The organism is Nonomuraea sp. B12E4 (assembly GCF_039871825.1).
Taxonomy (GTDB): Bacteria; Actinomycetota; Actinomycetes; order Streptosporangiales; family Streptosporangiaceae; genus Nonomuraea.
Map to the genome: position 1 here is coordinate 170,838 of NZ_JBDPME010000008.1, position 57,671 is coordinate 228,508.

The 57,671-nt window shown below is 72.2% G+C and carries 49 protein-coding genes (2 of these 49 cut by a window edge); 27 read left to right on the plus strand and 22 right to left on the minus strand.

Features of this window, described 5'->3' with window-relative positions; genetic code table 11:
* Positions 1-163: the 5' portion of a hypothetical protein gene (locus ABGB18_RS20250; protein WP_347697097.1), read on the minus strand. It extends 125 nt beyond the left edge of the window; the window shows 163 of its 288 coding nt (coding positions 1-163); its start codon is at positions 161-163; its stop codon lies off the left edge, out of view.
* Positions 164-562: 399 nt separating this feature from the next.
* Between ABGB18_RS20250 and ABGB18_RS20255 the strand changes: the two genes are divergently transcribed.
* The 4 genes from ABGB18_RS20255 to ABGB18_RS20270 all read left to right on the plus strand — a co-directional run bounded on the left by ABGB18_RS20255 (position 563) and on the right by ABGB18_RS20270 (position 4,747).
* The gene (locus tag ABGB18_RS20255; protein WP_347697098.1) at positions 563-1,405 is read left to right on the plus strand and encodes a glycerophosphodiester phosphodiesterase family protein; all 843 of its coding nucleotides are present in this window, start codon (positions 563-565) and stop codon (positions 1,403-1,405) included.
* Positions 1,406-1,436: 31 nt separating this feature from the next.
* Complete coding sequence (locus tag ABGB18_RS20260; protein WP_347697258.1) at positions 1,437-2,276, plus strand: metallophosphoesterase; 840 nt, start codon at positions 1,437-1,439, stop codon at positions 2,274-2,276.
* A gap of 285 nt (positions 2,277-2,561) precedes the next feature.
* The gene (locus ABGB18_RS20265; RefSeq protein ID WP_347697099.1) at positions 2,562-3,212 is read left to right on the plus strand and encodes a class I SAM-dependent methyltransferase; all 651 of its coding nucleotides are present in this window, start codon (positions 2,562-2,564) and stop codon (positions 3,210-3,212) included.
* Between the two features lie 149 nt (positions 3,213-3,361).
* Positions 3,362-4,747 (plus strand): TROVE domain-containing protein, encoded by a 1,386-nt coding sequence (locus tag ABGB18_RS20270; RefSeq protein ID WP_347697100.1) that lies wholly within the window; start codon positions 3,362-3,364, stop codon positions 4,745-4,747.
* Between the two features lie 362 nt (positions 4,748-5,109).
* Here ABGB18_RS20270 and ABGB18_RS20275 read toward each other — a convergent pair whose 3' ends face one another.
* Positions 5,110-6,540 carry a HAMP domain-containing sensor histidine kinase gene (locus tag ABGB18_RS20275; protein ID WP_347697101.1) on the minus strand — a complete coding sequence of 477 codons (1,431 nt, stop codon included), beginning with the start codon at positions 6,538-6,540 and terminating at the stop codon, positions 5,110-5,112.
* Positions 6,541-6,742: 202 nt separating this feature from the next.
* Between ABGB18_RS20275 and ABGB18_RS20280 the strand changes: the two genes are divergently transcribed.
* The 4 genes from ABGB18_RS20280 to ABGB18_RS20295 all read left to right on the plus strand — a co-directional run bounded on the left by ABGB18_RS20280 (position 6,743) and on the right by ABGB18_RS20295 (position 10,071).
* Entirely contained in the window at positions 6,743-7,645 is a 903-nt protein-coding gene (locus ABGB18_RS20280) for a helix-turn-helix transcriptional regulator (protein WP_347697102.1), read from the plus strand.
* Positions 7,646-7,723: 78 nt separating this feature from the next.
* Positions 7,724-8,608 carry an FAD binding domain-containing protein gene (locus tag ABGB18_RS20285; protein WP_347697103.1) on the plus strand — a complete coding sequence of 295 codons (885 nt, stop codon included), beginning with the start codon at positions 7,724-7,726 and terminating at the stop codon, positions 8,606-8,608.
* A gap of 60 nt (positions 8,609-8,668) precedes the next feature.
* A complete protein-coding gene (locus ABGB18_RS20290; protein ID WP_347697104.1) occupies positions 8,669-9,133 on the plus strand; it encodes a (2Fe-2S)-binding protein in 465 nt (154 codons plus the stop codon).
* A 170-nt stretch (positions 9,134-9,303) separates the two neighbouring features.
* Positions 9,304-10,071 carry an alpha/beta hydrolase gene (locus ABGB18_RS20295; RefSeq protein WP_347697105.1) on the plus strand — a complete coding sequence of 256 codons (768 nt, stop codon included), beginning with the start codon at positions 9,304-9,306 and terminating at the stop codon, positions 10,069-10,071.
* Between the two features lie 127 nt (positions 10,072-10,198).
* Here ABGB18_RS20295 and ABGB18_RS20300 read toward each other — a convergent pair whose 3' ends face one another.
* Positions 10,199-11,239, minus strand: coding sequence for an endo-1,4-beta-xylanase (locus ABGB18_RS20300; RefSeq protein ID WP_347697106.1), 1,041 nt, complete (start codon positions 11,237-11,239; stop codon positions 10,199-10,201).
* A 187-nt stretch (positions 11,240-11,426) separates the two neighbouring features.
* On the opposite strand from ABGB18_RS20300, the gene ABGB18_RS20305 reads away from it, so the two are divergent.
* On the plus strand, positions 11,427-12,242 hold the full coding sequence (locus ABGB18_RS20305) for an MIP/aquaporin family protein (protein WP_347697259.1): 816 nt from the start codon (positions 11,427-11,429) through the stop codon (positions 12,240-12,242).
* Between the two features lie 138 nt (positions 12,243-12,380).
* On the opposite strand, the gene ABGB18_RS20310 is transcribed toward ABGB18_RS20305, so the two are convergent.
* Positions 12,381-13,112 carry a hypothetical protein gene (locus ABGB18_RS20310; protein ID WP_347697107.1) on the minus strand — a complete coding sequence of 244 codons (732 nt, stop codon included), beginning with the start codon at positions 13,110-13,112 and terminating at the stop codon, positions 12,381-12,383.
* A 9-nt stretch (positions 13,113-13,121) separates the two neighbouring features.
* On the opposite strand from ABGB18_RS20310, the gene ABGB18_RS20315 reads away from it, so the two are divergent.
* Entirely contained in the window at positions 13,122-13,631 is a 510-nt protein-coding gene (locus ABGB18_RS20315; protein ID WP_347697108.1) for a pentapeptide repeat-containing protein, read from the plus strand.
* 67 nt (positions 13,632-13,698) lie between these two features.
* Here the strand turns inward: ABGB18_RS20315 and ABGB18_RS20320 are convergent, their stop codons facing one another.
* Positions 13,699-16,440 carry an AAA family ATPase gene (locus tag ABGB18_RS20320; protein WP_347697109.1) on the minus strand — a complete coding sequence of 914 codons (2,742 nt, stop codon included), beginning with the start codon at positions 16,438-16,440 and terminating at the stop codon, positions 13,699-13,701.
* Positions 16,441-16,542: 102 nt separating this feature from the next.
* Here ABGB18_RS20320 and ABGB18_RS20325 point away from each other — a divergent pair, with 102 nt between their 5' ends.
* Positions 16,543-17,157, plus strand: coding sequence for a LysE family translocator (locus ABGB18_RS20325; RefSeq protein ID WP_347697110.1), 615 nt, complete (start codon positions 16,543-16,545; stop codon positions 17,155-17,157).
* Positions 17,158-17,167: 10 nt separating this feature from the next.
* Here the strand turns inward: ABGB18_RS20325 and ABGB18_RS20330 are convergent, their stop codons facing one another.
* Genes ABGB18_RS20330 through ABGB18_RS20355 form a run of 6 tightly spaced genes read right to left on the minus strand, consistent with a single transcriptional unit; the run spans position 17,168 to position 25,606 of the window.
* Entirely contained in the window at positions 17,168-18,364 is a 1,197-nt protein-coding gene (locus ABGB18_RS20330; RefSeq protein WP_347697111.1) for a hypothetical protein, read from the minus strand.
* Positions 18,365-18,373: 9 nt separating this feature from the next.
* A complete protein-coding gene (locus ABGB18_RS20335; protein ID WP_347697112.1) occupies positions 18,374-18,754 on the minus strand; it encodes a Rid family detoxifying hydrolase in 381 nt (126 codons plus the stop codon).
* 9 nt (positions 18,755-18,763) lie between these two features.
* On the minus strand, positions 18,764-19,855 hold the full coding sequence (locus ABGB18_RS20340; protein WP_347697113.1) for an alanine racemase: 1,092 nt from the start codon (positions 19,853-19,855) through the stop codon (positions 18,764-18,766).
* Between the two features lie 32 nt (positions 19,856-19,887).
* Positions 19,888-21,513 carry an amidohydrolase family protein gene (locus ABGB18_RS20345; RefSeq protein ID WP_347697114.1) on the minus strand — a complete coding sequence of 542 codons (1,626 nt, stop codon included), beginning with the start codon at positions 21,511-21,513 and terminating at the stop codon, positions 19,888-19,890.
* Positions 21,514-21,521: 8 nt separating this feature from the next.
* On the minus strand, positions 21,522-24,926 hold the full coding sequence (locus tag ABGB18_RS20350; protein ID WP_347697115.1) for a DUF4153 domain-containing protein: 3,405 nt from the start codon (positions 24,924-24,926) through the stop codon (positions 21,522-21,524).
* Positions 24,923-25,606 (minus strand): response regulator transcription factor, encoded by a 684-nt coding sequence (locus ABGB18_RS20355; protein WP_347697116.1) that lies wholly within the window; start codon positions 25,604-25,606, stop codon positions 24,923-24,925. The genes ABGB18_RS20350 and ABGB18_RS20355 overlap by 4 nt, the downstream gene beginning before the upstream one ends.
* Positions 25,607-25,678: 72 nt before the next feature.
* Between ABGB18_RS20355 and ABGB18_RS20360 the strand changes: the two genes are divergently transcribed.
* The 3 genes from ABGB18_RS20360 to ABGB18_RS20370 all read left to right on the plus strand — a co-directional run bounded on the left by ABGB18_RS20360 (position 25,679) and on the right by ABGB18_RS20370 (position 28,010).
* Positions 25,679-26,542 carry an arylamine N-acetyltransferase gene (locus ABGB18_RS20360; protein WP_347697117.1) on the plus strand — a complete coding sequence of 288 codons (864 nt, stop codon included), beginning with the start codon at positions 25,679-25,681 and terminating at the stop codon, positions 26,540-26,542.
* A 54-nt stretch (positions 26,543-26,596) separates the two neighbouring features.
* Positions 26,597-27,661 (plus strand): protein kinase, encoded by a 1,065-nt coding sequence (locus tag ABGB18_RS20365; protein WP_347697118.1) that lies wholly within the window; start codon positions 26,597-26,599, stop codon positions 27,659-27,661.
* Positions 27,662-27,815: 154 nt separating this feature from the next.
* Complete coding sequence (locus ABGB18_RS20370; protein ID WP_347697119.1) at positions 27,816-28,010, plus strand: hypothetical protein; 195 nt, start codon at positions 27,816-27,818, stop codon at positions 28,008-28,010.
* A 36-nt stretch (positions 28,011-28,046) separates the two neighbouring features.
* On the opposite strand, the gene ABGB18_RS20375 is transcribed toward ABGB18_RS20370, so the two are convergent.
* Positions 28,047-28,358 (minus strand): DUF3817 domain-containing protein, encoded by a 312-nt coding sequence (locus ABGB18_RS20375; RefSeq protein ID WP_347697120.1) that lies wholly within the window; start codon positions 28,356-28,358, stop codon positions 28,047-28,049.
* A 1-nt stretch (position 28,359) separates the two neighbouring features.
* Positions 28,360-29,142: an SURF1 family protein gene (locus ABGB18_RS20380; protein WP_347697121.1), complete on the minus strand. Its 783-nt coding sequence runs from the start codon at positions 29,140-29,142 to the stop codon at positions 28,360-28,362.
* Positions 29,143-29,353: 211 nt separating this feature from the next.
* Here ABGB18_RS20380 and ABGB18_RS20385 point away from each other — a divergent pair, with 211 nt between their 5' ends.
* Together ABGB18_RS20385 and ABGB18_RS20390 are read left to right on the plus strand one after the other, a co-directional pair.
* Positions 29,354-29,527 (plus strand): hypothetical protein, encoded by a 174-nt coding sequence (locus ABGB18_RS20385; RefSeq protein ID WP_347697122.1) that lies wholly within the window; start codon positions 29,354-29,356, stop codon positions 29,525-29,527.
* A 135-nt stretch (positions 29,528-29,662) separates the two neighbouring features.
* Positions 29,663-31,114 carry an NAD(P)/FAD-dependent oxidoreductase gene (locus ABGB18_RS20390; RefSeq protein ID WP_347697123.1) on the plus strand — a complete coding sequence of 484 codons (1,452 nt, stop codon included), beginning with the start codon at positions 29,663-29,665 and terminating at the stop codon, positions 31,112-31,114.
* Here ABGB18_RS20390 and ABGB18_RS20395 read toward each other — a convergent pair.
* Positions 31,104-32,831, minus strand: a complete 1,728-nt coding sequence (locus ABGB18_RS20395; protein WP_347697124.1) for a gamma-glutamyltransferase family protein — start codon at positions 32,829-32,831, stop codon at positions 31,104-31,106. The two genes, ABGB18_RS20390 and ABGB18_RS20395, sit on opposite strands and share 11 nt — an antisense overlap.
* Before the next feature lie 95 nt (positions 32,832-32,926).
* On the opposite strand from ABGB18_RS20395, the gene ABGB18_RS20400 reads away from it, so the two are divergent.
* The 7 genes from ABGB18_RS20400 (at position 32,927) to ABGB18_RS20430 (ending at position 39,020) form a co-directional block, all read left to right on the plus strand.
* Positions 32,927-34,033, plus strand: a complete 1,107-nt coding sequence (locus ABGB18_RS20400) for a histidine kinase (RefSeq protein ID WP_347697125.1) — start codon at positions 32,927-32,929, stop codon at positions 34,031-34,033.
* A complete protein-coding gene (locus ABGB18_RS20405; protein WP_347697126.1) occupies positions 34,030-34,677 on the plus strand; it encodes a response regulator transcription factor in 648 nt (215 codons plus the stop codon). The genes ABGB18_RS20400 and ABGB18_RS20405 overlap by 4 nt, the downstream gene beginning before the upstream one ends.
* A 108-nt stretch (positions 34,678-34,785) precedes the next feature.
* Positions 34,786-35,550, plus strand: coding sequence for a class I SAM-dependent methyltransferase (locus ABGB18_RS20410; protein ID WP_347697127.1), 765 nt, complete (start codon positions 34,786-34,788; stop codon positions 35,548-35,550).
* Positions 35,534-35,905 (plus strand): VOC family protein, encoded by a 372-nt coding sequence (locus ABGB18_RS20415; protein ID WP_347697128.1) that lies wholly within the window; start codon positions 35,534-35,536, stop codon positions 35,903-35,905. The genes ABGB18_RS20410 and ABGB18_RS20415 overlap by 17 nt, the downstream gene beginning before the upstream one ends.
* Before the next feature lie 142 nt (positions 35,906-36,047).
* Positions 36,048-36,380, plus strand: a complete 333-nt coding sequence (locus ABGB18_RS20420; RefSeq protein ID WP_347697129.1) for a hypothetical protein — start codon at positions 36,048-36,050, stop codon at positions 36,378-36,380.
* 317 nt (positions 36,381-36,697) lie between these two features.
* Positions 36,698-37,588 (plus strand): sulfite exporter TauE/SafE family protein, encoded by an 891-nt coding sequence (locus tag ABGB18_RS20425; RefSeq protein ID WP_347697130.1) that lies wholly within the window; start codon positions 36,698-36,700, stop codon positions 37,586-37,588.
* A 55-nt stretch (positions 37,589-37,643) separates the two neighbouring features.
* Positions 37,644-39,020, plus strand: a complete 1,377-nt coding sequence (locus ABGB18_RS20430) for a tetratricopeptide repeat protein (RefSeq protein WP_347697131.1) — start codon at positions 37,644-37,646, stop codon at positions 39,018-39,020.
* A 42-nt stretch (positions 39,021-39,062) separates the two neighbouring features.
* Here the strand turns inward: ABGB18_RS20430 and ald are convergent, their stop codons facing one another.
* Both ald and ABGB18_RS20440 read right to left on the minus strand, forming a co-directional pair.
* Complete coding sequence (gene ald, locus ABGB18_RS20435; protein WP_347697132.1) at positions 39,063-40,172, minus strand: alanine dehydrogenase; 1,110 nt, start codon at positions 40,170-40,172, stop codon at positions 39,063-39,065.
* 68 nt (positions 40,173-40,240) lie between these two features.
* On the minus strand, positions 40,241-41,623 hold the full coding sequence (locus ABGB18_RS20440) for an aspartate aminotransferase family protein (protein WP_347697133.1): 1,383 nt from the start codon (positions 41,621-41,623) through the stop codon (positions 40,241-40,243).
* A gap of 272 nt (positions 41,624-41,895) precedes the next feature.
* On the opposite strand from ABGB18_RS20440, the gene ABGB18_RS20445 reads away from it, so the two are divergent.
* Positions 41,896-43,251 (plus strand): dipeptidase, encoded by a 1,356-nt coding sequence (locus tag ABGB18_RS20445; protein ID WP_347697134.1) that lies wholly within the window; start codon positions 41,896-41,898, stop codon positions 43,249-43,251.
* Positions 43,252-43,338: 87 nt separating this feature from the next.
* Here the strand turns inward: ABGB18_RS20445 and ABGB18_RS20450 are convergent, their stop codons facing one another.
* Entirely contained in the window at positions 43,339-43,869 is a 531-nt protein-coding gene (locus ABGB18_RS20450; RefSeq protein WP_347697135.1) for a cysteine dioxygenase family protein, read from the minus strand.
* A gap of 111 nt (positions 43,870-43,980) precedes the next feature.
* Here ABGB18_RS20450 and ABGB18_RS20455 point away from each other — a divergent pair, with 111 nt between their 5' ends.
* The 3 genes from ABGB18_RS20455 to ABGB18_RS20465 all read left to right on the plus strand — a co-directional run bounded on the left by ABGB18_RS20455 (position 43,981) and on the right by ABGB18_RS20465 (position 52,078).
* The gene (locus ABGB18_RS20455; protein WP_347697136.1) at positions 43,981-44,841 is read left to right on the plus strand and encodes a LysR family transcriptional regulator; all 861 of its coding nucleotides are present in this window, start codon (positions 43,981-43,983) and stop codon (positions 44,839-44,841) included.
* Between the two features lie 21 nt (positions 44,842-44,862).
* Positions 44,863-45,489, plus strand: a complete 627-nt coding sequence (locus ABGB18_RS20460) for a LysE family translocator (protein WP_347697137.1) — start codon at positions 44,863-44,865, stop codon at positions 45,487-45,489.
* An 88-nt stretch (positions 45,490-45,577) separates the two neighbouring features.
* A complete protein-coding gene (locus tag ABGB18_RS20465; protein ID WP_347697138.1) occupies positions 45,578-52,078 on the plus strand; it encodes a hypothetical protein in 6,501 nt (2,166 codons plus the stop codon).
* Here the strand turns inward: ABGB18_RS20465 and ABGB18_RS20470 are convergent.
* The 5 genes from ABGB18_RS20470 to ABGB18_RS20490 form a co-directional block, all read right to left on the minus strand.
* A complete protein-coding gene (locus tag ABGB18_RS20470; protein WP_347697139.1) occupies positions 52,065-53,675 on the minus strand; it encodes an acyl-CoA synthetase in 1,611 nt (536 codons plus the stop codon). The genes ABGB18_RS20465 and ABGB18_RS20470 overlap by 14 nt on opposite strands.
* Positions 53,675-54,820, minus strand: a complete 1,146-nt coding sequence (locus ABGB18_RS20475; RefSeq protein WP_347697140.1) for a thiolase domain-containing protein — start codon at positions 54,818-54,820, stop codon at positions 53,675-53,677. The genes ABGB18_RS20470 and ABGB18_RS20475 overlap by 1 nt, the downstream gene beginning before the upstream one ends.
* A 96-nt stretch (positions 54,821-54,916) precedes the next feature.
* Entirely contained in the window at positions 54,917-55,942 is a 1,026-nt protein-coding gene (locus ABGB18_RS20480) for a thiolase domain-containing protein (protein ID WP_347697141.1), read from the minus strand.
* Entirely contained in the window at positions 55,939-56,838 is a 900-nt protein-coding gene (locus ABGB18_RS20485) for an OB-fold domain-containing protein (RefSeq protein ID WP_347697142.1), read from the minus strand. Before ABGB18_RS20485 ends, ABGB18_RS20480 begins: the two co-directional genes overlap by 4 nt.
* Positions 56,828-57,671 carry the 3' portion of an acyl-CoA synthetase gene (locus ABGB18_RS20490; RefSeq protein WP_347697143.1) on the minus strand. The gene runs 704 nt beyond the window's last position, so the window shows 844 of its 1,548 coding nt (coding positions 705-1,548); its start codon lies off the right edge, out of view — the gene reads right to left on this strand; its stop codon occupies positions 56,828-56,830. Before ABGB18_RS20490 ends, ABGB18_RS20485 begins: the two co-directional genes overlap by 11 nt.

Sequence of the window (57,671 nt, forward strand, 5' to 3'; positions counted from 1 at the left end):
GTGCCGCCTCGGCCATCCCCGACAGCATGGGCAGCATCGTCGCGTCGGTGAACACGGCGGTCGGCACCTCCACCGTGACGTCGTGGAAACCCGCGTCGAGCAGGAGGTTGCGATACCGGCGGGCGGCTCGCGGAGCCTGGATGAGGTCGGCCCGCGCGTGCACGATCGTCCTGGTGAGGTCCGATCACGAGGGTGTCCCAGTCCTGGCCGATCAGAAGTGCGCGTCCGCCGGCGGCCAGCACCCGCCGCGCCTCGCGCAGCGCACTGGCCGGGTCGTCGAGCTGGTGGTAGACCTTGTCGGCGCGGTATCCGGCGAGCTCGCCGTCATCGAAGGGCAGGTCCACCGTGGCGGCCCGGGGACCCCACATGATCGCGGGTGGCGGCCCGGGGACGACCGCTCAAGCCGTCCTTCCCCCGTGGCAAAAAGTTCGTGCGGACGTCTGCGACACGCCGACATCAAATCCGTCTTTGCTGGCATTCGCGGGCACGTCTCTACTTAGCTCGACATAAGACACAGTTGTCAGGTTCGGGCTTCAGGCACAGGGCCAGCCCGAGGAGGGACATGTACCGACAGTTCGGTGCCGCCGTCACCGTCATCCTGACCACTCTGACCGCGCTGGCCGTCATGACGGCGACCGCCTCCGCCTCGACGGAGGTCGACAACATCGCCCATCGCGGCGGCGCCTCCTTCGCGCCCGAGAACACCATCGCGGCCTGCGCGCTGGCCCAGGTCCAGGGCGCCGACACGTGCGAGTTCGACATCCAGCAGACCAAGGATCACCACCTCGTGCTGATCCACGACCAGACGCTGAACCGCACCACCGACGTCGAGGACGTCTTCCCCGGGCGGTCCCCGTGGCGGGTGTCCGACTTCACGCTGGCGGAGATCAGGCGGCTGGACGCCGGATCCTGGTTCTCCCCGCGCTATCGCGGCGAGCGGGTGCCCACCCTCGAACAGGCCCTGCGGGCGACGAGCAACAGCAGGATCGGGCTGCTGCTGGAGATCAAGCACTTCCCCGCCAACCGGGACATCGACCGGCTGGTGGCGGCCGAGCTGGAGGACACCCGGCCGTGGTGGAGCAACAAGCGGCTGGCGGTGCAGGCGTTCGACTGGCAGTCGATGCGGACCTTCCACTCCCTCATGCCGCACATCCCGATCGCACTGCTCGGCAAGCCGCCCACCGACCGGCTCCCCGAGCTGGCCGAGTACGCCAAGGGCATCAGCCTGCCGCACAAGGATCTCACGGCCGAGTACGTGGACGCGGTGCACAGGCAGGGCATGTACGTCTATTCCGGGACGGCGAACCGGCCGACCGTGCTGCGCCGCCTGATCTCGTACGGTGTGGACGGCATCATGACCAACCGGCCCGACCACCTGGACGCGATCAAACGGGAGGCTTGGTGAGCGAGGCCGTTACCATCGAACGGTGATCGGATTGCGGAAGCGCCAGGAACGGCTCTGGGCGGTCAGCGACCTGCACGTGGCCTATGCGGAGAACCGCGAGATCGTCGAGGCCCTCCGCCCGGAGTCGGACGGCGACTGGCTGCTGGTCGCCGGCGACACCGGGGAACGGACCGCGGACATCGAGTGGGCGCTGACGCTGCTCAAGGAGCGCTTCGCCGTGGTCGTGTGGACGCCGGGCAACCACGACCTGTGGACACCGGCCGACGACCCCACGGGCTTACGCGGCGAGGCCCGCTATCAGCACCTGGTGGAGATGTGCCGCCGCATCGGGGTGCTGACCCCGGAGGACCCTTACCCCGTCTGGACCGGCGCGGGCGGCCCCGCCACCATCGCACCGCTCTTCCTGCTGTACGACTACACGTTCCGCCCGGCCGGGATGTCCCGGGAGCAGGCGCGGGAGTGGGCCGAGGAGAGCGGCGTGGTCTGCACCGACGAGTTCTTCCTGCACCCGGATCCTCATCCGAGCAGGCAGGACTGGTGCCTGGCCCGGGTGCGCGAGTCGGAGCGGCGGCTGGCGGCCCGCGATCCCGAGCTGCCGACCGTGCTGATCAACCACTGGCCGCTGACCCGCGAACCCACCCTGGTGCTGCGCTATCCCCAGTTCGCCCAGTGGTGCGGCACCGAGCTGACGCACGACTGGCACCGTCGCTTCAACGCCTCCGTGGTCATCTACGGCCATCTGCACATCCCGCGGACGATCTGGGCCGACGGGGTGCGGTTCGAGGAGGTCTCCCTCGGCTACCCGCGCGAATGGGGCGCCCGGCCCCACCCTCCCGTCCTGCCCAAACCGGTCTTCCCGGACGCGACCTGATCAGGTTCGAGCTCGGTCGCGCCACCTGGCGTAGGCGGGGCTGAGGTCGCCCGCCGTCGCGTACCACCGCACGACCCGCTCGCCCATCGCAGCAGCGCGAAGACCGGCTCCGTGGCGATGGGACGCGCCACGAGCCCGGGGCGCCGGCCGGGCGCATGGCGCGGAATCCACCGGAACGTCAAGGAAACGTGGCGATCGGCGGCGCCGCCGTAGGGATCGTGTAGGGATGGTGCCGACCGGGTGCCCGGGTGCCGCACGCTGGAGAGGCAGCACTCAGGAGGAGCCATGGTCGTGCACGTTCCGCAGCCCAGCATCCCGGCCGAGATCCGGGACGGGGTGGGCTGGGGCATGGAGCAGTTCCACCACCCCCGCCCGGTCCGCTGCGGCGGCATGATGACACCGCAGCGGCGGCAGCTCATGGAGGGCCTGTCCGGGCGGGTGCTGGAGCTCGGTGCGGGCGACGGCGTCAAGCTGACCTGCTACCCCGCCACCTGCGAGGAGATCGTCCTGGTGGAGTCCGACCCGTTCCTGCGCGCCGCGGCCCGGCTGGTGGCCGAGGACGTGCCCGTCCCGGTGCGGATCCTCGACGGGGACGCCTCGCGGCTGCCCGTCGAGAGCGGCTCGTACGACACGGTGATCTGCTCGCTCGCGCTCTGCTGCGCGCCCCGCCTGGACGAGGCCCTCGACCAGGTCCGCCGGGCGCTGCGGCCGGGCGGTGAGCTGCGCTTCCACGAGCACCCGCGCTCGGCCCACCCGGTCCTGGCGCTGGCCGAGGAGATGATGACCCCGGTGTGGGCCCGCGTGTGCGGCGGCTGCCACCCGGCCCGTGACCTGGTCACCGCCCTGGAAGGGGCCGGATTCACCATCGACCGCCTCGACCGCTTCACCCGCTGGCGCGTCTCCCACGTCATCGGCAGCGCCCACGCCGCCGCATAGTCCGATGTCTCCCGGTGCGCATTCGCCGGGCGGGGACGGGGCACGCCGCACGCCCCTCCCGCTCGCCGGATCGGCGCGGTCGATCCGGATTCTGGTCTCGGGAGACCTCAACCAGGTGGAAAGCTCATGAGAAAGGGAGTCGAACCATCATGCGTGCCGGCACCACGACCAGCTTGGACACGGCCAGGAAGGAGGTCTTCCTGCTCGTCGCCCGCGCGCTGGCCGACGTCGAGGCCCGGATCCCCACCGACCGGTTCGCCGACCTGGTGGAGCGGCTGGCGACCGCAGACGACCCGTGGCTGACCAGGCTGCTGCCCTGGATGGCCCGCCACGCGTCGCTCGACCGGCTGCGGCTGGCGGCCACCGCCGAGCTGGTCCACGCCCGGCTGGAGGCGGGACAGAAGGGCACCCGCCGGATCATCGACCGGGCCCTGCGGCGGGCCGACGAGCCGGGCGAGCTGCTGCACTACTGGCTGACCCAGTTCGGGCGGGCCGTGCCCAAGCCGGTCAAGCGGGGCGTGGCCGACGCCGTCGTACGGCTCTACGACGAGCGGGCGCTGGCCACGTACGACAGTCCGGGGGCCGTGCTGCGCTTCGCCGACGTGCTCGCGCTCACCCATCCGGTCACCCACGACGCCGTCCAGGCGGACGTCTTCCGGCACGCCGTCGCGCGCAGGCGCGGCACCGTGCGCGGCATTCCCGAGTCGCTGGTGCTGTTGCGGGCCCGCCGGTCGATGTACTGGGTGCCCGCCGAACGCCGTGCCCTCCTGCTCGAACGCCCCGACGCCGCCGACCGCCTGTCCCGCGCCGCCATGCCATGGCCCACCGTCGAGCGCTGGCTGCTCGGCCGCATGACCGGTCCCGCCTGGGCCGCCGTGCTGCCGGCGATGCCCTACCGGGACCGGCTCGCGCACCTGGCCGACTTCGAGCGCGACGGGCTGCCCGAGGAGTCCGCCCGGCAGGTGGTGCGGGAGCTGGCCGAGCCGTCGTCGGTGATCAGGGCCGGGGTCAGCCCCTTGGAGATCTTCGCCGCCCTGCGCGCGGTGCCGGACTCGCGCTGGACGCGGGCGCTGCGCGCGGCGGTCGAGCTGTCCGCCGTCAACGTGCCCGCGCTGCCCGGCCGCACGCTCGTGCTGGTGGACCGCACCGACCTGATGGCCGGCCCCGCCGAGTGCGCCCCGCTGACGCGCGCCGAGGCCGCCGCCGTGTTCGGCGCGGCGCTCGCCGCCCGGGGGGCCTCGGTGGATCTGGTCGAGTTCGGTACGGCCCAGCGGCGCGTCCCGGCCGGTCCCATCCGGGAGACGGTGGACCGGTTCGGCCCCGTGGGCGGTCGCGCCGACGCGGCGGCCGTGGTGCGGCGGTGGCTGGACGACCACGACCGGATCGTGGTGCTCACCCATCCGGACGCGGCGGCCCAGGCCGCTCAGGCCGTCACGGTCCCCGGCCACGAGCACGTCATCACCGAGCCGTCCTGCGGCTGGTTCGCCGCTATTCCGCACGTGGAGATGGCCCGCACGGCGAACTGGCCGTTCTGACCCGGCTTCGTCACCGGCCTGCCACGAACGGTCGCGACCGTTCGGGCACGACCGTTCGGGCACGACCGTGGGCGGACCGCGCGGCCCGGGCCGTCACTTCCTGGCGGCCGCCCGTTCCCTGAGCACGGTCTTCTGGATCTTGCCGTCGAGCTCTTCGGCAGCTCGCCGAAGAACACCGCCTTGGGCGCCTTGAAGTGCGCCAGCCGCTCCCTGACGTGCTCGATGAGCTCCGCCTCGCCGACCAGCGTGTCGCCGCCGGATCGCGCGGGGGTAGCCGAGCATGACGTCGTTGCCGCGGACCGCGATCTCGCCCACCGCCGTGGCGTCGGCGGGCACGTCGCCGCCCGACGTTCGGCGGTGATCTAGGTCCTCGCCTCCTCTGTCGTACGAGCGAGATCCGGGTCGTGGTCCGCGCCGTCGTCGTGGGGGTCGAGCTGGGGAATGCGCAGGACGAATCGGGCGCCCGTGGGCGAGTCCTCCAGGGTGAGGGTGCCGCGGTGCCCGGCGGCGATGTCGCGGGTGATGGCCAGGCCCAGGCCGCTGCCGCCGGAGTCGAGGCGGCGGCCGTCGTCGAGGCGGGTGAAGCGCTCGAAGACGCGCTGGCGGTCGCCGGGCGCGATGCCGGGGCCGTCGTCGGTGACGGCGATGACGGCCTGGCCTCCGGTGGCGGTGAGGGTGATGTCCACGCCGGTGGCGGCGTGCCGGCGGGCGTTGCCGACGAGGTTGGCCAGGGCGCGGATGAGCTGGATGGACGAGCCGCAGACCCACACGTCGCCGTCCGCCCGGAACCGCACCGGCACCCCGGGCCGGCTGCCGTCGTGCCCGCCGGTGTCGTCGTGCGTGTGGGTGGCGTTGGTCCGGTTGGTCTCCTGGGCGATGAGCTCGTTGAGGTTGACGAGCTCGTGCGGGCTGTCGGCGCGCAGACGGGCCTGGGCGAGCAGGTCGCCGATGATCGCGTCGAGGCGGTCGGTGGTGTTCAGGGCCGTGCGCAGGGTCTGGCGGGCGTCGGTGTCCTCGGGATGCTCCAGGGCGTCCTCCAGTTGGGCACGTAGCCCGGCGATGGGGTTGCGCAGCTCGTGGGAGGTGGTGGCGGCGAAGCGGCGCTGCTGGGCGACGGCCTCGTCGAGGCGGGCGAGGGTGTGGTTGGCGGTACGGACGAGGTCGGCGATCTCGTCCTCGCCGGGCGGGATGGGCATCCGGCGGCTCAGGTCGTTCAGGGTGATCTGCGCCATGTGGGCGCGGACGGCTTCGACGGGGCGCAGCGCGCGGCCGATGGCCACCCAGGTGATGGCGCCGGCGCAGGCGGTCAGAAGGAGGGCCAGGGCGCCCAGGAGGAGTTCCAGGTGGTGCCCGCGCAGCAGCATGGGGACGGCCAGGCCGGCCAGCACGATCGGGGCGTCGGGGGTGGGGCCCGAGCGGATCGCCACGACCATGTGCCGCCCGTCGGACAGGCGTTGCACCGGGTCGTCCGGGGCGGGCCGGACCTGGCTGAGCGCGGGCAGGCCGTGGGCGTCGGGGCTGGCGGCCAGGACGGCGCCGTGGGAGTCCACGATCTGGACCAGGTTGATCTCGGCGAAGACTGGCAGCGGGTCACGCAGCGCGCCGGGCGGGGTCGTACGGGCCACGGTGGTCCACTCACCGGCCTCGTGCTCGGCCTGGACGTAGACGTGTTCGCCGAGGGCGTAGCGGATGGCGAGACAGCCGGTGATGCCGAGCACGGCCAGGATGGCCAGCGCCAGCAGCGACGTCGCGACGGTGGAGCGCCCACGAATGGATCGGGGGTAGCGGATCACTGTGGTGGTTTCCTTTCCACGTCGGCAGCCGGGTCATCAGGCCGCCGACTTCTATCCATTTCGTCACCGTATGTCGGGAAATGTTCGGCAAGGTGGCCGTAGAACACCTAGGGACCCGCATCCTCGCCAGGACTTGACCAGAGAGCTTGACAGGGAGTGTCACGGCCACCCGGGCACTAAAAATCGGACATATCTTGTGCTGATGGACGAGAACAAGCTCCTGGGAGAGTTCCTCCGCGCCCGGCGGGAAGCCACCTCGCCCACGCAGGCCGGACTTCTCGACGTGGGCCACCGCCGCACCCCCGGGCTGCGGCGCGAGGAGGTGGCCATGCTGGCTCATGTCAGCACCGACTACTACATCCGCCTGGAGCAGGGCAGGGAACGCCACCCCTCCGAGCGGGTGCTGGAGTCGCTCGCCCAGGTTCTCGACCTCAGCCCCGAGGCCGCCGCGCACATGTACCGGCTCGCCCATCCGATGCTGCACCCGCGCCGCGCGTACGCCCGGCGCGAGCGGATCAGCCCCGACCTGCTCCGCCTGATCGAGGGCTGGCCCGACACCCCGGCCCTGCTGTGCGACCGCCTGATGAACGTGCTGGCCGTCAACTCCATGGCCGACGCCCTGTACGACGGCCTCCAGCACCGCGACAACCTGCTCCGGATGATCTTCCTTGACCCGGCGGCCCGCCAGTTCTACCCGGACTGGGAGCGCTCGGCCCGCTCCAAGGTCGCCAACCTGCGCGCCGCCATGGGCGCCGACCTCGACGACCCCCGTCTGACCGAGCTCGTCGGGGAGCTGTCGGTCAAGAGCCCGGACTTCCGCCGGCTGTGGGCCCGCCACGACGTCTCCAGCAAGGCCAGGGAGGTCAAGCGGATGCGCCACCCAGCCGTCGGCGACCTCAGCATGACCGTCGAGACCTTCTCGGTGAACAGCTCGCCGGGCCTGCAGCTCATCACCCTGCTGCCGCAGGCGGGCAGCCCCTCCGAGGAGGCCCTGCGCCTGCTCGGCAGCATCGCCGTCTCCCGTTCCGGCACCGACGCGAAGGTTGCCACGGAAGACCCGGCGCCCGCCGCCGAGAGGCCGGCGCGCCGCACCAGCCGCCGCTGACACCGGCGCGGCACCCGAGGTTTGGAGTCCCCAGCTTTCGGTACCAACCGGAATATCGGAATCCGTGGGACGGCTTTCATGAAACCAGTACAATTCGACTATGTGGCGCCCGCCTCCGTGGATGAGGCGGTGGCCGTGCTGGCCCAACGGGGGCCGGAGAGCCGCGTACTGGCCGGGGGCCAGAGCCTGCTCATCGAGTTGCGCTACCGGACCGCGCGCCCGGCCCTGCTGGTGGACCTGAACCGCGTCCCCGGGCTGTCCGAGATCGCCGTCGCCGACAACTCCGTCCACCTCGGCGCCCTGGTACGGCACGCGCAACTGGAGCGGCCCGGCTTCGACGACCCCCTGGCCGACCTCTTCCGCCTGGTCGCCCCGTACGTCGCCCACCCGCCCATCCGTGCCAGGGGCACCTTCGCCGGCAGCATCGCCTGGGCGCACCCGGCGGCCGAGTGGTGCGCGCTGGCCACGGCGATGGGCGCGGAGATCGAGCTGCGCGGCCCGGCCGGGATGCGGTCGGTGCCCGCCGACGCCTGGTTCCGGGGGGCCTTCGCCACCGCCTGCGCGCCGGACGAGCTGGTCACCGGCGTCCGCCTGCCCCGCCCGCCGGCCGGCGCGACCGCCGCGTTCGCCGAGCACCGCCGTACCCATGCCAGCTTCGCCCTCGCGGCCGCCATGGTCGTCCTGCGTCTGACCGGGGGCCGGGTGGGATGGGTCCGCATCGGGCTGGTGAACGCCGCCGACGTCCCGCTGCGCGCCATCGAGGCCGAGCGCGTGCTCACCGGCGAGCTGCCGAGCCCGGAGCTGCTGGCCGAGGCCGCCGCGCGGGCGGCGGCGGAGGCGGATCCGGCGGACGAGCCGCACACGCCCGCCGCCTACCGGCGGCACGCCCTGGGCGTCCTGGTACGACGCTGCCTCGCCCGCGCCGTCGGGAACGGCACCCACGACCTCGCGAGTGGCTCATGAACGGAACCGACGTCCTGGCGGGAGACCCATGAACCGAACCGACACCCTGGCGGGAGACCCATGAACGTCGACCTGACCGTCAACGGCGAGGCGCACAGCCTGGACGTCGAACCGCGTACCAGCCTGGCCGACGCGCTGCGCGACGGGCTCGGCCTGACCGGCACCACGCTCGGCTGCGAGCACGGCGTGTGCGGCTCGTGCACGGTGCTGGTCGGTGGCACCGCCGTACGCTCCTGCCTGATGCTGGCCGTGCAGGCGCAGGGGACCGAGGTGCGGACCGTCGAGGGGCTCGCCGACGGGGACACACCGCACCCGCTACAGGAGGCGTTCGCCGCCGAGCACGCGCTGCAGTGCGGGTTCTGCACGCCGGGCTTCCTCATGCTGCTCGCCGGAGCCCTGGCCGCCGATCCCGAGCTGGGCCGGGACGAGCGGCGGCTGGACGCGGTGCTCTCCTCCAACCTGTGCCGCTGCACCGGCTATGCCGGCATCCGCCGGGCCGCGCAGCGGGTCGCCCGGTCGCTCTGACAACTCGCCTGACAAGTAACCGAAGTCAACATCCGGACATGACCGAATATCCTCCTCTAGTCGGATGCTCCTTTTGCGCATTCAGTCCATGATCGGGATTTCCCGATGATTGGACGCAGATGCGAAGATCGGCGTTAGTTCTCCCCCTTCTCCTCGCCCTCATCACTCCTTTGACCGCCGTCGCTCCGGCCGCAGCGGCGAGCACGCGCGGCATCTCCTGGGCGCCCTGCCCCGAGGACCCCACGGCCGAGTGCGGCACGCTGACCGTGCCCGTCGACTGGAACAAGCCCCGCGGGGAGACGATCGAGCTGGCGGTCGCCCGGCGCCAGGCCACCGATCCCACCGCCAGGATGGGCGCTCTGGTGATCAACCCGGGCGGGCCGACGGCTCGGGCGATCCTCACGCCGCAGGCCGAGCAGGTGATCAACGATCCCACCCAGGTCTTCTGCCAGGACTACCTGCTGCCGATCCGCGACTACCGCGACTACGCGCAGCACCTGCGCAGGGCGGCCGCGATCGCGCCGGACATGCTGATCAGCCCGCTGGCCCACTCGATCACGGCGGCGTGCCTCGGCACCCCCGCCCCGATCGCGAACCCGCAGCACCACCTGCGCGTGGCGGGCACGCCCACGCTGCTGCTGGGCAACGCCCTGCACGACCCGGCCACGCCCTACTCGTGGGCGGTCGGCACGGCGCGGCAGATCGGGCGTGAGGCCAGGCTGCTCACCTACGAGGGCGGGGGGCACGGGATCTACGGTCGCGGCGAGTGCCCGACGGCCGCGTTCGACGCGTACCTGACGTCCTTGGCGGTGCCCGCCAAGGACACGAAGTGCCCGGCCATCCCGCCGGCCGAGCTGAGCACGCTGCGCACCCCGCAGGCACAACCGCTCCCGGGCCCGATCCCCGGCCTTCCCGGCTGGACCTCGGCACTCCGATGAGCCACCGACCCACCCGGCCGGGCTTTGCGGCCGGGCGGGTCACGGCAGGGCCCAGGCCGGGTGAGGCGGCCCAGGCCGGGTGGGTCACGGCACGCACGGCTACGCCGGCGACGCTCGGGGAAGGCGCTCAGCGAGGGGTCTTGACCGCCAGGAGTGCCCGGTAGGCGGGCTTGGCGGCCAGGTTCTCGTCGAGCAGGCAGGCGGAGCCCTCCCCCTCGAACCAGCCGGGCACCCACGAGTGGCGGTCGGTGAAGCCCCAGACGGTCAGCTCGCGGCAGGCCTCCACGCTGAGGCAGTCGGTGAGCGCGCGGCGGTAGTAGTCGGCCTGGGTGGCGAGCTTCTCCTCGGTCACCGGGAGCACCATGCGCACGTCTAGCTCCGTGATCGCGACCTCCAGGCCCAGGTCGGCGAAGCGGCGCATGACGTTCGCCCAGTCGCCCGGGTAGTCGTACTGGATGCCGAGGTGCCCCTGGAAGCCGATGCCGTGGATCGGCACGCCGCGTGCCTGGAGGTCCTTGACGATGGAGAGCGTGGTCTCGATCTTGGGCGCGTTCCACTCCAGGTTGTAGTCGTTGATGAAGAGCTTGGCGTGCGGGTCGGCGCGGTGCGCCCAGCGGAAGGCGTCGGCGATGTAGCCGGGGCCGAGGTGGGTGAGCCAGAGGCTCTGCCGCATCGTGCCGTCCTCCTCCACCACCTCGTTGACCACGTCCCAGGCCCTGATCTTGCCCTTGTAGCGGCGCACCTGGGTGGTGATGTGGTCGCGCAGGATGTCCCTGAGCTCGCGGTCGTCGATCGTGCCGTCGGCGACGCCGGTGGTCAGCCAGGCGGGCAACTGGTTGTGCCAGACCAGGGTGTGGCCGCGTACGCGCTGCCGGTTGCGTTGCGCGTTCTCGACCAGGGTGTCGGCGTCGCTCCAGGTGTACTCGCCGCGCTCCGGTTCGACGGACTCCCACTTCATCGCGTTCTCGGCGGTGAGGTGGGTGAACTCGCGGTTGAGCACCTTGCGGTAGTCGGCCTCGCCGCGCAGGGCGGCGATGTCGACGGCGGTGCCGATCCTGATGCCCTGCTGGTGCGCCAGCTCCCGCAGGTCACGGGGGGTGCGCGGGTGGGCGTAGGCGGGGAGTGGGGCGGCGAGGACGAGCGCCAGGGCGATGATGAGGGGCTTCACCGGTGACCTCCGATGCCGACACGCCTCCGAAAGTTTCGAGGCGATTGCGATAATTTCACGGGTCGCCGGAAACGTAAGCGCTGCCGACCTTCCGGTCAACCCAGTTACTTTCCGCAACGATTCTCACACGGTTCGTATGCATTCTCGATGGACCGGGAATGCCACACAGGACTCACGATTGACGGGGGTGACCGTGGCCGAGCGTCTCAACCGGATGGGCCTGGCCGGTGAGCTGATCGCCGAGTTCGTCGGGACGATGGTGCTCATCCTGTTCGGCGCGGGGGTGGTGGCGCAGGTGATCGCGGCCGGGCTGGGCGACCACGACAGCATCGCGTGGGCGTGGGGCATCGGCGTGGCGCTCGGCATCTACGTCGCGGGGCGGACCACGGGCGCGCACCTCAATCCGGCGGTCACGCTGGGGTTCGCCGCCTTCCGGGGCTTCGCCTGGCACAAGGTGGTGCCGTACACGCTGGCGCAGACCGCCGGGGCCTTCGTCGCGGCGCTCCTGGTGCGCTGGAACTACACCGAGGTGCTGGCGATGGCCGACCCCGGGCACACGCTCAAGACCCAGATCGTCTTCTCCACCCTGCCCGGCAACGGCACGCTGCCGGTGGGCCTGTGGGGCGGGCTGCGCGACCAGATCCTCGGCACCGCCATCCTGCTCTTCGTCATCTTCGCGCTGTCCGACACGCGCAACATGGCGCCGAGCGCCAACCTGGGGCCGGTCGTCATCGGCCTGCTCATCGTCGGCATCGGCATGGCCTTCGGCGCCGTCGCCGGATACGCGATCAACCCGGCGCGCGACTTCGGGCCGCGCCTGGCGAGCTTCCTCACCGGCTACGGCGGCGCCTGGCGGGATCAGCACGGCGACCTGTACTTCTGGGTGCCCGTCGTGGGCCCGCTGGTCGGCGGGCTCCTCGGGGCGGGCCTGTACCAGGCGTGCATCGCCCGGTTCCTGCCGCCCGGCGAGGACCGCGACTCCGTGAAACCGTCGGACGCCTGAACCGGCGGCCTGGGAGCGAGCTCAGCCGACGGTGAAGCCCCTTCGCGGCCTCGCCCTCGCTGAGGCCGCGAATCGACAGGCTACTGCCCGCTATGTCCAGGAAGTCCTCTCGCTGATCGGCGTCGCCTGGCCGGGTGGTCACTGGCGAAAGATGAAGTAGCCCATGAAGTCACTCTGCAGGTACCGCAGATAACTCGGAGCCAGCGACTTGCCCGTGTTGTCCGCGGTGACGACCGTGAAGATCACGAAGTTACTGGAGGCCGCCGAACCGAACTTGCCGTAGGCGTATTTGCTGTGCGTCTGGTCCTGTCGCCACTTCACAGCGTCGGAGGAGAGGCGCGCCAGCTGCGTGGCCGTCGCCTTGGCCGCCTTGGTGGTCGGGAAGGCCATGAGGACCTGGACGGCCTTGATGTGCCCGCTCTTGGCGGAGTAGGCGATCTCGGCGGCGCGCTCGCAGTCGTTCTTGGCCAGCACGCCCTTGCCGTCCACCGAGTCGCAGTTGTCGTACGTCCAGCCGCCCACCTTTTTGGCCTGCAACGCCACATCCCCGAGCTTGAAGTTCCAGTCGTCGAACTCCGTGTCCGAGAGCGGCGATCCGGGCTCGCGGGTCGTCGAGGTCGGCTCGGGTTCGGTGGGGGTGGGGCTCGGCTCGGGCTCGCCGGTGGTAGGCGGGGTCGACGGCGTTTCGGACGTCTCCGGGAGGGTTGTGGTGGTGGGCATGGTGACGGTGGTCGAGGGCTCGGGGGCTCGGAAGTAGACGAACGCGCCGACCGCGCCACCGCCCAGGAGCAACACGGCCAGGCCGACGACCAAGCCGATGACCAGGGCGTTGTTGCCGTTGCTCGAGGGTGGTTGGGAGCCGTACTGCACCGGAGGGAGGTGCTGGGTCCCCGGCCCGTACTGACCGGGACTCTGGCCGTACGGACCTTGCCCGTACGGACCTTGCCCATACTGACCGGGACCTGGGCCGGGCTGACCTTGTCCGTACTGGCCGGGACCCTGCCCGTACTGGCCGGGGGGCTGTCCCTGTTGCCCTTGACCGTACGGACCGGGACCCTGCGCGAGCGGCGGGCCGTAGCCCTGTTGCGGGGAGCCCTGTTGCGGGGAGCCCTGTTGCGGGGAGCCCTGTTGCGGGGAGCCCTGTTGCGGGGAGCCCTGTTGCGGGGAGCCCTGTCCAGGTGGTGGGCCGTAGCCGGGGACCTGACCAGGTGGCGGCCCGTACGGGCCCTGGCCGGCGGGAGGGCCGTAACCGGGCTGCGTAGCGCCCTGGCCGGGTGGCGGGCCGTATCCCTGCGTCGCCCCCTGATCCGGTGCGCCCCACGGATCTTGCGGTTGAGGCTGAGGTTGCGGAGGCTGCGGAGGATGTGCCATATCACCATTGTGGTGTAGTTGATTACCTTCTGTCCCAACTACCCCAAGAAATCGGTTGGTGACGAATCGGCAAACTCCATGGTCGTCAGGTCAGCAGGCCGAGCCGGCGGGCCGCCGCGGCCGCCTGGGTGCGGGTGGAGACCTCCAGCTTGGCCAGGATGTTGGAGACGTGCACGCTCACCGTCTTCTGCGCGATGAACAGCCGCCGCGCGATCTCCCGGTTGGTCAGACCCTCCGCGACCAACCCCAGCACCTCCACCTCGCGAGCGGTCAACCCGCCCTCGCCCCCGCCGTCGCCCCCGAACCGCGCCCGCCGCCCGAACTCCAGCAGCGCCCTCTCCAGCGGAACGGCCCGCAGTTGCTCCGCCGCCTTCCTGGCCAGCTCCCACTCCGCCTGCGCCGCCTCCCGGTCGCCGGCCGCCAGCAGCGCCTCGGCCAGCCGCCACCGGGCGCGCGCGGTCTCGTAGACGAACCCGTAGTCGAAGGCGGTCACGACCTTGCGCCACAGCTCCACGTCGAGCCGCCCGTGCACCCGGTGCCACTCCGCCTCCACCCGCGCCGCCCAGGCGAGCCCCTCGGGCCCGAGGCTCCCGCGCTGGCCGACGGGCCCGGAGTCGACGGCGAAGCGGGCCCGGGACCGCAGCTCGTCGGCGCCCTCGGTGGTGCCGAGCTCGGCCAGCGCCCACAGGCCGACGGCGGCCAGCCGCACGGCGCCCGACTCGCCCGCGACCAGCGGCGCCATGGCCGCCAGCACGTGGTCGAGCGCGGCGGCCGGATCGCCGTGCCACAGGGCGTGCTCGGCCGCCAGGCCCCGGGACATGTAGACGGCCAGCTCGTCGGACCAGAACGGCCGCAACCAGCTCAGCCGGCTCTCCACCGCGGGCAGGTCGCGCCCCACCTCGACGAACAGCGCGAACGACGACAGGATCGCCTCCGGCAGCGTGCCCACCCGCACCGGGAAGCCGCCCGCGACCGCCTCGGCCTGGTCCCACTCGCCGGTGGCGTAATGGATCAGGAAGCGCAGGAAGCGCAGGTCGGTCCCGAAGGTGCTCCACTTGAGCCCGGTGTCGAGCGCCAGCCGGATGCCGTCGTCGGCCACCTCGGCGGCATAGGCCATCAGGCCGTGCTCGTAGTGGATGCGGGCGTGGTGGAAGCGGGCGCGCAGGTCCATCGCCAGATTGCCGGTGTGCCCGGCGGAAGCGGTCTCGACCAGCTTGCGGGCCCTGGCCGCGTCGCCCTGGAGCTCGACATAGGTGGCCAGCGTGAGCAGCGCGCCCACCTCGGCGTCCTTGACCCCGGCCGCGCGGGCGGTCTCCAGCGCGCGGGTGGTGAGGGCCTCCACCTCCTGGTGCCGGGGGCCCCACAGCAGCGTGCGGGCGTAGGTCGCCAGCGCCCGGGACAACGCGGCCTGGTCCTCGGCCGCCTCGACGGCCCGCTCGGCCGCCTCGACCGCGCCCTCGGGGTCGTCGGTCTCGAAGAGGTAGTAGGCCAGGCGCTCGTTGACCTCGGACGTCGGCGGCAGGGCCCGGAGCATCACGACCGCCCGGTGGTTGTCGCCGCTGTCGGCCGCCGTGACCGCGCTGCGGAAGGCCAGCTCCACCCGGCTCTCCCCGGCCAACTCGGCCGCGCCCTCGACCCGGTCCCACAGGGCGAGCACCTGGTCGTAGTGGCTGTGCGCCTCGGCGGGCGCGCCCAGCCGCTCGGCCAGCCGCCCCGCCTCGGCGGAGGCCGCCAGCGCGCCCGCCAGGTCGTGGCCCGCGAGGTGGTGGTGCGCCAGCTCGGCCGGGACGGTGAGCAGCCGGGCGAAGTCGGCGTGCAGCCGCGTGCGCTCGCCGGGCAGCAGATCGGTGTAGATCGCCTCCTGCAGCAGGGCGTGCCGGAAGGCGTAGCCGTAGCCGTCGACCCGCAGCAGCCCGCGCGAGACGATCTCCCTGACCGCCTGCTCGAACTCGGCCAGCGGCAGCCCCGACACCTCCCGCAGCAGCTCGTCCTCCACCCGCCGCCCCGCCACGGCGGCGGCGCGCAGCACCCGCTGCCCCGGCTCGGACAGCACCTCGACCCTGGTCATCAGCAGGCTGGCCAGCCCGTCGGGCAGGCTGTCGCCCTCCGTCATGGCCGCGAAGAGCTCCTCCGCGTAGAACGGGTTGCCGTCGGCGCGGGACACGATGAGGCCGAGCTCCTGGGCGTTGACCTTGCCCAGGCTGGCCACATAGTCGGACATCTCACCGGACTCCAGCGGCCGCAGCTCCACGCTCGTCACCGTGGGCAGCCGCTTCAGCTCGGCCAGCACCGAGCGCAGCGGGTGGCGCCGGTGGATGTCGTCGGTGCGATAGGTGCCGACCACGCAGACCTGCTCGGCCTGCACCATGCGGCTGAGGAAGACCAGCAGGTCGCGGGTGGACCGGTCGGCCCAGTGCAGGTCCTCGATCACGAACAGCACCGGCTGCACGTCCGCCAGCAACCCCAGCAGCGAGCCGAACAGCCGCTGCTGGGTCAGGCCGGCCGCGGGCGCGCTCTCCATGCCGGGCAGGAGCTGGCCCAGCAGCGGGCGGGTGGCGGCGGCCGCGCTCACGGCCGGCTCGGCGCCGCGCAGCGCGTCGGCCAGCGGCAGGTAGGGCAGCGCGTCGCCGAGCTCGGCGCACTGGCCGACCAGCACGTGGAAGCCGCGCTCGCGCGCCTGTGCGAGCAGCTCGGTGACCAACCGGGTCTTGCCGATCCCCGCGTCCCCGCCGACGAGCGCCACTCCGGCGGTCCCCGTGGCGGCGGATTCGAGCACCCGCACGAGCCTGGCCAGCTCAGCGGAGCGTCCGACGAGAAGACCGTTCACGCCAGAAACTATGCCACGCCCCACTGACACTCTATTGGCCCAGGATTCGGACCCGATATTGGCCTTCGTTGACATACCAAAGACACTCTACGCTGCCGTTTCGTGATACCTCCAACGACTTTTGCCCTGTTCGTGACCGCGTCACTCGCCCTGGTCCTCATCCCGGGCCCCAACCACCTCTACATCGTCGCCAGAGGGCTCGCCCAGGGCCGGGCGGCGGGCCTGGCGAGCGCACTCGGCGTCGAGGTCGGCACGCTCGCGCACATCACGGCCGCCGCCGCGGGCCTCTCGTACGTGATCTCGCGATCCGCGACGCTGTTCGCGGTGGTCAAGTGGGCAGGCGTGGCCTACCTCGTGTACCTGGGCCTGCGCGCCCTCACCGGCAAGCGGGAGCGGGGCGGCGCGCCGGCCCCGCAGCCACTGGCCAAGGTGTTCCTCGAAGGCGTGCTGGTCAACATGCTCAACCCCAAGGTGGCACTGTTCTTCCTGGCGTTCCTGCCGCAGTTCGTGGACCCGGCCGCGGGTTCGCCGGCGCTGCAGGTGGTGCTGTTCGGCCTGACCCTGCTGCTCCTGGGCCTGGTCTCGGACATCGTGTACGCCTGCGCCGCCGGCACCCTCGGCCACCGCCTCACCACCCGGGCCGGGGACCTCCGATACGTCAGCGGCGTCGTGTACCTCGGCATGGGCCTGGCAGCGGCCTTCACCGGCCGGAAATGAACCCAGGGCGTCACTGGGCCTCGGCCAGCGCGGCCGGGATGCGGTCCAGCACCGGGTGCGGCACCAGCCCGTACGCGTAGAAGTCCACCGCCAGCGCCCCCGCCGCCTTGGCCCCCCGCGCCTTGGCCACCAGCCGGTCGGTGGAGTCGCTGTCGGGATGGCCGGGCCGCAGCACCGCGCGCACCTCGCGGTCCTTGCCCACCGACCGCAGGTAGGCGCCCACGTCGTCGGCCACCCGGGCGGCGTCCCTGGCGTAGGCCAGCACGCCGAAGGCCGGGACGAGATCGCCCAGCGCCACCAGGTCCACCCCGAGCTGCCAGGCGTCGTGCGCGGCCAGCCCGGGCGTGGGCAGCCCGTGCTGGTAGCCCTTGACCGCGCCGGTCGAGTCCACGAACACCAGCTTGGACCCCTCCTCGGCCACCGCTGAGGACACCTCGGACACCAGCGTGGTCACGGTCTCGGACCTGGCGCGGGCGTAGGCCACGACCTCGGGCCCGGCATAGGCGGTCAGCGCGGCCCTGGTCACCTCGCCCTGCGCGGGCGGGTCGCCGTCGAACACCCCGCCCACGATCCTGGCGCACTCCTCCCGCGCCGCCTCGGCGTTCACCCCCAGGTCGGTGGCCCGGCGCAGGCAGTAGTCGCAGAAGCAGAGCCCGAGCAGGTAGGCGTCCATCGGCCCGAGCGGCACGAATGAGCGTTGCGGTTTGAGCTGCCTGAAGTGCAGCGCCTCGGCCACCACGCTGTCCACCCCCAGCCTGGCCACCGACCGGGCCAGCGCGACGGCGTATTCGCGGGCGTCGGGGTGGGCGGGGCAGAGGGCGGTGAGCGAGCCGCGGTCGCCGAAGCAGTCGCGTACGGTCACGTCCGGATGTTCCGTGCCGAGCGTGGTGTTTCGCAGGAAGACCGTCCATCCGTGGAGCTTCAGCGACCGCTTCGCACAGGCTTCGCGAAGCCCGTCGAAGGCGTTCAGGAAACCCGGCACGGGAGACAGCCGGAGCCCTGCGAACAGGTCGGGCGGCGCGGGGAAGTGCGCCCCGTCGTGCCGGAGCGTGAGCTTGGACAGCCCGTGCGGGGTGACGTCGTAGGAGCTGTGGTGCACGGCGCCGACGGTGATGCCCGTGACGCCGTAACCGGTGATCCTGTCGAGCACCCGTTCGACGCCCTCGCCGCGCAGGTCCTCGACGAAGACGTACACCGAACTGTCCACAACCAGCCCCTAAGCGCTCTTGTACGCGACGCAGTCGATCTCCACCAGCATGTCCAGCAGCTCGGACCCCACGGTCGTGCGCACGGGGTAGGGCCGGCTGAAATACGACTCGTACACCTCGTTGTACGCGGCGAAGTCGCGCTTGAGATGCTGCAGGTGGACCGTGGCCTTGACCACGTCGTCGAAGCCGAGGCCGTGGGCGGCCAGGATGGCGCCGAGGTTGCGCATGACCTGGTGCGTCTGGGCGGCCACATCGTCGCCGACCACCTCGCCGGAGTGCGGGTCGAGCGGGCACACACCGGAGGTGTAGACGAAGTCGCCGACGACGAGACCCTGCGAGTACGCGCCCATCGGGGGAGCCCCTTCGGCGCTCTTCAGCTCCTTCTTCACCGTATCTCCCTAAAAATTCGTGCTTATCGTGCCAACGACACGGTAGTCCGGGTCCACCAGGGGCAGCACGCGCCACTTGTCGAACGCGGTGCACGGATGGGAGATGCCGAAGGCCAGCAGCTCACCGGGCACGAGCCCGTCGGCGCGCACGTAGGCGTGCTGGTCCTGCATTCTGAGCACGGTCACGCCGTCCCGCCGCGGGATGGGCAGCCCGTCGTCGTAGGGCGCGTCCCGCTTGCCCATGCCCACGATCGCCAGCCCCGGCTCGGGCGTGGACAGGACGTGCGCCCACACCTCCAGCGCCGGCCGCAGCTCCCCCTCGATGCGGTTGAACGGGGTGTGCTCCCGGTAGAAGCCGTCGTCGTGGGTGACGTAGGCGCCACTGCGCAGCAGGATCCTGGCCTGGGTGGCGACGAGCTCGCGCCCGATCACGTCGAACCACTCGCTGCCGCCCACGCTCAGAATGGGGTCGCGGACGCGGACGTATTCGAGGGCCTCCTGCAACGAGCCCAGATATTTCCGGACTTCCTGGGCGGTCGCCAGACCGCCCTCGTATCCGGCCACCCCGGCCAGCTCGACCCCGGACACCCGCTGCGTGTAGGCGGCCACCCGGACCAGCTCGTCCACCGTCCGGCAGCCGGCCCGCCCGCCCTCGCGCCCCAGCTCCACCAGCACCCGGAACGGCCGGGACCCGGCGGCCCTGGCGAGGATGTCCACCCCGGCCTGGGAGTCGACGAAGCTCAGGAACTCGAACGCGGGATCCCGCGCCAGCTCGCCGGCCGCCCACGCGAGCCCCGCCGGATCGACGACCTGGTTGGCCACCATGAGCCGGTCGGCCCCGAACCCCCGCGCCACCTGGGCCTGCCGGGGCGTCGCGACGGTGAGCCCCCACGCGCCCGCCGCGAGCTGGCGCGCGGCGATCTCGGCCGACATGTGCGTCTTGACGTGCGGGGCCAGCTCCATCCCGTGGCCGCGGGCGAAGGCGGCCATCGTCGCGACGTTGTGCTCCAACGCGTCCCGATGCACCACCATGAGAGGGAAGCCGAGCCCCCCGCCGAAGACCGACTGCCCGAGGATCGCCTGCACAACACTCTCTTTCATCCGGGTCCGACCCTATCCCAACGCGCCCGGGGTCAAGATCGAAGCGCCCGCCCCGGGGTGGCCCCGGTGAGCTCTCCCCCGGCCAGCACCGGCACCCCCGACACGATCACGTCCTCGACACCGACCGCGAGCGTGCGCGGCTCCGCGTACGTCGCCCGGTCGGCCACCACATCCGGGTCGAGCACCACCACGTCCGCCGCGAACCCGCCCCGCACCAGCCCCCGGTCCACCAGCCCGAACCGGCGGGCCGGATGCGAGGCCAGGTGCACCACGGCCTGCTCCCAGGTCCAGTCGCCCAGCTCCCTGACGTGCCGGCCGAGGAACCTGGCGAACGCGCCGAACCCCCTCGGGTGCGGGTGACCGCCCACGTAGATGCCGTCGGAGCCGCCGGTGTGGGAGGGGTGGCGCAGCATCGTACGTACGGACTGCTCGCCCTCGGGGCCCTCGTCGGGGCGGGCGGAGACGACCCCGGCCGTCAGCCGCGTCTCCGTCAGGAGGCGGCGGCAGAACTCGGCGGGCACCACCCCGGCCCGCTCGGCCGCCGCCACCATGGTCAGGCCCTCGGCCCACTCCAGGCCGGGCGCGTGCGAGACGGTCAGGCGCTGCCAAGTGCCGTCGAGCGTCGGCCACCACTCGTCCAGCTCCGGCGAGGCGATCATCTCCAGCGCACGGTCGGGCTCGGCGCCCGGCACCGACGGCGGCAGCACCACCATCGCCAGGATCGTGTTGCCCCGCAGGTAGGGGTAGGTGTCGAAGGTGAGGTCCACCCCCTCGCCGAGCGCCCGCGCCACCAGCGGCGCCAGCACCGAGGCGGGGCCGTGCAGGTGCGAGACGTGTACGGCGGTGCCGGACCGCTCGGCGATCTCCATCACCTCCGCCATCCCCGTCTCCGCCCGGACGCCGTAGGCGCGCATGTGGGTGACATACGGAAGCCCGCCGAGCGGCCGGCACAGCGCGGCCAGCTCCTCGGCGGAGGCGTAGCGGCCGGGGAGGTATTCCAGTCCGCTCGACAGCCCCGACGCCCCCTCCGACAGGCCCCGCTCGACCCGCCGCACCATCGCCGCCAGCTCGTCACCCGCGGCCGGGTCGGGTGAGGGCCCCATGACGTCGTAGCGGATGGTGCCGTGCGGGAGCAGGTAGACGGTGTTGAGCGGCACCGCCCGGTCGTAACCCCCGAGCAGCTCCGCCACGGTGAGCGACCCGTCAACCGGCGCCCCCGCCGACGGCCCGTGGCCGGCGCCGCCCGGCGATGGTCTCTTACCGCCGTCCGGTCCGTTACCGGCGCCGGCCGAAGTGGGGGTGCCGGGCGGTGGGCCGTTGACGGCGGCGAAGTAGCGGGCGGCGTAGGCGACGGTCGCGGCGGACCCCGGCGCGTAGGACAGGCCATCCTGTCCCAGCACGAACGTGGTCACTCCCTGCCGGAGCGCCGCCTGCTGCACGACCGGGTCGAAGACCGCCGAATCACCATGGACGTGACAGTCCACGAACCCGGGCGCGACGAACCGCCCCGTCGCGTCGATCACGGTCCCCGCCTGCGCACCGTCCAGCCTGCCGACCGCCGCGATCCGGTCACCGCCGATCGCCACGTCCGCCCGGTACGGAGGGGCGCCCGTGCCGTCGAGCACCCGGCCACCCCTGATGACTACGTCGAACCTCACCCCAAGATTCAATCAGAGCGGCCATAGGGCAGCCTGCCGCAGCTGATCGACTTGTCCACGGGCCGCGTGGCCAGCAGGTCGCGGGCCTGGGAGCGGGCCAGGTTCCAGCCGTTCCAGGGGTCGGGCCGGTCCAGGCCGTTGGCCTTCACCAGGTCGGCGAGCACGCAACTGCGCTGCGGCTCCGGCAGCCTGTCCAGCGCCGGGACCGCCTCCGCGCCGAGGTCGCCGAGGTAGTCGGAGTCCATCTTGGTGACCCCGCGCACCTCCACCTGTGTGTTCGCGACCCGCAGGTCCGGGTTCACGATCGCGAACGCGGCCAGCCCGAGCCCGGTGACCAGCACGATCGTGCGGGGCAGCCAGCCCGAGCCGCGACCGGCGAGCCGGACCGCGCCCGCGAGCAGCACCAGCGCGAACACCGCGCCCAGCCACCAGACCGTCGCCTGCACCGACAGCCGCAGCCTGGACAGGCCGTAGGCGTCGGTGTAGAGGTTCATCCGGTGCAGGGCGGAGGCCAGCACCACCATGGTCAGCCCGCACAGCACGCCGAGCAGTCCGGCCAGCAGCCAGCGCTCGCGCCGCTCCACCTTGAGCAGCCCGCCGGCGACCGCCACGATCCCCAGCACGAACACGCTGACCACCACGAGCTGGAAGAACCCCTGCCTGGCGTATTCGGCGTAGGTCAGCCCGGCCGTCTTCAGCACCCACGTGTTGCCCCCGAACAGCGCCGTGATCTGCACCGCCACGAACGACGCGAACAGCAGGTTCACCGCCGTCAGCGGCACGATCCAGATGCTCCTGCTGATGCCGATCTTGGCCGCCGGGCCCACCGGATCGACCACCGGCCGGAGCGCGACCAGCACCACGGCCGTCAGCAACAAGGCGACCAACGCGAACAGGAAGATCCGCAGCGGCAGCGACTCCGCCCAGTCCGGCGCGGTGGTCACCCGCTGCAGGTAGGAGGCGAACACCGCGTCCGCGGAGGCGAACAGCAGCCCGAACACCAGCAGCAGCACCGCCGTGATGCCCAGCGCGGCCAGCATCGGCAGGAAACGCCGCCGGGACGTCAGCCCCCTGAGCGGCTTGGCCAGGAACCACGGCACCGGCCCCAGCGCGAGCAGCACGGACACGCCACCCCTGATCACGCCCAGCCAGCCCGCCCCGGCCCCGGAGACCGCCAGCGCGCCCAGCCCGGCCCCCGCCATGAGCAGGATCGCGACCAGCCAGTCGGCATCGCGCACCGCCGCCATGGACACCAGCACGTACGCCGTCAGGCCGAAGGCCACCGTCCACGGCGTCATCCGCCGCAGCACCGCGGGCAGCGCCGCCGCGCCCAGCACCATGGCGACCAGCACGAGCCCCAGCCCGACCTGCGCGTCGGGGAGCGCCACGGCGGCGAACACGCCGGCCCCGGCCGCCGCGGGCAGCAGCCAGCGGGGCGGCTCGGGCACCTCCGGCCTGGGGAAGAGCGGCGGCGGCACGTACGGCGGCGGCCCAGCCTGCCCCCGGTACGGCCCCGCCTGCCCCCGGTGCGGCCCCGCCTGCGCCTGGTGGGCCGTGGCCTGCGCCTGGTGGGCCGTGGCCGCCGCCCGGCCGGAACCAGCCCCCATCGCCGCTCCGACCGCGCCCAGGCCGGCGACGCACAGGACGAAGGCGGACAGGGCGATCATGCCGCTGCCGAAGGCCACGCTGACGAGCATGGCAGCGAGCACCCCGACGAGGAAGCCGATCAGCACCCCGATGACCCCACCGGCCAGCATCCTGGCGAGCCCGCCGGCCACGGGCGGCGGCCCTCCGTACCCGGGCGGCATCCCGGGTGCGGTCTGGGGCGGCATCCCGGCCACGACCACGGGCCACGTCCCGGGTGCGGTCCCAGGCGGCGTCCCAGGTGTGCCCCCGTGCGGCGTCCCGGGTGCGGCCCCGGAATCAGCCGGCGCGGCCGGTGTCACCACGCTCCCGGCGCCTTCACCGCCCCCGGCCACCTCAGTCACAGTGCCTCCACCGGCCCCGGCGGCCTCAGACACAGCGGCTCCACCGATCCCGGCCTCACTCACAACGACTCCACCGACCCCGGCTACCTCAGACGCAGCGGCTCCACCGGCCTCGGCCGCGTCGGTGCCGGAGCCTGCCGTGCCGGTCTCGGACCCCGGCCCGAGCCCGGCGGCCCCCCGGTCGTCCCCCGCGCTCGCCGCTGCCGGGCCGCCCTGCGCCAGGACGCCATGCGCCGGAACCCGGTCCGCCCTGACTCCGTGCGCCGGAACCCGGTCCGCCGTGACCCCCTCCGCGAGGACCCCGTGCACCGGGACCCCTTCGGCCGGGGCTGCCTGCGGCGGACCGGCGTTCTCCGGAACCGGCAGCGAAGGCCCGTGCCCCGCGCGCTCGTCGTCCCCTGGCATCCGCCCGCTCTCGAGCGGTACGTCCGACATCGTCGTCCTTCCTGGTAGATCCACGACCATGTGGCATCCGACGCGGTCGTCGATGCGCACCGAGCCCCCGTGCAGTTCCACGATCTCCTTCACGATGGCCAGTCCCAGCCCCGCGCCCCCGGAGTCGGCCGCCCGCCCGGCGTCCAGCCGGGAGAAGCGCTCGAACACCCGTCCCCTGGCCGACTCCGGGATCCCCGGCCCCTGGTCGGCGACCGCCATCCGCACCCCGGGGCCCTCCGCCGCGCCGGTGACGGTCACCACGCCCTCCGGGGGGCTGTGCCGTACCGCGTTGTCGAGGAGGTTCGCCAGGACCTGCGCGAGCAGGTCGGGGTCGGCGCGTACCACCAGGTCGGCGGGGACCGACGGGCGGATCGTGACGTCCTCGCGGGCCAGCCCCGCCTCCCGCACCGCCTGCTCGATCAGCGGCGCCAGCTCGATCGCCTCCAGCTCGATCAGCCGCGTGCCGGAATCCAGCCGCGACAGGTCGAGCAACTGCGTCACGAGGCGGCCGAGCCGCTCGGTCTGGGCGAGCGCGGTACGCATGGTGCCGGGGTCGGGCGCGGAGACGCCGTCCACGACGTTCTCCAGGACGGCGCGCAGGCCGGTGATGGGGGTGCGGAGCTCGTGGCTGACGTTCGCGATCAGCTCGCGCCGCTGCCGGTCCACCTCTCCGAGGTCGGCCGCCATCGCGTTGAACGCCCTGGCCAGCTCCCCCACCTCGTCCCTGGAGGTGGCGCTGACGCGCAAGGTGTAGCGGCCCTTGGCGATCGTCTGGGCGGCACTCGCCATCTGGCGCAGCGGCTTGGTCATCCCCATGGCCAGCACCTGGACCATGATCAACGCCAGCACCACCGCGACCGCGATGCGTACCTCGCGGGAGAGACCGGAGGTGAGGCCGACCTCGTTCACCGCGAACGCCGTGCCGACGGCCAGCACGATCACGATGCCGAGCTTGACCTTGATCCGGCCGAGGAAGTCGAGCGGCCTCATCGCCGCACCAGGGCGTAGCCGACGCCGTGCACGGTGCGTACCACGCCGGAGCCCAGCTTGCGGCGCAGCGCCCGGACGTGGCTGTCCACGGTCCTGGTCGCGGCCGCCTCGGAGAAGCCCCACACGTCGGACAGCAACCGGTCGCGCTCGAAGACCTGACCGGGCCGCTCGGCCAGGCGCCGCAGCAGGTCGAACTCCGTCCTGGTGAGCTGCGCCTCGACCCCGCTCACGAACACCCTGCGGGCCGCCGTGTCGATCTCCACCTCACCCACCCTGATCACCGTGTCCTCGGCCGCCAGTTGCGCGGCCCGTTCGACCCTGCGTAACAACGCGTGGATCCTGCCCACCAGCTCGCGCATGCTGAACGGCTTGGCCAGGTAGTCATCGGCCCCGACGCCGAGCCCGACGAGCACGTCGGTCTCCTCGCCGAGCGCGGTCAGCATGAGGACCGGCACCGGCCTGGCCGCCTGCATGCGGCGGCACACCTCCAAGCCGTCCAGCCCGGGCAGCAGCCGGTCGAGGATCACCAGGTCGGGTTCCGCCCTACCGTACTGGACGAGGGCGTCCTGCCCGTCTCCCGCGACCCTGACGTCGAACCCCTCGGCGGCCAGCCTGTTCCGCACGGCCAGGGCGATCGTCACGTCGTCCTCGACCACGAGGATGCGTCGTTGCTCTGCCACGTACGAAAGCCTAGAAGCGCCCCGTGCAGACGACACTCCTAAATCTGTGCATATACGGTGCAGACTTGGCGGGTGAACACCGCCGCATACCTCCGCCGTCTCGGCCTGACACACCTGCTCAACGAACCCATCAGCGCCGAGAGCCTGCGCGCGCTCCACTCGGCCCACGTCGAGAAAGTCCCCTACGAGGCGCTGGAGATCTGGCTGGGCCGCCCCACCACCGTCGATCCCGCCGAGTCGGCCGGGCGCATCGTCCGCGGCCGCGGCGGCTACTGCTTCCACCTCAACGGCGCGTTGTCCGAGCTGCTCAGGGCGCTCGGCCACGACGTCACCCGGCACGTGGGCGGCATCCAGAACCGCGGCGGGGAGCCCGGCGTCAGCGCCAACCACCTGGTCCTCACCGTCCGCGGCCTGCCCTCGGAGGCCAACCCGGGCGGCGAGTGGCTGGTGGACGCCGGTCTCGGCGACGGCCCGCACGAGCCGCTCCCGCTGGTCGCGGGCACCTACCGGCAGGGCCCGTTCCAGTACGCGCTGCGCCCCTCGGAGGTCGCGCCCGGCGGCTGGCGGTTCGACCATGACCCGAGCGGCTCGTTCGAGGGCATGGACTTCGACCCCGCCCCCACCCACATGTCAGCATTTATCGATATGCATCGCCAGCTGACCACCTCGCCGTCGTCCGGCTTCGTCCGGGTGGCCACGATCCACCGGCGCGACGCGTCCGGCGTGGACAGCCTGCGCGGGCTCAACCTGTCGCGCGTCGGCACCGGCGTGCACACGCTCACCCTGGACACCGCGCGCGACTACTACGCGGCACTGGCGGACGTGTTCCTGCTGCCGCTGGACGATGTCAGCACCGAGGAGAAGGACAAGCTGTGGCGCAGGCTGTACGAGGCCCACGAGACCTGGCTTTCCGGCCGCCCGGCACCCACCGGATGACGGCACCAAGCATGATGGCCCCGCGCCGGGGCGGGCGCTATCGTGCCTTTTGACATGGTTGAGACCAGAAAGCTCGGCGGGCGTTACCGGCTGCTCAACCCCCTGGGCCCGGGCTCCGTACGCCTGGCCTTCGACGAGTCGGAGCACCGCGACGTCGCGGTCAGGCGGTTGCGGGTCCCCGCCGAGTTGCACGACGCCGCGCTGGACGAGGCGCGCCGGGCCACCGGGCTGCGGCACCCCCTGATCGCGCAAGTGCTCGACGTGGTGGTCGAGGACGGGGCACCCTGGCTGGTCATGGAGTTCGTCTCGGGAGTGTCGCTGGAGCAGACCGTACGCTCGCGGCATCCGCTGCCGGTCGCGCAGGCGGCCAGGGTGGGCGTCTGCCTGCTGTCCGCGCTCACGGCCGCGCACGAGGCCGGGATCGTGCACGGGCGGGTCGATCCGGGAAACGTGCTGCTCACCCCGACGGGCCGGGCGGTGCTCACCGGGTTCGGGTCGCCCGGCCTGAGCATGCTGCCCTCGGCCGACCTGTGGTCGCTGGCCGCCACCCTGCACTTCGCGGTCGAGGGCCGCCCGCCGGGCCAGGTGCCCGCCCCGGGCGCGGACCTGCTCAGGTCGCTGATCAGGGCGATTCTGCGCCCGCCGGGGCCGCCGCCGATCGAGGTGGTGCGCGAGACGCTCGACCTCCTCGCCCTGGACCGGCCGCTGGACGCGGTCGTCGCGGCGGGACCGCTGCCGCCCGCCCAGGTGGCGGCGATCGGCCTGGCCGTGCTCGACCGGCTGCTGGCGGGCGGCGAGTTTCACGGCGGCGTCCAGCCGGGCAACGTCCTGCTCTCCGCCGGCGGCCGCGCCACCCTGGCACCGCCGCTCCGGTCCGGCACCCTTCCCGCCTTCACCGCGCCGGAGGGCGCCCCGACCCCGGCCGCCGACCTGTGGTCCCTGGGCGCCACCCTCTTCACGGCCGTCGAGGGCTCACCCCCAGCCCCGGGGGCGCCCATGAGCAGAGCAGGCGCCCTGGCCCCGGCCCTGCGCCGGCTGCTGTCCGGCGACCCCGCCAAACGCCCCGCCCCCGACGAGCTCCGCCGCGACCTCCAGACGATCATCGAGGCGCCCGCCTGACCTCGGCCTGGAAGTCCTCATCCGCGTTTGGCGGGACGCACAACAATTGAGATACATCGCGAATGGAACCACAACGGTGCCGTCATACGTTGGACAGGCGACGCACAATGTGGGAGAGGCGGGGCGCGGGCTCCGCGTTCGGAGGAAGTTGAGGATGTCGCCCGTCCAGAAATACGCCATCGGCGCAGGCGCCGCGGTTCTGCTCTCGCTGATCTTCTTCGGGCCCGGAATGATCACGCTGCTGGTGGTCCTCGGTGTGGTCGCCGCCCCTGTGATCGGTTATCTGATGCTCGACCCGTCGCAGCGCGAGCGGCTCAAGAGAGCCCGCAGGCGCGGCATCGGCAGCTGAGCCCCGGCGGCGGGGGCCCAGATGTCCGACACGGTCTCAGGCCTCCGCCGCGGCCAGCGCGCCCTGCACGCGCTGGGTCACCCTGCGCTCGACGAAGAACGACAGGAACGGCACCGTGCCACCGAGCATGACGCCCAGCATGTACGGCCAGCCCCAGCGCGCCTTCATGCCCAGATTCATCACGGTGATCAGATAGATCATGTAGAGCCCGCCGTGAATGGGCGCGACGATCTTCGACAGTGACGCCTCGCCGAAGCCGTACCGCAGCACCATGGCGGCGCAGAGCACCAGCAGCATGACGCCGACCACGTATGCGAGCGCCCGGAAGGGCTTCAGAGCCGATTCCACGTCAACCTTCCAGAACCATCTCGGGGGACTTGCCACGGTCTCGATCACTTCGTACGGCATCGCGGACGAAGTGGAACCACATAAAAACGGCGAATCCCGCAAAAATCCACCAATTGGCAGCGTACGCGAGATTACGCCAGGTCAGTGTGCCGCCCACCTCCGGGGCCCGCACCTTGACCTGGGCCAGCGCGCCGGACGGCGGCTGGGCCACGACGAAGCCGGTGCGCACCTTCTGCCCGCTCCACAGGTTGACCAGCTCGCCCGTGGACACCGTCTGCACCTGACCGGCGGGCAGGCTGCCGGCCCGCCCCTGCACGCTGTCGGTGCCCTCCTGCGGCCGCAGCCGCCCGGCCACCGTGACCCGGCCCCGCGGCACGGCCGCCACCGCCGGGTCGTCGGCCCTGGCCGTCCAGCCCCGCAGCACCGGCACCAGCGTGCCGTCGTCGAGCCTGATCGGGGTGAGCACCCAGAAGCCGTGGTCGCGCGAGACCCGGCCGCCCGGGGCGTCGACGTCGGCCCGCCGGTCGACCACCAGGAGCTGGCGGCCGGCGTCATAGACGCCCTCGGCCACGACCTGGCGCCCCACCGCCTCGCCCTTGAGCTGCGAGCCCGTGAGGGCGAGCGTGGCGACCGCGACAGGCCCGGGATCCGCGGAAACGTGAGACTTTCCCGAATCTTGGAAGACACCGAGCTGCCAGCGCCCGAGCAGGATGAAGGCGATCAGGACCCCGATCGTCAGCAGGTGCAGCCCCAGAAGACGGGGCGAGATCAGGGTCCTGAGCATGGTTCAAAGCTATCCGCCGGGCAGGCCGGTCCCCTAATCAGGCCGCCCCGAGGGCGAGCCGCGTTTCGGCGGCCGTCGCAGGGGTCGGCAGAGCTCAAGCCGCACGGTGCGCCGCCTTCCCCGGGGCCGCCGCGAAGGGCGGCGAAGCTTGCTGCTACAGATCCCGCCAAACGACGCAAAAGGCCCAAGCGCTCACGCTAGGCTACTCACCATGGCTGACCAGCATATCGACCCGTCGGGCTCCACCCAGGCCTTCCGCGCCTTCGCGAACGCGCGGGAGCAGGAAGCCGCGGCCAAGCCCAAGAAGTCTCCGCTGATTCCCATCATCGCGGTCGTCGTCGTGATCGCGATCATCGGCGTGGCCGCATTCCTCCTGCTCCAGTAGCCACCAGCCGGACGATCCCCGCCGCGGAGGTCGTGGCGGGACCTCGTCATGGCCATGTGACCCCGCCACCCTGGACCCGGCCGGAAAGCACTCATTACATTGGATACGGCGTCCAATAACTGCCGGGGAGGTCCAGTGGGCGAACCAGGGTTGGTGATCATCGGCGCGGGGTTCGGTGGGATCGGCATGGCGATCAAGCTCAAGGCAGCCGGATACCACGACTTCGTCATCCTGGAGAAGGCCGACGACCTGGGCGGCACCTGGCGCGACAACACCTATCCCGGCTGCGCGTGCGACATCCCCTCGCACATGTACTCCTACTCGTTCGAGCTGAACCCCGACTGGTCACGGATGTTCGCCCCGCAACAAGAGATCTGGGACTACCTGCGCGCATGCGCCGACAAATACGCCGTCACCCCCCACATCCGGTATGGCAAGCGGGTCACCGCCCTCGACTACGACGACGCCAGGCGGGGCTGGTCGGTCACCACGGATGACGGGACCACACTGCGCACGAACGCCGTCGTCTCGGCCGTCGGCGCCCTCCATATCCCGAAATATCCGGAAATTGCGGGGCGTACCGCATTCCGCGGCCCCGCCTTCCACTCCGCCGAGTGGGACCACTCGGTCGACCTGACCGGCAAGCGCGTCGCCGTCATCGGCACCGGCGCCTCAGCCGTCCAGTTCGTCCCACGGATCGCCCCCAGCGCCGGCCACCTGACCGTCTTCCAGCGCACACCCCCGTGGATCCATCCCAAGGTGGACCCCGCCCTCTCCCCCGGCCTGCACCGGATCCTGCGCCTGCCCGGCCTGGCCAGGACCGTACGCGACGGCCTCTACTGGCTCCTGGAGACCAGGGGCCTGGGCTTCGCGGCCGACCCCCGCCTGATGAAGCCGCAGCGCAAGCTCGCGCTCGACCATCTGCGGGCGCAGGTCCCCGACCCGGACCTGCGCCGCCGGCTCACCCCCGACTACCTGATCGGCTGCAAGCGCATCCTCTACTCCAGCGACTACTACCCGACCCTGACCAGGGAGAATGTCGAGCTGGTCACCGACGGCACCGCCGAGATCAGGGAGCACTCGATCGTGGACGCGGCGGGCGCCGAGCACCCGGCCGACGTGATCGTCTACGGCACCGGCTTCAAGGTCGTGGACGCGCTCACCGACCAGCACATCGTCGGCCGGGACGGCCTGAAGATCCAGGACGCCTGGCGGGACGGCGTGCGGGCCTACTACGGGATCGCCACCACCGGCTTCCCGAACCTGTTCTTCCTGCTCGGCCCCAACACCGGCCTCGGGCACAACTCGGTCGTGTTCATGATCGAGTCGCAGGTCCGCTACATCGTCAACTGCCTGCGCCTGCTGTCCAGAACCGGGGCCAGGGCCCTGGACGTCAAGCCGGGCGCGCAGCGCGCGTTCAACCGGCGCCTGCGCCGCCGGCTCGACCCCCTGGTGTGGAACGCGGGCTGCAGCTCCTGGTACCTGGACGAGCACGGCGTGAACCGGACGATCTGGCCGGGCTTCACCTTCGAGTACTGGGCGCGTACGAGGAAGGTGCAGCCCGGCGCCTACGAGCTCATCTTCTAGGCGACACCACCATCGCGCTCCCGCCGCCGCGCCTGACCGGCTCGGCCACCGCCTGGACCCGGTCCCTGCCGAGGAACTCCAGCGCCGTGGCCGCGCCGATCTCCGAGGTCTCGGCGAAGCCGTGCCCCAGGGCCTCCAACTCGGTCCGGTACCTCGTCAGGAACGCCGGCTCGGCCTGCGTCTGCGCGGTGTTGCGCTGGGAGGCGCGCGGCGCGGCGAGGGCGTCCGGCAGGCTCATGCCGAAGTCGTAGCGGTTGACCAGGATCTGCAGCACGGTCGTGATGATGGTCGCGCCGCCCGGCGAACCGGCCGCGAGCACCGGCCTGCCGTGGTCGAACACCAGCGTCGGCGCCATCGACGAGCGCGGCCGCTTGCCGGGGCCGGGCAGGTTCGGGTCGCCGGGCGCCGGGCCGAACGTGAAGTCCGTCAGCTCGTTGTTGAGCAGCACGCCGCGCCCCGGCACCACGATGCCGTTGCCGCCGGTGGACTCGATGGTCAGGTTGTAGGCGATCACGTTGCCCCAGCGGTCGGCGACGACCATGTGAGTGGTCTCCGGGCCCTCCGTCGCGACCGGAGTGGCGCTGCCCGTGGGCTGGGGGCAGCGCTCGTAGGAGCCGTCCGGGCTGCCCGGCGCGGCCGGGTGGGCCATCGCCCGGTCACCGATCTGGCAGGCCCGCTCCTTGGCGAAGCCGTCGGACAGGAGCTGCTTGAGCGGCACGCCGGGGATGTCGCCGACGTACGCGCCGCGGTCGGCGAAGGCCAGCCTGGACGCCTCCAGGTATTCGTGCAGACCGACGCGGGGCAGGTTCTCCAGGATGTTGAGCGCCTCCCCGACGGTCGAGCCGCCGGAGGACGGGGGCGCCATGCCGTACACGTCCAAGCCCTTGTAGGAGACCTTGGTGGGCTCGCGTGTCAGGGCGCGGTAGTCGCGCAGGTCGGACATCTCCATGAGGCCGGGGCGGACGTTGCGGGTGCTGCCGGGGGTGACCGGCGGCCGCTTGACGGTGGCCACGATCTCCTTGCCGAGCCGCCCGTCATAGAGCCAGCTCGGGCCGCGTTTGCCCAGCTCGCGGTAGGTGTCGGCGAGCTCGGGGTTCCTGAACACCGAGCCGACGGGGGGCGGCGCGCCGTTGGGCAGGTAGAGCTTGGCCGTGGTGGAGATGTCCGCGAAGCGGGCGGCGTTGGCGGCGGTCTGGTCGTGAAAGGTCTGGTCCACGACGAAGCCCTTGGAGGCCACCTCGATCGCGGGCTTGAGCGCCTCCTTGAGGGAGGTCGTGCCGAACCTCCGCAGGGCCAGGTCCCAGTTCGCGACCGTGCCGGGCACGCCGGCCGACAGGCCGCTGGTGACGCCCTCCTCGAACGGGATGCCCTCGAACGTGGTGGAGGTCATGGCCCGCGGGGCGGTCTCCCGGCCGTCGATCGTGAAGACCTTACGCTGCCTGGCGTCGTAGTAGACCATGAAGCCGCCGCCGGCCAGGCCCGCGGAGTACGGCTCCGTCACGCCGAGCACGGCACCCGCGGCGACCGCGGCGTCCACGGCGTTGCCGCCCTTCCTGAGCACGGAGATGGCGGCCTTGCTGGCATCGAGGTCGACGGTGGCGACGGCGCCGCCGTACCCCTCGGCGACCGGTACTTTTTCCTGGTGCTCCGCCAGCGCGGGCGGGGCCGACACGAGTGTGACGAGGACTGCTGTTGCGGGAACGATCACTCGGCGCATGGTCTCCACGATGGACCACGTACGCCCGTCGCGGTAGGGCCCACTGAAACGCAAGGGTGATGCGCTGGTCAACGTGCTGACCTAGCGTAGGACCCGTGCGTGGCAAGCTCGGATTCGATCCCTATCTCGCCCTCATCGTGGCGGCCGCCCAGTTCGTCATCGGCAAGGGCGCGTCCTACGGGCAGCAGACCTTCAGGGAGCCGCTCGACCCCTACGCCTACGGGTTGTTGCTGGTCGGACCGCTGGCGATCGTCCTGCACCGGCGTTTCCCGCTGCCGACCACCATCGCCACGCTCGCCGCCTGCGACCTCTTCCTGATCGGCGGATACGCCTTCGGTCCCAGCTTCGTCAGCCTGGCGACCCTGCTCATCCTGCTGATCCTGCGTGGAAGGAGGCTGATCGGCTGGATCATGGCCGGGGCCTCGGTGGCCTCCTTCGTCGCCTACGGCTGGACGGTCGGCCGACGCGACCTCTTCCACAACGTGTGGATCTTCACCGCCGTGACGCTGCTGATGGTGGTGGCCGAGCTGGTCAGGACCGTCAGGGAACGCCGGGCCGAGCGCGAGCGCATCGCCGAGGAGGAGGCCCGGCGGCAGGCCAGCGAGGAGCGCCTGACCATGGCCCAGGAGCTGCATGACGTGCTGGCGCACAACATCTCGCTCATCCATGTCCAGGCCTCTACCGCGCTGCACCTCATCGACACCAACCCCGAGCAGGCCAGGTCCGCGCTGGCCACCATCAAGACGGCCTCCAAGGAGGTGCTCGGCGAGATGCGCTCGGTCCTCGACGTCCTGCGCGAGGGCGCCCCGCGCTCCCCGACCGCCGGGCTCGACCGCCTGGACGAGCTGATCGAGCGCTCGGGCATGCGGGTGTCGATCGAACGGGTCGGTCCCCGGCCGCTGCCCCCACAGGTCGATCGGGCCGCGTACCGGATCGTGCAGGAGTCACTGACCAACGCCGCCCGCCACGCGCCCGGCTCCGAGGTGAACGTGCGCCTGGAATACGGCCAGGAGGAGCTCGCCATCCAGGTCAACGACACGGGCGCGACCGCGGTCCCGGTGCTGGCCGAGGCGGGCAGCGGCAACGGCATCCCCGGCATGCGCGAGCGGGCCTCCGCGCTGGGCGGCACCCTCGTCGCCGGCCCCTCGGGCCCCGGTTTCCAGGTCGAGGCCCGGCTGCCACTACCCGAGGAGAGTCAATGATCAAAGTGCTGCTGGCCGACGACCAGGCGCTGGTCCGGGCGGGTTTCAAGGCGCTGCTCGACGCCCAGCCGGACATGACCGTGGTGGCCGAGGCGTCCGACGGCGCCGAGGCGGTGCGGCTGGCGGCCGAGCACCGGCCGGACGTGGTGCTGATGGACATCCGCATGCCCGGCACCGACGGCCTGACCGCCACCCGCCAGATGCCGCCGGGGCCGCGCATCATCATCCTGACCACGTTCGAGCTGGACGAGTACGTCTTCGAGGCGCTGCGCGGCGGGGCCAGCGGCTTCCTGGTCAAGGACACCGAGCCGGCCGAGCTGATCCAGGCGGTGCGGGTGGTGGCGGCGGGCGAGGCGCTGCTGTCGCCCAGCGTGACCCGCCGGCTCATCGCCGAGTACGCCTCCCGCGCCAAGGAACCGGTCGCCGCCGACGGCCTCGACCAGCTCACCGAGCGCGAGCGCGAGGTCCTCGCCCTGGTCGGCACCGGCATGACCAACGACGAGATCGCGGCCAAGCTGTTCATGTCGCCGGCCACCGCCAAGACGCACGTCAGCCGGGCCATGATGAAGCTGCACGCCAGGGACCGGGCCCAGCTCGTCGTGATCGCGTACGAGTCGGGGCTGGTCAAACCCGGTTGGCTTTGACATCGTCGCCCGCCTGCGGTCCGGTTGAACGAGATTTTTGGGCGGCCGGGATCCTCGGCGGGCGAAAACTGGTTGATCCGCGAGGCGGGCCGCTGCCATGGTCGGAGGATGGGGCGCACTTATGACGATCTCGTTCAGGAGGCGGCAAGCGCCTCCGTAGACGGCTGGGACTTCTCCTGGCTCGACGGCCGGGCCAGCGAGGAGCGGCCTTCCTGGGGCTACTCCCGGCTGCTCGGCGAGCGGATGGCCACCGCGCGGGCCGCGCTCGACATCCAGACCGGCGGCGGAGAGATCCTGGCAGGTCTCCCGAAGCTGCCGCCGGTGACCGTGGCGACCGAGTCGTGGCCGCCCAATCTCAAGCTGGCCGACGCCCGGCTGCGGCCGCTCGGGGCCCGGGTGGTGGCCGATGACGAGGAGCCGCGGCTGCCGTTCCGGGGCGGCAGCTTCGACCTGGTGACCAGCCGCCATCCCGTGCGGACGTGGTGGCAGGAGATCGCCCGCGTGCTGCGGCCCGGCGGGTCCTACCTCTCTCAGCAGGTGGGGCCGAGGAGCGTCTTCGAGGTGTGCGAATTCTTCCTGGGGCCGCAGGACGGCTCGGCCCGCGACCCCGGCGCGGCCGGGGCGGAGGCGGAGGCGGCCGGGCTGGAGGTCGTGGACCTGCGCTCCGAGCGGTTGCGGATGGAGTTTCGCGACGTCGGGGCGGTGATCTACTTCCTGCGGAAGGTGATCTGGATCGTGCCGGGGTTCTCGGTCGAGCGCTTCGGTGCCCGGCTGCGCGAGATGCACGAGCTGATCGAGGATGAGGGGCCGTTCGTCGCCCATTCCGCCAGGTTCCTGATCGAGGCGAGGCGGCCCGATGGCCAGACTGCGTGACGTGGTGGTGGACTGCCGGCATCCGGCCGCGCTGGCCCGGTTCTGGGCCGCGGCGCTCGACGGCTACGCGGTGGCGCCCTACGACGAGGCCGAGCTCGAACGGCTGCGCGGCGAGGGCGTCGAGGACCCGGAGGACGATCCGACGGTGCTGGTGGAGGGCGGGCCGCCGCGCCTGTGGTTCCAGCGCGTGCCGGAGCGCAAGGTCGTGAAGAACCGCCTCCACCTCGACCTGCGCGCCGACGACCTGGACTCCGAGCTCGACCGGCTGATCGGGCTGGGCGCCCGGCTGCTGGCCACGTACGACGACTGGGCGGTGCTGGCCGACCCCGAGGGCAACGAATTCTGCCTGGCCTGAATGCCGCTCCTGGAAACTCCTCCCCTAAGTCCCCGTAAATCACCGTAAATTAGGCCCGTAAATCTCCTGCGCCCCTACATCCCAGGGCGTATTCGTGCCCGCCCGAAACACTCCTTCGGGCGGACCGCCGATCGAGCCCCGGGTGCGATTCGGCGGGCGGCCCCGTGCACGGATCCTTGAGGCGACACCCAAGGAGGAGAAATGCACACGATCGCACAATGGGCCCCCGCACTGGGGCGGCGGCTTCTGGCCGATCATCCCGGCGTTCTGGGCCCTGACCTGGATCGCCCTCGCCGCGCTCGCCGTCACCGCCTGGCGCAGGGGCTGGTGGGGCCCCCGCCACCCTCGGACCGCCGGACCCGCCTCGCCCACCGCGTCCGCCGAGCAGATCCTCGCCGAGCGGTACGCCCGCGGCAAGATGAGCGACGACGAGTATTTCGAAAAGGTATCCGTACTCAAGAACGGCACCTCATAAACGTCACCGAGGGTGAATCAACTGTTACTGGCCGAACCCATAACCCCGCGTTATGTTTCGTATACGCATATAGAGAGTGGGGACAGGAATGCGGTCCATCGCTAGATTCTGCGGCCAGTGCAGCTGCGGTTGCCCGGAGCTGTTCGTCGATCACACCGCACCTGAGGAGCGCCGGGTGGTCATCACCGATGACTTCGGGCAGCGCGTGGAGATGAGCCTCGACCAGTTCAGCTCCATCGTGGCGGCCGCCAAGAGCGGATCCCTGGACGAGCTGGCGCTCGTCCACTGAACGCGCGGGATCCCTCCAGGAGCGGCCCGTGAGCGCCGCCACCACCCTGCTCGCGGGCGGTCTCGCCGCTGGGCTCCTGGCGGGGACCGCCTCGTGCGCCGCGGCCCAGGGCGGGCTGCTGATGGGACTGGTCGACCACGACCGCCACGGGCGCGACCCCGTGCTGGTGGGCTGGTTCCTGGCTGGACGGCTGGCCTCCCACACGACCGCCGGGGCTCTGCTCGGGCTGCTCGGCTCGGCCGTCAAGCTGCCGCCACAGGCGCGGGCGGTGCTGCTCGTCGCGGCCGGCGTCACGGTCGTCGTCTTCGCGGTCCGGCTCATGAGGCGCGGGCACGCCGGATGCGCACCGGCCGCGGGCCGTCCGCCCGCCGCGTACAAGGCGCCCCTGCTGGGCGCGGCCACCATCCTCGTGCCCTGCGGGGTGACGCTCGGCGTCGAGATGGTCGCCGTCTCCAGCGGCTCCCCGCTGGCGGGAGCGGCGGCCATGGCGGGCTTCGTGGCCGGCTCCGCGCCGGCGTTCGCGCTGCTCGGGTACGTGCTGCGGCGCGTCTCCCGCACCCGGCTGGCCAGTGCGGCCGGCGTCGTGGCGATCGCGGCGGGGCTCTGGACCGCCGGTGCCGGGGTGAGCCTGGGCGGCTGGCTGCCGAGTGCCGCGCCCGCCGCGCCCGAGGTGGGAGCGCGGTCGGTCACCGTGTGGGCGACCCGCGACGGCTACCGGCCGGCCATCGTGACGGCCCGCGCGGGGGTGCCGGTCGAGGTGGTCTTCAAACTGGCGGACCGGGGCTGCACCGGCACGGTGGCGATCGGCGGGCGTGACGTGGCGCTGCCGGCCACCGTACGCCTGCCGCCGCAACGACCCGGCTCACTCCGGTACGTCTGCGGCATGGGCATGTACGCGGGGTTCATCAAGTTCTCGTAGGGCCTTGTCGGCGATTACCGTTCGCAATCGAGCGATCACGTGCCACGCTGTCGCCATGGCCTGGCAAGGAGAGGTGGCGGTGCCCGCGCCGCGCGTGGGGGACGAACCCGAGCTGCTGGCCGCCGCGCAGGCGGGAGACGCGCGGGCCGCGCACCGGCTCGGCAAGCTCTACGCCCAGCATGGCGACCGGGTGGCCGCACGGCGGTGGTGGGAGCGGGCCGCCGCGGGCGGCAACGTCGACAGCGCCTACAACCTGGGTATCTGGCACGAGAAGCACGGCAGCCTGGAGCAGGCCGTCACCTGGTACGAGATCGCCGCCGCCACCGGCGACGCCGAGGCGGCGACCAACCTGGCGACGCTCCTGCTGGAGCAGCGGGGCGACGCGGAGCGGGCCAGGAGCTGGTTCGAGAGCGCGGCCAGGGCCGGGTCCGGCATGGCGGCCCGCCGGCTGGCGCTGATGTGCGAGGACGCGGGCGAGCTGCCGGCGGCCCGCGAGTGGCACCGCCAGGCGGCCGACGACGGCGACCTGGCCTCGGCGCACGACCTCGGCTTCCTGGCCTACTCGGCGGGCGAGGGCACGGAGACCGTGCGCTGGTGGGAGTTCGCGGCCCGCGGCGGGCACGCCGACTCCGCCTACTGCATGGGCCTCTACCTGCACGCCAGCCGCGACCCCGAGGGCGCGGAGGCCTACTACCGGCTGGCCGCCAAGAGCGAGCACCCCGGCGCCGCCTCCAGGCTCGGCGGTATCGCGCTGTCCAGGGGCGACCTGCGCACGGCCCGCGCCTGGTTCGAGCGGGCGGCCGCCGCGGGGCGGCTGGAGGATCAGCGCATGGCCGGGTTCGTGTGCATGGAGCTGGGTGACAACACGGCGGCCGGCCACTGGTTCGGCCGGGCGGCGGCCGGTGGCGACGCCGAATCGGCCTACGACTACGGCCTGCTGCTCATCGCCGAGTTCGGCGACCTGGCCGCCGGTCAGCACTGGTTCCGGCAGGCGGCGCGGGCCGGGCACCACGGGGCCGCCGTGGAGCTGGGTGGGCTGCTGTCGGTGGCGGGCGAGCACGGCGAGGCGCGGGAGTGGCTGGCCGACCCGCCGCCGCCCGGCTGGGACCGGCCCGCCGAGCCGGAGCTGGTGGCCCGGGCCGAGCTGGCCGTGGCCGCCACCGGGCGCAGGGGCGGCACGCCGCTGTCCGTGGCCGACCTGACGGAGGTGCTGGGCACGTGGGATCTGGTGACCAGGCCGCTGCACGACCACTCGGACGTGATCGGTTGGCTGGTGGAGCGCAGCGGGGTGCACGCGAGCGCGATCGAGCATCTGGCGTCGGTGCGCGGCACGCTGCTACGGCCGGGCAGCGCGCCGTGGCCGGGCGACGGGGAGATCCAGCACGTCCTGGCCACGGCCCGCGACCTGCGGCGCCGGCTGGGGCTCCAGTGACCCCCGTGATGGGCACGGCTGTCCGGCCGTGCCCGGGACGGGTCAGACCAGCTCGGCCACCGGCGTGCAGGGCAGCCCGAGCGCATCGGCGACCGGCTGGTTGGTCAGCCGGCCGTCAAACGTGTTGAGCCCGCCGGCGAGCGCCGGGTCGGACCTCAGCGCCTCGCGCCAGCCCAGGTTGGCCAGCTTGACCGCGTACGGGAGGGTCGCGTTGGTCAGGGCGTTGGTGGAGGTGTTGGCCACCGAGCCGGGCATGTTGGCCACGCAGTAGAAGACCGAGCCGTGCACGGTGTACGTCGGGTCGGCGTGCGTGGTCGGGCGCGAGTCCTCGAAGCAGCCGCCCTGGTCGATGGCGATGTCGACGAGCACGGAGCCCGGCTTCATGCGCGAGACCTGGTCGTTGGAGACCAGCGTCGGGGCCTTGGCGCCGGGGATCAGCACCGCGCCGATCACCAGGTCGGCCTGGAGGACCTCCTGCTCGATCGCGTACGACGTCGAGACCAGCGTCTTGAGCCGGCCCTGGTAGATCGCGTCGATGAAGCGCAGGCGGTCGACGTTGGTGTCGAGCACGGTCACGTCCGCGCCCATGCCGACCGCGATCTGGGCGGCGTTCAGGCCGGAGACGCCGCCGCCGATCACGACCACCTTGGCCGGCGCCACGCCGGGCACGCCACCCGGCAGGACACCACGACCGCCGTTGAACCGCATCAGGTTGTACGCGCCCACCTGCGGCGCCAGCCGCCCGGCGACCTCCGACATCGGGGCGAGCAGCGGCAGCGACTTGCCCACCTGCACGGTCTCGTAGGCGATGCCGGTGGTCTTCGCGCCGAGCAGCGCGTCGGTGCACGCGCGGGAGGCGGCCAGGTGCAGGTACGTGAAGAGCACCAGGCCCTCGCGCAGCCGATGGTATTCCTCGGCGATCGGCTCCTTCACCTTGAGCACCATGTCCGCCTGGCCCCAGACGGAGTCGGCACTGTCGAGGATCTTCGCGCCGGCCGCGAGGTATTCCTCGTCCGTGATGTGCGAGCCCAGGCCCGCGCCTCGCTGGACGATGACGTCGTGGCCGTTGCGCACCAACTCGTGCACCCCCGCCGGGGTGGCGGCGACACGATATTCGTGATTTTTCACCTCGGCTGGAACGCCGATTTTCATGGTGGTGGTCCTTTCAGCGAACCGGCACTTCGTCGTACCGGAGTGAGGGTCTTACGGTGGGTCCGTCATCAGAGACGAGCCCAGGCCTCGGTGAGCACGTTTCGAAGGATGGAGCCGATCTCCTCGAACTCCTGGGGGCCCGCCACCAGCGGAGGCGAGAGCTGGATGACGGGATCCCCCCGGTCGTCGGCGCGGCAGTAGAGGCCCGCGTCGAACAGCGCCTTCGACAGGAATCCGCGCAGCAACCGCTCGGACTCCTCTGCGTTGAAAGTCTCCTTGGTGGTCTTGTCCTTGACCAACTCGATACCCCAGAAATAGCCGGAGCCGCGCACGTCGCCGACGATCGGCAGCTCACGCAGGGTGTCGAGAGTCTGTTTGAACAGCGGCTCGTTCTTGGTCACGTGGCCGAGCAGGTCCTCGCGCTCGAAGATGTCGAGGTTGGCCAGGGCCACGGCTGCGGAGACGGGATGCCCGCCGAAAGTATAGCCGTGCGCGAACATGGTATCGCCACCCTTGAACGGCTCGAACAGCCGCTCATGCGCGATCATGGCGCCGATGGGCGAGTAGCCGCTGGTCATGCCCTTGGCGCAGGTGATGATGTCCGGCACGTAGTCGAACTTCTGGCCCCCGAACATGGTGCCGAGCCGCCCGAAGGCGCAGATGACCTCGTCGGAGACGAGCAGCACGTCGTATTCGTCGCAGATCTCGCGCAGGCGCTGGAAGTAGCCGGGCGGGGGCGGGAAACAGCCGCCGGCGTTCTGTACGGGCTCGGCGAAGACGGCGGCCACGGTGTCGGGGCCCTCCATCTCGATGGCGCGGGCCACCCGGTCGGCCGCCCACAGGCCGTACTCCTCGGGGGTCATGCCCTTGATGCCGCTGATCTCGTCGGCGCGGTAGTGGTTGGTGTTGGGCACGCGGACCGAGCCGGGTACGAGCGGCTCGAACATCTGCTTGAACGCGGGGATGCCGGTGATCGACAGCGCGCCCTGCGGGGTGCCGTGGTAGGCGATCTGGCGGCTGATGACCTTGTGCTTGAGGGGCTTGCCGATGAGCTTGTAGTACTGCTTGGCCAGCTTCCAGGCGGTCTCGACCGCCTCGCCGCCGCCGGTGGTGAAGAAGACGCGGTTCAGCTCGCCGGGGGTGTGGGCGGCCAGGCGCTGGGCCAGCTCGGCCGCCTTGGGGTGGGCGTAGGACCAGAGGGGGAAGAAGGCCAGCTCCTGGGCCTGCTTGGCGGCGGCCTCGGCCAGCTCCTGCCGCCCGTGGCCGACCTGGACGACGAAAAGCCCGGCCAGGCCGTCCAGATAGCGCTTGCCGTGGATGTCGTAGACGTAGGACCCCTCACCGCGCACGATGGTCGGGATCTCGGACTGCTGATAGGCGCTGTGCCTGGTGAAGTGCAACCACAGGTGGTCCTGAGCGGCCTTCAGGACGTCGTTTTCCGGCTGCGTCATGGTTATCGTCCCTTGTGTCTGAACTCCCCACAGTCTGCATGTTCACCTGCGAGTTTGCCAAGCGAATCGGTAGCGACACTATGCAAGATAATCGAGATCCGCAGAACCGCTATGTAACTGCGACGAAATCCGTACGTAGGCCGGCAAGCAGGTCAGCCGGTATCGGCACCGCTCGAAGCGGTGTGGTGCAATGAGAGCCAAAATGTCGAGAACGGGGCTCCACGGCGCAGACCTGTGGAGAACCGCTGAGTACAACCCCCGGGGGACCACCCGTGACTCCTGACCAGATCGAGAGCGCTGTCGCCGCAGCGATGCCGCAGGCCGTCGAAGAGCTCAAGCGCCTGGCCGCCATCCCTTCCGTGGCCTTTCCCGGACACCCGGAAGAGCCGGTCCTCGCCGCCGCGGCGATGACCGAGGAGCTGCTGCGCTCCGTCGGCCTGCCGCGCGTCCAGCAGGTCGCCGTGGAGGGCAGCTTCCCGGCGGTCTACGGCGAGGCTCCCGCCCCGCCCGGCGCGCCCACGGTCCTGCTCTACTCGCACTACGACGTGCAGCCGCCCGGCGACATGTCCGCCTGGCGCACGCCGCCGTTCGAGCCGACCCTGATCGACGGCCGCCTGTACGGGCGGGGCTGCGCTGACGACAAGTCGGGCATCATCTCCCACGTCACCGCCCTGCGCGCCTTCCAGGGGCGTTTCCCCGTGGGCGTCAAGGTCATCATCGAGGGCCAGGAGGAATACGCGGGCGAGCGCCTGGAGGCGTTCGTCGAGCGCAACCCCGACCTGCTGCGGGCGGACGCCATCGTGGTCGCCGACACCGGCAACCCGCGCGTCGGCGACCCGGCGGTCACCACGTCGCTGCGCGGCATGGCCGCCTTCACCGTCGAGGTCCGCACGCTGCGCGAGGCCCTGCACAGCGGCTCGTTCGGCGGGGCCGCCCCCGACGCGCTGGCGGCGCTGATGCGCATGCTGACCTCGCTGCACGACGACAACGGCGACGTGCGCGTGCCGGGGCTGCCGCGGGGCAACTTCCTCGGGCACGGGCCGGCGGAGGAGGATTTCCGGAAGACGGCGGGCGTCCTCGACGAGGTGTCGCTGGTGGGCTCGGGGTCGCTGGCGGACCGGCTGTGGTCCTCTTACGCGATCACGGTGACCGGCCTGGACGTCCCGACGGTGTCGGGGGCCGTGAACGCGGTCCAGCCGGTGGCCCGGGCCCGGGTGACGGTGCGGGTGCCGCCCGCCGGGGACCCGAAGACGACGGTCGACGCGGTGGTGGAGTTCCTGCGGCAGGTGGCGCCGTGGGGGGTGCGGGTCTCGTTCGGGGACTTCACGGTGGGGGCGGGCTTCCAGGCCGACTCGGGCGGCAAGGCCCGTGCGGCGCTCAACAAGGCGATGGAGCGGGCCTTCGGCCGGCCGCCGCGCGACGTGGGCGCCGGCGGGTCGATCCCGTTGGTGAGCACGCTGCTGAAGCAGTTCCCCGCGGCGGAGATCCTGCTGTTCGGGGCGGAGGACGAGGACGCGGCCATCCACGCCCCGAACGAGCGCGTGGACCTGGAGGAGCTGCGCCGGGTGGCCACCACGGAGGCCCTGTTCCTGCAGGAGATCAGCCTGCCCTCGGCGCTGGGCGCCTGACGCCTCGCGGCTCCCGGATCGAGCAGCTCGGCGGGCGGTGGATCGAGGTGGCGGCCCCGGTCGGCCACCTCGATCGCGCTCATCGGGCTATTTGACGGGAAGCTCGTAGACGCGGCGCACGCTGCTGCCCAGCCTGCTCACGTCCGCCCCGTAGACGTGCAGCGACACCCCGACCTCCGCGCTGGTGTTGCGCACCATGTGGATGTCCCCGGGCGGCGCGAAGCCGCTGACCTCGCCCGGCCGGTTGCTGGCATGCCCGATCCGCACAAGGTGGTCGCCCATGTCCCGGTAAAGGATCTCGTCCTCGATCCCGCTGAGGATGCCGAACGTGCACCAGGCGACGTGGTCGTGGATCACCGTCTCCTGGCCAGGGCGCCAGACGACGGCCACGATCGAGAAGTCGTCCTGCGCGTGCAGCACGTGGGAGACGTACCCGTCGGGCGAGCCGTCGCGCTCTCGGGGGGTGAGGATGTCCAGCCCGGGCAGCCGGCCGCGGAGCAGGTCGGCGACGGCGTACGCGGTCTCGCGGGGGGCCGGCCGCCGGCTGACGATCCCGGAGATGCCCGCCACGAGCCGGTCGAGGCCGGGCCTGGCGGTGGTGGCGGTGGCCGTATTCATGGTATTCCCCTAGGGAAAGCCGATATTCTGTCTTCCCCTTCTACTCTGCTACGACCAGCACCGATAGGTCCAACAGAAGTTTTATGGGCCATCGATAGATATGATTGATGAATGCTGGATGTCACCCGTCTCCGCGTCCTCGTCGCGGTGGCCCGCCGGGGCTCGCTGACCGCGGCCGCCCAGGAGCTGCACTACTCCCAGCCCTCGATCAGCCACCACCTGGCCAGGCTGGAGGCGGAGACCGGGGCCCGGCTCGTCCAGCGAGTGGGGCGCGGCATCAGGCTCACCGACGCGGGCCGGCTGCTGGCCGAGCGGGCCGCGGAGATCATCGGCCGGCTCGACGCCACGGCCGAGGAGCTCGCCGCGCACGTGGGGCTGCGTTCCGGCCGCGTCCGGCTGGCCGCGTTCCCCTCGGCCCTGGGCACGTTCATCCCCAGGGCCGCCCGGGCGCTGTCCGGGGCCCACCCCGGGCTGCGCCTGCAGCTCACCGAAACCGAGCCGCCGGAGGCGCTCCGGCTGCTGCGGGCTGGACGGGTGGACGTCGCGGTGATCTTCCGGTACGACGACACCGCCCCCGAGGACGCCGGCCTGCACCTGGTCCACCTCCTCGACGACCCCAGCTACCTGGTGTCGAGCGCCCCGGCGGGCGCGCTGGCCGACCACGCCGAGTCGCCCTGGATCGCGGGCTGCGACCGGTGCCGCAGCCACCTGCTGGACATCTGCGACAAGGCGGGGTTCGAGCCGCGGATCTCGTTCACCAGCGACGACATCGTGGCCGTGCAGGCGCTGGTGGCGGCCGACCTGGGCCTGACCCTGCTGCCGGGGCTCGCGCTCAGCGCCCACCGCAACCCGGACGTGGAGGTGGCGGAGGTGCCGGGCTCGACCAGGCACGTGTACGCCGCCGTCCACGGCGAGCCGCCCCACCCGCCGGCCACGGAGGCGCTGCTGAAGACCCTTCAGGAAAGCCTTTGACACCACCTCTACGATGGCCGCATGCCAGACACATCAACCATTGCCGTATTTTGCGCGGCCACTCTCGGGTTGCTGGTGGTGCCCGGACCGGCCGTTCTCTACATCGTCACCAGGAGCGTCACACAGGGCCGGGCGGCGGGCTTCCTCTCGGTGCTGGGCGTGCATACGGGCTCGCTCGCGCACATCGGGGCGGCGGCACTGGGCATCAGCGCGCTGCTGGCGGCCTCGGCCACCGCGTTCACCGTGGTGAAGTACGTCGGCGTGGCCTATCTGCTCTGGCTCGGCGTCCGCAAGCTGATGCGGCGGGGTGAGGGCGAGGAGGCCGTTGAGCTGACCGTGCAGTCGAAGCGGCGGCTGTTCTGGGAGGGGTTCGTGGTCAACACGCTCAACCCGAAGACGGCGATCTTCTTCCTGGCGTTCCTGCCGCAGTTCTGCGACCCGGCGGCGGGGCCCGTCGCGCCGCAGATCCTGCTGCTCGGCGCGTTCTGGCTGGTGCTCGGGATATTCAGCGACGGCGCGTACGCGATGCTCTCCTCGGCCCTGGCCGGCCGGGTGCGCGGGTCGGCCAGGGCCCGGCGCCGCCTCGACGTGGGCAGCGGCGTGGTGTACCTGGGGCTGGCGGCCTGGCTCACAACCGCGAAGGCCTGACAAGCCGGGAAATTTCCGGTCCCAAGTGCGATAGTGAGATCTGATTCGGAGGGACGGCAGGCCAGGAAGTACCTCATAGGCGGACCCCATGGACACGCCATCGCATCGCCTCGGGCTCGAACGGGTCGTCGAGGTCTACTCGGGTCACGACGACCTCGTCGGGGTGACCGGCTCTGGCTATGTGATCGGCGGCGATCTGGTGCTGTCCTCCGGCCAGGTGGTGGATCCCGGCGCGCCCTGCCAGGTACGCCTGCCCTCCTCGTCCCGCTGGGCGACGGCCGAGCAGGTGTGGCGGGGGCGCGGCGAGGCCGGCGCGGTGCTGCTGCGGGTGGCCGACGCCCCGTGGGGCGGCCTGCCGGGGATCGAACACGTCCGCTGGGCCAGGGTGACCGGTCCCGGCTATCGGCTGCGCTGCGTGGCCAGGGGGTTCCCGATGGCGGGGCGGCGGGGCGGGCCCAGGGCCGCGCAGACGTTCACCGGGCTGGTCGAGGCCCCCTCCGGCGCGGTGTCGAAGACGCTGGCTGTCGATGTGCTGAGCCCCGGACCGGCGCCCGAGGTGCCCGTCGCGGTCTGGCAGGGCATGTCGGGCGCCGTCCTGCTCGCCGAGCCCGCCGGGCAGCTCATCGGCGTCGTCACGACCGGCCCCGCCGGGTACGCCGAGCGGCGGCTGGACGCCGTGCCCGTGACCGCGCTGCTGAGCGACGAGCGCTTCCGCGCGCTGGCCGGCGTGGCTCCCGGCCGGCTGGAGGCGGTCGCCGAGGCCGACCCCGTGGTGATGCTGCCGGGCCTGCTGTCCCCCGCGCGCACCGGGCTCCCGCCGGACTGCCCGGACTGGACGCTGCTGATGGCGCGGCACGCGGTGGTGCCGTTCCTGGGCCGGCACGAGGAACTGGCCGCCCTGCGCGCCTGGACCGCCGAACCGGCCGCGCTGTCGATCGCCGTACTGACCGGCCGTAGCGGCACGGGCAAGACCCGGCTGGCCGGCGAGCTGTGCACGGAGCTCGCACAGGCGGGCTGGGACACCGGCACCCTCCCCCTGACCTCCCTCCCCGGGCGGTTGGACGCCCCGGATCCGCCGGCGGCGCGGGTCACGCGGCTGGACGCCAGGCGCCCGACGCTGCTGGTCGTCGATCACCCGGAGCCGTCCGCGCCGCTGGTGGGCGAGCTGATCCGCCGGCTGGCCAAGCACGACCGCAACCCCCGGATCCGGCTCCTCCTGGTGGCCCGCGAACCTGGGGATCCGGAGTGGTGGCGACGCCTCGACACGGCCTCCGGGGGCTGGCTGCGCCGCCTCAACAGCACGACCGTCCACCTCAACGCCCGTCCGCTGACACTGAAGGAGCGGAACGGGCACGCGTTCGCCGCCATGAAGGCCTTCGCCCCCAGCCGGGCCGTCCTGCCACCTCCGCCCCGCCTCGACGACCCGGAGTACGGCCTGCCGGTCCGCGTCCACCTGGCCGCTCTGCTCCACCTGCGCGACGGCGGCGACCCTGGAACAGGGGGTGACGAAACCCCACCGAGCGCCGCGAACCTCCTGGCCGCCCCGACCCACGCGGACCTTCCGAGCCCTTCGCCCTTTTCGCGCCCCTCGATCGGTGACGCCTCCGGGGGGAGACATTCGAGCGAGGACGAGGCGGGCACGGAGCCGATCCCGCGCGTCGGTGGTGGTGCCGACGTGGGTGACGGGCTGCTCGGCCGGTTCCTCACCCATGAGCGCGAGCGATGGGCGCGGGTCTGGCCCGACGGGCACGAACGGGTGGACGACGTCACGGCGCTGCAGGCCGTGGCCGTCCTCACGCTCACCGCGCCCACGCCCGCCGAGCTTCCCGGCCTGCTGGCGACCGTACCGGGGATCCGCGACCTCGGGACGGCCGCGGGCGGGCTGCATGACCGTACCCTGCGCCTGACCGCCTGGCTGGGACGGATCTTCCCCGGCGGCGAACGGCTTTCCCCGCTCGGCCCCGACCTCATCGCCGAGCAACTGCTGGACGAGACAGACGATCTGGGCGCGCTCGTGCTCGCGGTACATGACCATGAGGGGCGCACGGTCGGGCACCTCATCCGCCTGCTCGACGTCCTGCGCCTGTCGGCCGGCCGGCAGCGGATACGCGCGGCGCTCCGGTCGCTGCTGTCGGCCCGGATCGGAAGCCTGGTCGCGGAGAGCGCGACGGCGCCCGCCACCAGGCTCGGCGATCTCCTGAACGCCGCCCTCGGCCTGTTCCACGCCGACCACGAACTCGCCCGGGCCGTGACCGAGCAGTTGGCACGATATACCCCGCGGTCGATCGGCCCGGCGACCCCGAAGCCGGGGTTACCGGACACCCCACGGTCGATCGACCCGACGGCCCCGGAGCCAGGGTTACCGGCACCCGGCAGGGCACCACGCGAACCGCGGGCGGAGGTGCCCGATCCGGCGGCGGGTCAGTTGGGGTTGCGGGCGCTTGGTGTGACGCTGGGCGAGCTGGTCGTACGGCATCGCCGGGTCGTGGGGACGCGGATGGGGCTGGCCAGGGCCCTTTCGGTGCTCGCGGGGCGGCTGGCCGCCGTGGGCCGGGTGGGCGAGGCCGTCGCGGCGGCCCAGGAGTCCGTCGAGATCCTCGCCGCCGCTCCCCCGTACGAGGAGGCGGTCGGCCGGGCCGAGGCGCTGTTCCAACTGGCCGTGTGCCTGCTGCCGGCGGGCGAGCCCGCCGCCGCGCTCAAGCCCGCTCAGGAGGCGGCGGCCCGCTACCGCATCCTGGCCGAGGAGGATCCGGGGCACGGCGGGGAGGTCGCGCGGGCGCACCACAACCTGGCGTGCGCGCTGCTGGAGGCCGGGCGGCTGGGCGAGGCGGTGACGGCGTTCGGGACGGCGGGCGGCGATCCCGAGCTCGCGGCGAACCTGACCGGTCTCCTGTCCATCCTGCCCCCCGCGCCCACGGCTCCGCCCGACGCGGACCATCACCCCACACCAGGCGGTCCGGAGGTGCCCCTGGCGGCTCCCGAGGTGGCCGCGTGGTCGGTGCCCGAGCCGCTGCCGCTGTATGCGGAGGTGGACGCGGACGTGCTGGCCGAGTTGGGGGCGTGCCTGGCCGTCGCCGTCACCGCCGCCGTCAGGAACGCCGCCCCGACGAGCAGGGACGTGGCCCTGCGCCTGCACCTCCTGGCCGCCTGGCTGCACGGGCGGGAGCGGGCGGCCGACGCCCTCCTACCCGCCGTCGAGGCCGTGGGACGGCTGCGCGGGCTGGCGGATGCGGAGCCGGAGTTGCGGCATCTGCTCGCCACCGCCGCCGGCCTGCGGTCCAGGGTCCACGCCCGGCTGGACGACCTGGACGCCGCCGTACGCTCCGCCGGGGAGGCCGCGCGGAACCTGCGCGCGCTGGTCACACTCGAACCCGACGCCCACCGGCTCCGCCTGGCCGGGCGGTTGCTGGACCTGGGCGAGCTGCTGCTGATCGACGACCGGGCGGAGGACGCGCTCCATCCGCTGCAGGAGGCCATGGGCGTGGCGGCGGAGCGGCATCTCCCGACCCAGGCCAGGGCCAGGTGGCTACTCGGCCTGTGCCTGGACGAGCTCGGCCGGCCCGTGGACGGCCTGGCGCAACTGGAGATCGCGGCCGAGCTGTACGACGCACCCGGCACGGAAGGGGATGAAGATCACCGACGCCGCCGTTCCGAGGTCCGGGCCAGACTGAGCCGCCTGCGGACGGCCCCGGGCGTCGAGGACCGGTCCCACGCGTTCGAGGTGACGAGCAGAGCGGACGGACCGTCCTCCTCCGCGCCTGGCACGGTCCCCTCCACCCCTGGGACGGCGCGCGAGCCGTCTCTTACGCCTGGGACGGCGCGTGGGGCGGGCGGGCGGCCCTGGATGTTGGCGCTGGTCAGTGAGCAGCCGGCGGAAGAGGGGGTGAGGCGGGCCGAGCGGTTGCTGGCCGAGCGGCGCGGGGTCGTCGGGAGTGCGGGCACGCCAGGGGTCGAGGAGGTCCATGCGCACTTTTCCGCCCAGGCCACGCTGGCACGGGCGTGGGCGGACGCCGGCCGGGCGGGCGACGGGTTCGTGCTGGCCATGCAGGCCACCGAATCGCTGCGGCGGAACTCCGTACCCGATCAGCCGCACGCCATCGCCGTGGGCATGGTCGCGGCGGCGCTCGGGCGGACGCTCGTGGCACTCGGCCGGCACAAGGAGGCCATACCGCACCTGCTCACCGCCATCGAGTCCTACGAGCCGCAGACCGGCACCAGTGCGGCTTTCCGGAGGGAGCTGGCCGAGCTGATGGTGCTGGAGACGGTCGCGCTGTCCCATGCCGCCGACCCGTCCGAGGCCGAGTCGGCCGCCGACCGGCTGGTCGAGCTGTGCGCCGGGCTCGTGGCCGACAGGCTGCAGCCTCCGGTGGCCCTGGCGGGAGCGCTGCGGCTGCTGGCCGGGATCCGCTTCGGCAGGCGGAACGTGGAGGGCGCGCTGGAATCCGTGACCCGGGCACTGGATCTGCTTCCGGTGGAACCCACCGACCACCTGCTCCTCTCAGCCCCAGGCTCCGGGGAGCCCACCGACCGCCTGCTCCCCTCAGCCCCGGGCTCCGCGGAGGCCGCGGACCTCCTGCACACCCCTGGGTCCCGGGAGGTCCGGCTGGTCACCGCCACATGCCTGGAGCTCGCTGGGCTCTGCCTGGCCGAGTCGCACGACGAGGAGGCGGCGCGGGCCAAGCTGGCGGGGGGCACGGCGTTGTTGGAGGAGTATGGGCCCGTTCCGCCCGATCTCGGCACCGTGCACCTGCTGGCGCTGATCCGGCTGGCGCGGCTGCGGGAAGGCGCCGCCTCGGGGGTGGCGCTGCATGTCCGGATGCTGGGGATCCGGCCGCTGCCAGACGCCGACGTGCTCCATGTCCTCATCGAGGAGTTGTCGGGCGGCCTGGGAGACATGTCGGGCGCGGATCTGGCCGGGCTGGTGCCGTCGCTCACCTCGTTCACCGACGCGCTGGAACGGGAGGCGCCGGCCAGCGGCGAGCCGGGGCTGCACGACGGGTACGCCCGGTGCCTGGCCCGGTTCAGCGACGCGGCGGCACGGGCGGGTGATGCGACGAGTGCCGTGCGGGGCGCCGAGCTGGCCGTTCGCGTCTACCGGGGGCTCGTCGCCGTCTCCGCCGGATACCGCGAGCGGCTCGGGACGGCGCTCGCCGCGCTGGCCCGGCTGGAGGACGCCCCACCACTCCCCGTGCTGGAGCAGGCCATCGACCTGCTGGACGCGGTGGCCCAGGCACGGGGACCGTCAGACGCGGTGCATCCGGACGGGGCACCGGCAGGCGGGGCGCCGGTGGATGGGATGCGGCCGAGTGGGGCACCCGTGGGTGGGGTGCTGGTGGAGATGCTGCAGATTTACGCCGGCAGGCTGCACGAGCACGGTCGTTCCGTGGAGGCGCTGGCGCACTGCGAGCGGGCCGCCGACCTCTGCGATGAGCTGGACGACCCCGCCGTGGCGGCGCTCACCTACGCTCAACTGGGCGAGGTCCTGGCCGGGCTCGATCGGCCGCAGGCCGCGCTGGAGGCGATCACCTGGTCGCTGGCCGAGCTGGAACACGCCGAGCGGGCGGGCCCGGAGTTGCCGCGCCTGCGGGCGCGGGCGATCCAGGTGCGCGGGCGGGTGCTGCGGGCGTCCGGCAGGGAGCAGGAGGCGCTGGCGCACCTCGTGGAGGCCGTGGCGCTGTTCGCCCGGCTGCCGGACCCGCGGGCGGCGGCCGAGACCGCGGCGGTGGTGGCCGACGACCTGATGGCCGGGGGCCGGCCCGAGGAGGCCGCCGAGTACGCCAGGCTCGCCACGACCGGCCACCCCGCGGACACCGTCAAGCACGCGCTGGCCACGCAGCGGCTGGTCAGGTGCCACATGATGCTCGGCGCGCCGGCCGAGGCCCACGCCCTCGTGGAGGAGCTGATCCCGCGGGCCAGGCGGCGGCCGGACGATCTCACGTACCGGGCGATCCTGGCCGACTCGCTGGCGCAGAGCTCCGAGCTGCTGCCGGCGCTGCGGCCGGACGGCGCGGCGGAGGCGGAGGCACGTGCCCGGGAGGCCATCGCGATCTACGACGAGCTCCTGACCACCGGCATGGACGCGCGGGCCCTGCACACCAGCCGGGCGGGCGCCTGCCTGACGCTGGCCTCCGCGCTGCGGGTGCGGGACCAGGCCGCGGACGCGATCCAGCCGTTGCGGGAGGCGGTCGCGGCGCTGGAGCGGTTCCCGTCGGGCAACCGGCTGCAGGCGGGGCTGCTGTCCAGGGCGATGCTCATGCTGGGCGACGCGCTCATGGAGGCGGGCCGGGCACTGGAGGCCGGGCTCGTCTTCCACCGCGGCACCCAGGTGACGCGGGACGAGGTGTCCAGGGCCGTGGCGCACGCCCGGCTCGGCTTCTGCCAGCAGGAGCTGGGCCGGGACGACGCCGCGGACGCCGCCCTGCGCGTGTCGGCCGACCTGCTGCGCGAGCTGGCACCGCGAGAGACGGAGCTGGCCGGGCTGCTGCTGGACGTGCTGCGCGGGCGACTGCGCCTGCTGGAGAAGGCGGGCGGGGACGGCGCGGCGAAGGCGGCCATCGAGCAGGAGCTACGCCACCTCACGCGCCGCTAGCGGGATCGTCTCGCGAGTCGGCGGCCTCCACCGTCTCCCTGGCCCACCGGTAGTCCGCCTTTCCGGCGGGCGAGCGCACCATCTCGTGCACGAACGCGTACGAACGCGGCACCTTGTACCCCGACAGCAGCTTCCGGCAGTGCCCGTCCAGCTCGGCGGACGTTACCTCCAGCCCCTGGCGCGGCTCGACCACGGCGGCCACCCTGCTCCCCCACCGCTCGTCCGGCACCCCGGTCACCACCGCGTCGAACACCGCCGGATGCCCCTTGAGCACCGCCTCCACCTCCTCGGGGAACACCTTCTCCCCGCCGGTGTTGATGCACTGCGACCCGCGGCCGAACACGTTCACGGTCCCGTCGGGATCGACCGTCGCCAGGTCGCCGGTGAGCAGCCACCGCGTGCCCGCCTCGTCCGTGACGAAGGTGCGGGCGGTCTTCGCCGGGTCGTTGTAGTAGCCGAACGCCACCCGCCCCGACCTCGCGACCGTGCCGAGCCGTCCGGAGCCGGGCTCGACCGGACGGTTGGACTCGTCCAGCACGGCCAGCTTGACGACGGAGTTCGGCTGGTAGCGCAGCCCTTTCTCGGGGGACGACCCGGCCACGCCGGAGGCCGTGTAGCCGGACTCGGTGGAGCCGAAGTTGTCGAGGATCATCACGTTGGGCAGCAGCTCCTGCAGGCGGTCGCGGACCGCGCCGGACAGGATCGCCCCGGTCGAGCTCACCACGAACAGCGAGGAGACGTCGTAGCCGCCGCGCGCCAGCTCCTCGGCCAGCGGCCTGGCCATGGCATCGCCGGTGATGTTCATGGTGAACACGCGCTCCCGCCCGACCGTCCGCCACACTTCGGCGGGGTCGAACTTGCGCACGTACACCATGGCCGAGCCCATCCACCACGTGATGAACGTGGCCATCTGCGCGGCCCCGTGCATCAGGGGCGGGACGGCCATCATGACCATCGGACTGGCCTTGGACGCCTCGTCGATCACCTCCTGCGGGGTGGCGCGCGGCTCGCCGTACGGGTTGCCGCCGCCGAAGCCCATGAACAGGTCCTCGACGTGCCACATCGCGCCCTTGGGCAGGCCGGTGGTGCCGCCGGTGTAGATGATGTACACGTCCTGACCCGTTCGCGGTGGGAAGTCCCGTTCCGGCCTGCCGCGCTCCAGAGCCGCCGCGTACGGCACCGCCGCGTCGACCGCCGACGGCCCGCCCACGCAGATCAGGTGTTCGAGCAGCGGCGACTCGCTCGCCGCCGCGGCCACCCTGGCGTCGAACTCCACGTCGTAGACCAGCGCCCTGATATCGGAGTCCCGGTACAGGTAGAGCAGTTCGGCCGCGACGTACCGGTAGTTGACGTTGATCGGCACAGCCCTGATCTTCAGAGCGGCCAGCAACCCCACGACGTACTCGATGCCGTTGTAGAGGTGCAGGCCCACGTGCTGGCCCGGCCGGACGCCGAGGTCCATGAGGTAGTGGGCGAGCCGGTTCGACTCGGCCTCCAGCTCGGCGTAGGTGCGCCGCTCGGAGCCGCAGACGACGGCCGTCCTGTCCCCGATCGTGTCCGCGAGCCCTTCGAACAGGTCAGCGTGGTTGAACTCCATCAGAGTCTCTCCCGTCCGACGATCCACATCGCGAAGAACTGGGCTCCCCCGCCATAGGCGTGGCCGAGCGCCGTGCGGGCGCCGTCCACCTGGTGCTCGCCCGCCATCCCACGCACCTGCTGCGCGGCCTCGGCGAACCTGATCAACCCCGAGGCTCCGATCGGGTTGCTGGACAGCACCCCGCCGGAGGCGTTCCACGGAATGTCACCGTCGAGCGCCGTGGCGCCGGACTCGGTGAGCTTCCACCCCTCTCCTTCCGCCGCGAACCCCAGGTTCTCCAGCCACATCGGCTCGTACCAGGAGAACGGCACGTACACCTCGGCCACGTCGATCTGCCGTCTCGGGTCGGCGATGCCGGCCTGCCGGTAGACGTCGGCGGCGCAGTCCTTGCCGGCCTGCGGGCTGACCGTGTCGCGGCCGGCGCGGTTGATCGGCTCGGAGCGCATGGCCGTGCCGTGCACCCAGGCGGGCGTGCCGGTGACCGCGGATTCGGAGGCCAGCACCATCGCGCAGGCGCCGTCGCTGGACGGGCACGCCTCCAGGTAGCGGATCGGCTCCCACAGCATGGGCGTGGACTCGACCATCCGCCGGTCGATGCCGGGGATCTTGAGGTGGGCGTAGGGGTTCTTCAGCGCGTTCAGCCGGTCCTTGACCGCCACGAGCGTGCCGATGTGGTCGGGGGCGCCGGATCTGCGCATGTATTCGCGGATGTGCGGCGCGAAGTAGCCGCCCGCGCCCACCACGAGCGACGCGCTGAAGGGCAGGTGGGTGGACAGGGCCCAGGTGGCGTTGGACTCCGACTGCTTCTCGAAGGCCACCACCAGCACCCGGTCGTGCACCCCGCCCTGCACCAGCGACGCGCCGACCAGTGCCGTGGAGCCGCCGACGCTGCCGGCCGTGTGCACCCGGGTCATCGGCTTGCCCGCCGCGCCGAGCGCGTCCGCCAGGTACGACTCCGGCATCATCACGCCCTCGAACAGGTCGGGCGCCTTGCCGACCACCACGGCGTCGATGTCCTTGAACGTCAGCCCGGCGTCCGCCAGCGCCCGCAGCGCCGCCTCGCGCACCAGCCCGGCGATGGACACGTCCCGGCGGCTGGTCCGGTAGTGCGTCTGCCCCACGCCGATGACCGCACACCTGTTCATGGGTCGCTCACCGCTCCTTATTCGCTCCGCGGCCGGCCTCGTGCCTCGGCCGTCCACTCCGCTCACCACGGCGGGTTCGCTCCCGGTTGCCCATGGTCACGCCTCCAGGACTGTCACGAGGTTGTGCTGCAGGCAGGGGCCGCCGGCGGCGTGCGCGACCGTACGGCGGGCGCCGCCGTCGTGGATGCGCCGCGCCGCCTCGCCGATGCGGATGAGGCCCGTGGCCATGACCGGGTTGGCCGCCAGCGGGCCGCCGGAGGGGTTGATCACGGTGTCGCGGGGCAGTTCGAGCGCCGCGCGCAGGATGATCTCCTCGTGCGGGAACTGGGCGTGCAGTTCGGCCACCTCGACGGGTCCCTTGCCGACCCCGGCGGCCCGGGCGGCGTCGGCCGCCGAGGGTGACGTGGCCAGGTCGCGCATGCCGAGGTAGTGGGGTTCGATGCGGTGCGCGATGCCCCTGATGTAGGCGGGGCGGTCGCAGACGCGGCCGGCCAGGTCGCCCGCCGCGAGCACGATCGCCGCCGCGCCGTCCGTGACGGGTGGCACGTCCCCGCGCAGCAGCGGCCGCACCGCGTGGGGCTGCTCCCCCTCCTCCGGGTCGGGCAGGTCCAGCGCGTACGGGTTGCCGCGACCGTCCGCCCGGCTCCGCCGGACGATCTCGGCCAGTTCGGCCCGGTCGGCGCCGACCGCGTTCGCCTGGAGGGCGGCGTAGGAGAGCCGGTCGAGGCCGAGGGGCGCCAGATAGTACGGGTCCAGTTGGAGCGTCATGATCCGGTCGAGGTCACCGAGCGAGGACTTGCCGAAGCCGTAGACCAGGGCGGAGTCGATGTCACCGTGCTGGAGGCGTACCCAGGCCTCGTACAACGCCCAGGCGCCGTCCATCTCGACGTGGCTCTCCGAGACGGGCGGCCAGGCGCCCAGCGCGTCCAGGGCCGACACGAAGGAGAACGGGGCGCCCGCGAGGTAGTCGCAGCTCCCCGAGCAGGTGAAGCCGAACCGCTTCAGCCCGGACCGCACCTTGACCTCGTCGATCACCGGCTGGATCAGCTCGGGCTCGCTCAGCCCGGTGTCCTGGCCGGTGTGCCGGGTCTGGGCGAACGCGACGACCGCGACATCTCTCATGGCAGCTCCACATCTGGCTCGCCGGTGGGGGCGAACCAGCGGATGTTCGCCATGGACGCCGTGCGCTCGCTCTCCGGGACCCAGACCGCCCTGACCCGCATGCCCTGGCGTACCTGGTGGGCGGGTACGTCCCCGACGAGGGCGATGATGGGGATGTCGGCATTGTCGAGCAGGATGTACGCCGACACGAACGGCACCTGCGGAGCCCGCGGATCCGGCAGGTTGTTGATGGCGAACGTGGTGACCGTGCCGGTGTCGGGAAGTTCGACGGTTTCCGTGATGCCGGTGCCGCATTCGGGACACGACAGCCGGTAGGGCACGTACACCTTGGCGCAGGTCCCGCACCGCCCGCCGAGGAGGACGCCGCGCTCGACGCCCTCCAGGAAGACGCGCAGGGCGCCGCCGGCCTGGAGGCGGTATTCGGCGCGCACGTCGGACACGATCTGCGTGACTTCGGGCACGAAGTGCGAGATGTCGGTGATGTTGCCGGTGGGCTGGTCCCGCCAGACCGGCCAGACCCGGATGCCCGCCTTCATCGCTTTGACGTCGGTGCCGCCCACCGCGTGCACCAGGGCGGTGCCCGCTCCGTCGAGCTCGATGAGCGCCCAGGCGAAGGGCTGGTCGAGCGGGTGGCCGTCGAGCGGTTCGTGCACCCAGGCCCACGTCGTGACCGTGCCGGCGGGACCGACCTCGACGTACTCGCCGGTGACCGGCTCGCCGGTGGCGGGATCGTACTCCAGGGGCGGCACCAGCACCTTGCCCTCCGCCGTACGCACCCCGACGATGCGGCGGGCGCGTAATTCGCTCAGGAACCGCCCGATCACCGGCCCGGTGGTCCGCGTGTAGCCACCGGGGAACTCCAGGACGTGCTGGGCGACCAGCGGATCAGATGGCACGGTCGTGTCCCTCCCAGTACGGGGCGCGCAGTTTGCGTTTGAGCAGCTTTCCGTTGGGCTCGCGGGGCATCTCCGCGATGAAGTCGATGCTCCTGGGCCACTTCATCCGGGCCAGCCGGCCCTCCAGCGAGGCCAGCAGCTCCCCGGCCAGCTCGGGCGAGGGCTCGACGCCGGGCGCGGGCTCGACCACGGCCTTGATCTGCTCGCCCCACTCCTCGTCCGGGATCCCGAACACGGCCACGTCCGCCACCTTCGGGTGGACCACGAGCTCGTTCTCGATCTCGGCCGGGTAGATGTTGGTGCCACCGGAGATGATCAGGTCGGCCTTGCGGTCGCAGAGGTAGAGGAAGCCGTCCTCGTCCAGGTAGCCGATGTCGCCGACGGTGAAGTGGTCCTTGAGGCGGTTCGCGGCGGTCTTCTCGGGGTCGCCCTTGTACTCGAAGGGGACGCCCGGCATCTTCATGTAGATCGTCCCTGGGGTGCCGGTCGGCACCGGGTCGCCGGACTCGTCGACGACGAGCAGCTCGCTGATCGGCCAGGCCGTGCCGACCGTGCCGGGGTGAGACTTCCAGCCCTCGGGCGTGGCCAGGGTGCCACCGCCCTCGGTGGCCGCGTAGTACTCGTACACGCAGTCGCCCCACCACTCGAACATCGCCCATTTGACCGGGATGGGACAGGGGGCGGCGGCGTGGATCATCCAGCGCAGCGAGGACAGGTCGTACTTGCCGCGGGTCTGCTCCGGCAGCGCCAGCAGGCGCTTGAAGTGCGTCGGGACCAGGTGGGAGCTGGTGACGCGGTGGCGCTCGCAGAGCCGGAGCATCTCCTCCGCATCC

What these genes read in the sequence shown, in the direction of transcription:
- ABGB18_RS20255 (WP_347697098.1), top strand. Translation starts at nt 563, where the DNA reads ATGTACCGACAGTTCGGTGCCGCCGTCACCGTCATCCTGACCACTCTG.
- ABGB18_RS20265 (WP_347697099.1), top strand. Translation starts at nt 2,562, where the DNA reads ATGGTCGTGCACGTTCCGCAGCCCAGCATCCCGGCCGAGATCCGGGAC.
- ABGB18_RS20270 (WP_347697100.1), top strand. Translation starts at nt 3,362, where the DNA reads ATGCGTGCCGGCACCACGACCAGCTTGGACACGGCCAGGAAGGAGGTC.
- ABGB18_RS20280 (WP_347697102.1), top strand. Translation starts at nt 6,743, where the DNA reads ATGGACGAGAACAAGCTCCTGGGAGAGTTCCTCCGCGCCCGGCGGGAA.
- ABGB18_RS20285 (WP_347697103.1), top strand. Translation starts at nt 7,724, where the DNA reads ATGAAACCAGTACAATTCGACTATGTGGCGCCCGCCTCCGTGGATGAG.
- ABGB18_RS20290 (WP_347697104.1), top strand. Translation starts at nt 8,669, where the DNA reads ATGAACGTCGACCTGACCGTCAACGGCGAGGCGCACAGCCTGGACGTC.
- ABGB18_RS20340 (WP_347697113.1), bottom strand. Translation starts at nt 19,855, where the DNA reads ATGAAAGAGAGTGTTGTGCAGGCGATCCTCGGGCAGTCGGTCTTCGGC.
- ABGB18_RS20350 (WP_347697115.1), bottom strand. Translation starts at nt 24,926, where the DNA reads ATGAGGCCGCTCGACTTCCTCGGCCGGATCAAGGTCAAGCTCGGCATC.
- ABGB18_RS20365 (WP_347697118.1), top strand. Translation starts at nt 26,597, where the DNA reads ATGGTTGAGACCAGAAAGCTCGGCGGGCGTTACCGGCTGCTCAACCCC.
- ABGB18_RS20370 (WP_347697119.1), top strand. Translation starts at nt 27,816, where the DNA reads ATGTCGCCCGTCCAGAAATACGCCATCGGCGCAGGCGCCGCGGTTCTG.
- ABGB18_RS20380 (WP_347697121.1), bottom strand. Translation starts at nt 29,142, where the DNA reads ATGCTCAGGACCCTGATCTCGCCCCGTCTTCTGGGGCTGCACCTGCTG.
- ABGB18_RS20385 (WP_347697122.1), top strand. Translation starts at nt 29,354, where the DNA reads ATGGCTGACCAGCATATCGACCCGTCGGGCTCCACCCAGGCCTTCCGC.
- ABGB18_RS20395 (WP_347697124.1), bottom strand. Translation starts at nt 32,831, where the DNA reads ATGCGCCGAGTGATCGTTCCCGCAACAGCAGTCCTCGTCACACTCGTG.
- ABGB18_RS20405 (WP_347697126.1), top strand. Translation starts at nt 34,030, where the DNA reads ATGATCAAAGTGCTGCTGGCCGACGACCAGGCGCTGGTCCGGGCGGGT.
- ABGB18_RS20410 (WP_347697127.1), top strand. Translation starts at nt 34,786, where the DNA reads ATGGGGCGCACTTATGACGATCTCGTTCAGGAGGCGGCAAGCGCCTCC.
- ABGB18_RS20415 (WP_347697128.1), top strand. Translation starts at nt 35,534, where the DNA reads ATGGCCAGACTGCGTGACGTGGTGGTGGACTGCCGGCATCCGGCCGCG.
- ABGB18_RS20430 (WP_347697131.1), top strand. Translation starts at nt 37,644, where the DNA reads ATGGCCTGGCAAGGAGAGGTGGCGGTGCCCGCGCCGCGCGTGGGGGAC.
- ald (WP_347697132.1), bottom strand. Translation starts at nt 40,172, where the DNA reads ATGAAAATCGGCGTTCCAGCCGAGGTGAAAAATCACGAATATCGTGTC.
- ABGB18_RS20440 (WP_347697133.1), bottom strand. Translation starts at nt 41,623, where the DNA reads ATGACGCAGCCGGAAAACGACGTCCTGAAGGCCGCTCAGGACCACCTG.
- ABGB18_RS20450 (WP_347697135.1), bottom strand. Translation starts at nt 43,869, where the DNA reads ATGAATACGGCCACCGCCACCACCGCCAGGCCCGGCCTCGACCGGCTC.
- ABGB18_RS20455 (WP_347697136.1), top strand. Translation starts at nt 43,981, where the DNA reads ATGCTGGATGTCACCCGTCTCCGCGTCCTCGTCGCGGTGGCCCGCCGG.
- ABGB18_RS20460 (WP_347697137.1), top strand. Translation starts at nt 44,863, where the DNA reads ATGCCAGACACATCAACCATTGCCGTATTTTGCGCGGCCACTCTCGGG.
- ABGB18_RS20465 (WP_347697138.1), top strand. Translation starts at nt 45,578, where the DNA reads ATGGACACGCCATCGCATCGCCTCGGGCTCGAACGGGTCGTCGAGGTC.
- ABGB18_RS20470 (WP_347697139.1), bottom strand. Translation starts at nt 53,675, where the DNA reads ATGGAGTTCAACCACGCTGACCTGTTCGAAGGGCTCGCGGACACGATC.
- ABGB18_RS20475 (WP_347697140.1), bottom strand. Translation starts at nt 54,820, where the DNA reads ATGAACAGGTGTGCGGTCATCGGCGTGGGGCAGACGCACTACCGGACC.
- ABGB18_RS20480 (WP_347697141.1), bottom strand. Translation starts at nt 55,942, where the DNA reads ATGAGAGATGTCGCGGTCGTCGCGTTCGCCCAGACCCGGCACACCGGC.